Origin of the sequence: Nocardia sp. JMUB6875, from assembly GCF_041154655.1 — a bacterium.
GTDB lineage: Bacteria > Actinomycetota > Actinomycetes > Mycobacteriales > Mycobacteriaceae > Nocardia.
The window spans coordinates 1-44,039 of the sequence record NZ_BAAFGR010000053.1 but is presented as its reverse complement, the minus strand read 5'-3'; the positions used below and the strand labels follow the sequence as shown (position 1 = coordinate 44,039).

Here is a 44,039-nt window from a genome sequence, read left to right as displayed (position 1 = left end):
CTTCGGAGTTCGACCCGCTCTCCGCACACGCCAGCACGATCCTCGACCGAAGCGCCAATGCCTGCGCCGTCTTTCGACGACGCGACCATCCCACCAGCACCTGACGTTCGGCATCCGACAGCTTCAAAGGCTCGACCTTCGGCGGCACGCGGCCACCCTATACCCTTCACCGCCAACGAACTTACGATTCATGACACTAGGTGATGTCACGAATGCGTTGTTCAACGGAATGACAGCCATTTTCAAATCCATCGGCCTGTAGGACATCGACGGGTATCAGTCGATCGGAAACAAGTTGTGGGTTCGCTGCGTCGTCGCCGGTGAGGGCCGATCCTGGGTCCGCACCGGCGCGCCGCCGTAACCGACTGAACCGCAGTCGAAGACACGCCAATGATCGAAATCCCTGTGATCAGAACCGAACCCAGACGCAGCACGGGCTACAACTCCGGCTTCACCTTCGATTACGGCGTGGACTTCCCGGGTCGACACTCCATTGCCGGCGGCCGTGCGACACCACCGCAGGTAGACCGTCGCGGTTGGCGACGATCGCCATCGGGGAGTGTCCGGATCGCTGAACGCCCGGGTCGCGCGCCCGATTGTGGCTGTGCACAATGTTGCGCCCGAGATCGCGGGCAGGCCATAACAGGGGGTGGTTGGTTGCCGCCGAAAATTCATGAAACGAGTTGGGTGACGGACCCGCTCGGATCGAATTCACGGAAGGGCATACCGGAATGAACGGAATTACCCGTACCACAACAATTGCCGCATCTCTCGCGGTGTCATTGGTGATGCTTTCGCCGGCTTCGCTGGTGTCAGCGGATACCGGCAGCTTGTCGCCGGCACCGCATATATTTCCGGGCATCACCAGCGGGTCCGGCGCCGGTAATTCCGGCAGCGCCGGGGCAGCCGGGCCGGGTGGTCAACCCGGCGCGGGCGGAGCCGGAACCGGAGGGCGCACGCTTCCCGGACCTGCTGGAGTCCCAGGACTTGGCAGTCTCGGCGGCAATCCGGGTACCGGAGGAGCAGGTACCGGCGGTCCCGGAGGGAGCCAGGGCGGCGGTGGCAACCAGGGCGGCGGTGGTGCGGGTGCCGGCGGGACCGGCACAGGCAGTCTCGCAGGCTTTCCCGGTGGCGCGGGCAATGGTGGAGGCAACCAGGGCGGCGGTGGCGCAGACAATTCCGGCGGTAACCCGAATGGTGCGGCGGGCGCGGGCAACCCGAATGGCGGTGGGGCCGGTGGTAATCAGAACAGCGACGACGGCAAGAAGTGCCTCAGGGGAATCCTCGATGTCAAATGGAGTTGTCTCTCGGGAAACCCCTTGGAAGCGGTGGGCCAAATCGCAACCCAGATGGTCGAAGCGGTGGGTCACGGGATCGACGTCGTCCTCGACCTGTTCCGCCCAGAGAAGGACCATCATGACCGTTTCCGCTGGCCCAATGAATCTCAATGAAACGCATTACCGGTGTGCCTGAACGTAATTGGTTCACCGGTCCACATCGGTTCCGTCCTCGGCAATCCCGCATGAGGCCGCTTAAAGGGAGGCTAGTTGGAATGAAAAACGCAATTGTCACCGGCGTGCTCGCGGCCGCGGCGACGGCTTTCACCGTGGGTGTTGCCGGCGCGGAACCCGCGGTGGTGCCGCCGAATTCGGCGGCACCACCCGCCCGGCTCGATGTCGGTCCGCTCACGCTCACCGACGACGGTTCGATGGTTGCCCTCACCGGTCCGGACGACCAGATGATCGGGGCGGCGCCATTGGTTCCGGCGCATGGTGATTCGGCGCCCGCGGCGGCTCCCGCGAACGAGGTGGCGCTGGTCGATCCGGGCATCCACGAGGTATCCGATTTCCCGCTGCTGCGCCAGAACAACGGCCTGGCGGGAGCGGCCGTCGGCGCGGTGGTCGGTGGCGCGATCGGTGCGGCGGCAGGTGGTTTGGCCGGCACCTTCGTCGGTATACCGTTGCTGATCGTTCCGGTCGCGGTGGTGCCCGGTCTGCTGGTCGGCGGGCTGGCCGGCGGCGCGCTCGGAGCGGCCGTCGGTGGCGGTATCGGCGCGGGAATCGGCGCGGCCATTCCGTTGCGAGACAAGCCCAATCGGTCAATCGCAGGAAGGAACACCGTTCGCGTCGGCGGTGCACTGCAATCGGAGGTGGGGTATGCGGGCCATGATTCGCCCGCGACTCGGGCAGCTGACCGTAAATCCGTGGGATTCTGCCGCTTCCGGGTATTTTGCGGAAGGGGATAGTCGGGTTCCAACTCACAGGTAGGTGTGTCGTGAAATGTATGCGGACCATCGCCGTCACAATTGTGGTTGGTTGTTCATTGTCGCTGGGGCAAATATCCGCCAGGGCAGAACCGGACCAGGGGCCGACCGCGCTCCAGCAATTGATCGATGAACTTATTCCCGCGCCGTCGTCGGTATTGCCGCCGGCCGGGCCCGCCCCGGCCGGGGTGGCCCCGGAACTGGCGACCGTGTGGCACGCGATACGCTCCGCACCGACCGGTGATCCCTTCTTCGACCTCCGGCCCGCGGACCTCGACCGGTACGCACCCGGCGACATCATCGAATCGCGGGATATCACCTGGCCGGCGGTGCCGATGGTCCTGACGTCGGTGCTGGCGCTGTTTCAGCGGGCGGTCCTGCTGAAGTTCCGCACCACCGATGCCTCCGGCGCGCCTTCCTTCGGCACCGCCACGCTGCTGGTGCCCTTCAACCCGTGGACCGGGTCGGGGACCCGCCCGGTGTTGCTGAACGCGACACCGATCAATGCGCTCAACCGGCGCTGCACCCCCGGCTACGTGCTGTCGCACGGATACAGTGTCGACTCCGTCAATGGCAATGACTTCGTCCCGTCACCCTCCATGTGGGCCGCGAGCCGGAACTACGCGGTGGTGATCCCCGATCACGAAGGCCCCCTGATGGCGTACGCCGAGCCGCGGGTCGCCGGGCACACCATGCTCGACACGGTGCGCGCGGTCCGCAACCTGGCGCCGGATCAGTTCGGCGAGAGCCGTTTTGCTCTGACCGGCTACTCCGGTGGCGCCATCGCCTCCTATGGCGCCGCAATGCTGGCCCGCGAATACGCCCCGGAACTGGTCCCGCGCCTCGCCGGCGCCGCCATCGGTGGCCTGCCCACCGACTACCGGGCCTTCGCCGAAACCTACGACGGCACTTATGTTTCGGGGTTACTGCTCACCATCACCCTCGCGATGGCCAGGGAACATCCGGAAATCATCGGCCGCATGAATCACCTGGCCCAATGGGCGGCGATGTCACCTATCAAAGAGGTGTGCAGCGCCAACACCGCGACGCTGGGAGTGTTCGGCATCCCCTATGCGGCACTGTCCAATACGCGCGACCCACTCCACAGCGCGGTGGCCGAAAAACTCTTCCAGCGAATGAGCCTGAAGGACAAGAAGTCCAGCATTCCGATCTACATCTACAATGGGTTGCACGACCCATGGATGCATGCCGCGGACGCCGAGGCCCTCTTCAACCAACAATGCGCGCTCGGAGTCCCGGCTACCGAGAAAATCGTCGCTGGTGAACACATCCTCGGCTACGTCAACGGCTTCTTCGGATCCACAGACTGGCTGGGCAAGCGCCTTACCGGCATCCCCGCACCCCACACCTGCGAACTGGCGCAACACACCCGCCCCGTACCGCCGACCACCCCCAACCAGCGCACCCGCGCCCCCAAACCGCCCTAATGACGCACACCCAATCTCGTCCGGTGGTGGAACGCTGCTGCCGCCGTGTCGCTTTCGACGAGTGATGTCGTGTCAGACGTATCGGTAGCCAAGTGCGCTGATATCGAGGACATCTTTGACGGTTACGCTGTCGGACCCGACGATTCGATCGGTCACCTTCGCCGAACTCGCATCCGCGTTGGGCCCGTCGTATTGAGCCATGTTCCCCGCTCTGCTCTGCCAAACCGACCAGAGCCGGTCCACGTTGGCGATGTGCAACCAGAACACCGGGTCGGCCGGGGCGTAACGGCCTGCCATGTCACCACCGATTCCCGTGTGAACCGGTCCGCTGAACTGGTACTCGATTCCCGGGCGCAATTGGTGATACGTCGTGGTGTTGGCGAGGAACGACGAGACTGCTGCCGGGCTGGCCCACCCGCTGATCCGGTCGCCTCGCTCGAACTTCCTCCGCAGCTGGTGCCGTTCAGGAACGCTGACCTGCCACGCACCGAACCTGCCCGCGGACGCGACCACGCCCGTCCGGGAATCTCCGTTGCCGCCCACAAAGCCCGGCCCAAGAACCGCCGACTTTTCCGGAGCGGCATAATCCCGCTGCGCGTCCCAGTAGGGGACGGTTGCACTCGCTTCGACCGCCTGGACCGCGTTCTCGAACCGGAACAACAACTCTCGCAGATACGGCAGCCACTGCGAGCTCCCCGCGACACGGGGGAACTGCTGTGCATACTGCCCGACGAAACGGTCGTATTGACCGGAGGCGTTCAACTGGATCACCGCATTCACATACGTTGCCCACTCGTCAGCCCGCAGGGCCCGAACTTCCCGGCGCTGCCGAAGGGTCTGGGTGTACCCGCGTGCTGCGCCTCCGAACACTCCCGTCGCAACGCCCACCACACCGGTGGAGGCTGCCCACAAGATTCGCCGCCGACCAATCCCGTGCCCTGCCACCCGCAGCCCTCCGCTCTACCTCGACATTGGTTAGCGAAATAATTGCCTATGTTGCAGCTGCTTTGGCTGAACAACACCGGAGTGGCAGACCCCAACAGGCGCCGCCGATCAATAGGTCAGCCCGGTGGTCCAAGGTCGAGAGCTGGGTCAATCGCAGGAAGGAACAGCGTTCGCGTCGGCGGTGCACTTCAATTGGAGGTCGACGCGCTTCTTGGCGAGCTGCGTCAGGACTGTTCTTTTCGCTTCCTCTTCGAGTTGCTTGGTGAAGGAGCTTTGGGAGGGTAGACAGTGGAAGTCGAGCTGCTGCTTCTGCTGGGTTGGCACATGCAGCGGTTTCGTCGAGAAGCAGGAGCCGTGGAGGTTGGCTGGGCACCCGCGGACCCCGTCGTGCTGAGACAGGTTGCCGCTGTGGCGATGCCGACGATGATCAGTAGTCTGCCAGCGCCTGAGCGCGGTCGTGGGGTCATTGCTCGATTCAACCCGGAGCATCGCTCACCTTGAGGCAACTCGCCGGTCGCCCGTCGGAAGGAATGTCGCGAGCCACAAGATTTGAGTAATCGGCTGATCGAATCCACAGGAGGTGGGGACGAGTCGGGCGGCAATCTGGTCAGTGCGGGCACAGCGTCCGATCGGTGCGAATGAGAGGAATTCTGGCCATGAAATTCAATTCTTCCGGCAAGTCGAATAGCAAGCTTGTGGGCATGTCGCTCACCGCGGCGGCGGGAATCATGGTGGCATTGGTCGCCGTCGCGCCTATCGCCGGCGCTAACGCCTCACCTGCTGCCGGTCCGCCCGGTGGAAGCGCTGGTTCCAGTGGTTCGCTTGGTTTCACTCCGTTCGGATGGCAGCAACAGCTGGACGGATTGCGCAGTGCGTTCGGCTCGGGAAGTCTCGGCGGGATACAGCATTTGCCTGCTCCCACGCCGCACGCGAACAGTTAGTGCACCTCCTGCTCGCCGGTGATCCAGGTGGAACTGCACGGACCGGCAGGGAATGTTCATTCCGGATACCCGGTTGCGGTAGTTTCACCTGGTACGAGTGTTTCCGAAGATCATCCCTCTACTGAACTGGCAGCGCGCTGCCGAATGAAGGAGGCGTGATGGGTTTCGAAGAGAACACCAAGCCGTTGACGACCGGCGCGGGTGCGCCGGTCGCCGACAATCAGGACAGTCTGACGGCGGGTCCGCGTGGGCCGATGCTGCTGCAGGACCTGTGGTTTCTGGAGAAGCTGGCGCACTTCGATCGTGAGGTGATCCCGGAGCGGCGTATGCACGCCAAGGGTTCGGGGGCGTTCGGCACGTTCCGGGTCACGCACGACATCACGCGGTACTCCAAGGCGGCGATCTTCAGCAAGGTCGGCAACGAGTGTGAGACGTTCATGCGGCTCTCGACCGTCGCCGGCGAGCGCGGAGCGGCCGACGCCGAGCGCGACATTCGCGGCTTCGCCGTGCGCTTCTACACCACCGACGGAAATTGGGACGTCGTCGGCAACAACACTCCCGTCTTCTTCTTCCGCGATCCGCTGAAATTCCCCGATCTCAACCACGCCGTCAAACGCGACCCGCGCAGCAACCTGCGCGACCCCGAAAACAACTGGAGCTTCTGGGTGAACCTGCCCGAGGCGCTGCACCAGGTCACCGTCATCATGAGCGACCGTGGCATCCCGAAGTCCTACCGGCACATGCATGGCTTCGGCTCGCACACCTTCAGCCTCATCAACGCCGACAACGAGCGATTCTGGTGCAAATTCCACTTCCGCACCCAGCAGGGCATCGAGAACCTGACCGACGAAGAGGCCGCCGAGCTGATCGGGCGCGACCGCGAATCCCACGGGCGCGACCTCTACGAGGCGATCGAACGCGGCGACTATCCGAAGTGGACGCTGTCGATCCAGGTCATGCCCGAGGCCGAGGCGGAGACCTACCGGTTCCACCCCTTCGACCTGACCAAGGTGTGGAGCAGGAAGGACTATCCGCTGATCGAGGTCGGCGAGCTCGAGCTCAACCGCAACCCGGACAACTACTTCGCCGATGTCGAACAGGCCGGTTTCAACCCGGGCAATCTCGTGCCCGGCATCTCGATCAGCCCGGACCGGATGCTGCAGGGCCGGCTGTTCTCCTACGGCGACACGATCCGCTACCGGGTCGGCGTCAACCACCACCAGGTGCCGGTGAACTATCCGCGCGCCGCAAAGGATTTCAACATCTACCACCGCGACGGAAAGATGCGCGTCGACGGCAACCAGGGCGGCGTGCCCAGCATCGAGCCCAACAACACCGGCAGCTGGCCCGAACAACCCGCGTACGCCGACCCGCCACAGGCCATCGGCGAGTGGGCCGACCGCTTCAACGCCCGCGAGGACGACGACAACTACTTCGAGCAGCCCGGTGATCTGTTCCGATTGATGACCGGCGAGCAGCAGCAGGTGTTGTTCGACAACACCGCTCGGGCGATCAATGGCGCTAGCCCGGAGACCATCGAGAAGCATATCGCCAACTGCACCAACGCCGATGTGGCCTATGGCGCGGGCGTCCGCAAAGCCTGCGAGGCGATCGGGGCGCTCTAGCCACGCCGACCACTGGGTGACAACCCGTCCGAGCAGAGCAGGAGGATTCATGCCGCACGTCTCAGCGAGATGTGCATTCGCGGTAATCGGTGCGATGTCGCTGGGGTGCACGGTGATTCTCGGCGGTGCGGGCGCGTCTGCTGTGCCCGCACCGGATGCCCAGCCTGTGCGATACGTGGCGATGGGAGACTCGGCGGCCGCGGGCCCACTCATCTGGCCCCAGGCCGATTGGCCTTGCGCGCGGGCCGAACGCGATTGGCCACGGATCGTCGCCGAGCGGCTCGGGGTGCGTGAGCTCACCGATGTCACCTGTTCGGGTGCGACGATCCAGGATTTCTCGCATGCGCAGGCGACATTGGTGCCGTCCGGTTCCGCATCGGGTTCCGCTTCTCCGACAGCGCAATTCGACGCGCTGAGCGAGCTGACCGACTTGGTGACGGTGGAAGTCGGCGGCAACGACATCGGCACGGTGGGCGTGGGTGTGCGATGCCTGGACTATGTACCCGGCGGCGCGGATTGCGCGCGGGCGTTCAACGCCGACGGGGACGAGATCGCCCGGCGGATCGAGGCGTTCCGTCCGAAGTATGCCGCGATGCTCACCGAGATCCATCGACGCGCGCCGAAAGCCCGGGTGGTGACCGTCGGATACGGAACCTATCTGCCGCTCAACGGTTGCGACGGGCAGCCGTTTCGCCCGGAATCGGCGAACTACCTGCAGGGCATGATATTTCGGCTGGATCAGATGATCGCTGACGAATCGGCCGCCGACCGACCCGGCAAACCCGGTGAGCGCCAAGCCCAATACGTCGACATCGCCACGCCCAGCCGGGATCACAACATGTGCGCGGCCCCGCAGGTGCAGTGGTTCTACGGTGTCTCACCGAAAGACGTCGCGCTCACACCGTTCGCGGGTGCGGCGCCGCTCCACCCGACCGCCCTCGGCATGCAGGGGATCGCGGAGGTTATCTCGGCCGCGATCATGGCGGGAACGACCGGCTGATGGGAATGCCCGACGAACCCGGCCGTGCTCGGTCGGACAGGACGCGGCGGCGGTTGCTCTGGGGTCTGTCCCTCGCGGTGGCGGCGTCGTTCGTGCTCGGCACGATCGCTGTCGGTTTCCATGCCGGTCGGCATCGGGACACCGATACCGCGCCCGGAATGGTGATGAACGATGAGGCGGAGGTCGACCGGGCCGTCGCGACTCGCTTCGCGCCCGGCGAGCAGTATTTTCGCCTGCCGACCGGTGTCCTGCTGTATTCCGTGGAATTCGTGAATGCGTTCAATGTCAAGGCAACCGGGATCGTATGGCAGCGCATACCCGCGGATCTACCCGCGGACGTGGGGCACGGGGTGATGCTGCCGGAGTCCGAGGAGGTGCGTGGCACCGAGCCCGCCTTCAGCTTCGACGACCATGGCGATCGAATCGAATTCTGGACATTTCACACGGTGCTGCGGCAGACGTTCGACTATCGCGCGTATCCGCTCGACCGGCACGCGATCTGGATTCGGATGCATGCCGCCGATCCCTACCACAAGATTCAGCTGGTTCCCGATTTCAAGGCGTTCCCGCCGGGCCGCCCGGCCGCGCTGCTGGGCATTGTTCCCGGATTCGTCTACGGCGACTGGCGTCCGGAGTACACGGCCTTCAGTCTGCGCCACCGCGATCTGGGGCTGACGCTCGACCAGGCCGGATTGCAGCAGGCGGACCTGTATTACAACCTGGGCGTCAATCGCAGTCCGATCGGGCCGACGCCGGGCCGCCTGGTTCCGGTCCTGCTGCTGGCGGTGCTGCTGTTCCTGTCGTTGTTCGTCACCACCACGGAACCGGAGCGGCGGACGGTGTCCGGATTCACCACCTTCGCGGTCATCGCCTTCGTCATCACCAGCACGCTCGTGATCGCCGTGAACCACAATGCCGTCCGCGCCGAACTCGGGTCGGTCGGTTTCGCCTACATCGAGAGCTGGTACATCGCGCTGTACACGATGACCCTGCTGGTCGCGACGAATGCCACGCTCCTGGTCACGGGCGGACTGAGCCGGATGGTGCGCTGGCGCGAGAACCTGCTGCCGAAACTGATCTACTGGCCGCTGTTCACCGGCGAGATGTTCCTCGCCAGCCTGGTCTTCGTCGGCATCTGAGACCGCAACGAATTCATAGTTCCCAGAACGGTTTCCGATTCAGCGACGAGCGTGCACCTCGAGTGCCGCCCGGACGGCGCTTTCCAGGGCCCCGGCGATCCAGGCCGGCTTCAAGGTGGTGTGGTCGCCCGCGAAGTGCACCCGGCCCTCGACGGTCCGGGTGAACCGGTGCAGTTCGGTCAGTTGACTCGGCATCGGAATGGCCGCCTCGCCGAGCGCGTAGTGGGCCTGCATCCAGCTCTGCGAGAGTCCCGCACCCGTGAATTCCCTTAGGACCGTGTCGGTTCCGAAGACATCGGACACGCCGCGCAGGGCGTGGTCGACGCGCTCGTCGGCGGTCAATGAATCCCATCGCATGGCATCGTCGGACCAGGTGTAGCTGGCCAGCACCACACCGCCGGCGGGCTGGTCACCGCCTTCGGAGGCGTCGACATGCGAAGGGAAGTAGACGAAGCGATTGGGATTGTCGGTGACACAGCCACCGCCGCGGAAGCCGAGGTCACCGCTTTCCCAGAACCGAGTCCTGAACTCCAGCAAGACTTTGGTGGCGGCATCCTGATGCGTGGCCACCACCGCTCGCCGCTTCGAATACGACAGGGGCGGGTCGAAGGTACAGAAGCGGATGGCGCTCAACGGAATCGCGACGACCGCGTAGTCGGCATCGACGGTCTGCGTGGAGTCGGGAACCTCGTTCGGTACGTCGTCCCGGTCGTACTCGCCCACGGTGGTCACGCGGACACCCTGCTCGGTCTGCTCCAGGCGGGTCATCCGCCGCCCCATCTGGATCGCCGGTCCGAGTTCCGCGGCCAATGCGTCGGTGAGCGAGGCGGTGCCGCCCTCCAACTCCCAATAGGTGGCGCCGGGCCGAATCAGGGCGTGGTCCACCAGCATTGGAATAACGCCGTAGTGCAGTCGGGAGGTGAGGTTCTCCAAGGTGCCGACGGCCTGAATCTGCGGTAGCTCCCAGCCCTGGGCGTGCAGAAAATCGAGCGTCGCCATGGGTTCGTATTTGTCGAACATCGCGGCCCAGCCATCGATCTGCTTGTCGATCGACTGGTCGGTGGACACCTCGAACTTCTTGACCGCGGCGTCGAGGGCGGCCCGAGTCGTCGTGGTGAACGACGCGCCACCGAAACTCTTGTTGATCGGAGTCGGGTTGTGCCCGTATTGGTCGCGGGTGACGCGCTCCCCGTTGACACGGATCAGGGTTCGGTTGGCCGCCACCGGGCGGTTGTAGGCCGGCCCGCCGTTGTGGTTGGTCCAGGGCTCGCCGGTGAAGGACTTGTATGAAACCGGCGGTGGGGCAGCGGGAGACAGGGTGTCGGGCAGGACGTCGCTGTTGTAGAAAGGCCGGCGGCGCACGCCGAGTTTGTCGCAGAGGGCCAGCACCAGCGGATGACTGTCCGGCAGTCGCATCGCTCCCGCCTCGGCGTACAGCCTCTTGTCCTCGAAGCGCTGACGGAAGGTTTTGACCCGCCCGCCGGTGCGATTGCTGTTGGCCTCCAGCACGGTGACGTCGTGCCCGGCATTCTTCAGCAGCCAAGCGGTCGCCATACCGGCCGGTCCAGCGCCGACCACGACGATCTTCTTCGGCTGGGTGGCAGCCGGAAGGCCGTTGTCCACCAGGATCTTCAGGTATTCGAGGGTGAGATCGGAGTTGTCGTCGCCGACCTGCAGCATCTCTCGAGCCAGCAGTTCGCAGGTGTCGCGGTTCCGGCTGGGATCCGACGCCGGCAGCGCATATGCGGGCAGGGTGCGAAGACTGACGGTGGCGGCCCCGACGGCGAGTGCACCGGCGGAGCGAAGGAACCCGCGTCGCCCGATCGTCCCTTCCGACATGCCTCAGCGGTCCTTCCGGTGGGAAATGCGGCTCGAGAGCTACCGAGGTGGATACCGAAGGAAGCTAGCAAACAATAGGCAAATTGCATTTGGACACGCATGAGTCGTCTCCGTAGCGAAAAGCCCGGCACGTACTCCGCGTGTTGATAGCTGCCTGATAGCCATTGATCGGTGATGATGTCGTGCTGAGGCAGGGCGATCCGAGCCATTTGCCATGCCGTGGAGCAGGTGGTCCGACCACTGCGTGTGGGCCGATCGCAGCGTTCCCCAGCCCCCACGGCTCTCGGGTAGTGCGCGGAGTTCTTCGATCAGTGAGTTCGATTCAACGGACGGAGGATCGGGATGACGGTTCGGGACCGGCGACCATTGCTGGTGAGTAAAGGGTGGATCCAGGGGTGCGCGCTGGTCGCGATCTTCGGGTTCTTTGTCATCGGCATGCTGGCTTTCCGGACCTACGACGACGGGCCGCCCATCCCGGATCGGGTGGAAAGTCCCAGTGGGGAGCTGCTTTACACCGCCGACGACATCAAGCACGGCCAGCAGATCTTCCTGGCGGCGGGGTTGATGGAGTACGGGTCGGTGCTCGGGCACGGCGCCTGGCTGGGTCCCGACTACACCGCCGATTACCTGCGCCGCGCCTCCGATAGCGCGCTCGAGGGGATGACCGGCGACGACACTGCTCGCGCCAAGGTGATCGAGGACTTCCAGGCCAACCGCTACGACTCGGGCACCGGCATCCTCGTCTACAGCGACGCGCAGAGCCGCGCCTTCACCCAGCTCGTCGACCACTATGCCGACGTGTTCGGCCGCGACGACACGAAGCTGGGGTTGTTGCCCGAGGTGGTCAAGGATCGTGCGCATGTCCACGACATGACCTCGTTCTTCTCCTGGACGGCCTGGATGTCGTCGGCGCACCGGCCGGGCCTGGGCTACTCCTACACCAATTCCTGGCCGCCCGAGCCCCGTGTGGGCAACGCGCCGCCCGCGAATATCATTGTGTGGAGCGTGATTTCGCTGATCGCGTTGCTCGGCGGGATCGGCCTGGTGTTCGCCGCGTTCGGCCGCTGGGGTGAGAAGATCGGCTGGCGGGGCCGTGAGGCGGCGACGCTGTCGTTCCGCGCACCCGGCGATGTCGCACTGACCCCGGCGCAGCGTTCCACCCGCTGGTATTTCGCGGTGATGGTGGTGCTGTTCGGCGCGCAGGCCCTGCTCGGCGCGGCGTCGGAGCATTACCGGGCCGATGTGACCAGCTTCTTCGGCATCGATCTGGCCCGCGTGCTGCCCTACAACCTGACCCGGACCTGGCACCTGCAGCTGGCGTTGTTCTGGGTGGTCGCGGCCTTCCTCGCGGCGGGAATCTTCCTGGTGCCGTTGATCGCTCGCCGCGAACCCCGTGGGCAGGGCAAGCTGTCGTACACGCTGCTCGGTGCGGTCGCGGTGGTCGTCTTCGGCAGTCTCATCTGCGAGGCGCTGAGCATCCACGGCAAGGTCTCGTTCGGCAATTTCTTCGCCAGCCAGCAGTTCACCTTCCTCGACCTCGCCCGGTTCTGGCAGATCCTGCTGGTGATCGGGATGGTGGTGTGGGTGGTCATTCTGTGGCGCGGGTTGCGCAGCAGGCTCGCGGGCGAGTCGATGGGCAATATGCCGTGGTTGTTCTTCCTTGCCGCACTGACCATTCCGCTCGTCTACGCGGTGGGGCTGCTGGCCCGGCCCGGGGACAACTTCACCGTCACCGAGTTCTGGCGGTTCTGGGTGGTGCACCTGTGGGTGGAGGACTTCCTCGAGCTGTTCACCACCGTGATGGTCGCCTACATGTTCGTGCTGCTCGGCGTTGTCCGGGAGCGGGTCGGGATGCTGGTCATCTACTTCGACATCATCCTGTACTCCGCCGGTGGCGTGATCGGCACCATGCACCACATGTACTTCAACGGAACCCCGGCGGAGACGATGGCTTTGGGCGCGTTCTTCTCCGCGCTCGAGGTGGTGCCGCTGACCTTCCTGACCGTCGAGGCGTGGAGCTTCCTGCAGCTGGGCTCCAAGCAGGAGGCCCGCTCGGCCACCGAGTTCCCGCACCGGTGGGCGGTCATGTTCCTGGTGGCGGTCGGGTTCTGGAACTTCCTGGGCGCCGGGGTGTTCGGGTTCCTGATCAACCTGCCGATCGTGTCCTACTACGAGGTCGGCACCGGGCTCACCGCCAACCACTCGCACGGGTCGATGATGGGTGTCTACGGGATGCTCGCGGTGGCGTTCGCGCTGTTCTGCATGCGCTACATGATCCCGGCGAACAAATGGCCGGACCGGCTGGCGAAGATCTCGTTCTGGTCGCTGAACATCGGCCTGGCCTGGATGGTGTTCGCCACGCTGCTGCCGGTGGGCATCCTGCAGCTGTACAAGTCGATCGACAGCGGCTACTACGAGGCGCGCGAGCTCACTTACATTGAAAGCCACGCCAATTCGCTGCTGGAATGGCTGCGCATGCCCGGTGACATCGTGTTCATGGTCGGCGGTATCGCGCCGCTGCTGTGGATCGCGTGGCTGGCCGTGAAGTACAAGGGCCGCGGTGGGGCGGAGCGGCCCGAGGATTCGACTCCGACGGCTGCCTCCGACATCCCGGCGGCCGAACTCGCGACGGTGACGGAGGGCGCGCAGTCGTGACGGTACCGGCGCCGGCGACCGAGACCATCCTCATCGCCGGGTACGCGATGGTCTTGATCGTCGGCGCGTTCCTGCTGGATCAGCTTGCGCGCCACGTACAACGGCGTTCGGACCGGCATCGCACGGCCGGGTTCCGGTATGTCCCGGACCACGACCACTGGGTATGTCCGACGAATCAGCCGCTGTGGCCGCACCGGATCGACGGCGAGGCCCGGCTGGTCCGCTACCGCGCCCGGCCGTCGGTGTGCAACGCCTGCCCGGCCAAGCACGACTGCACCACCTCGTCATCGGGTCGGGAGATCACCCGCGCCCTGGATCAGTGGCCGCATTCGGAGGCGGGCCGGTTCCATCGCGGAATCGCGCTGATGCTGGTCGTTTTGGCCGCGCTGTTCGTCGTGATCGGTGTGGTATCGCATCTCACCGTGGGTGATCTGGCGACCCTGGCACCGGTCGCGCTCGTCTGCACGGGGGCCGGCTGGGTGCTGACCGGCCATTTCCGGCACACACCCGCCGATTTCCCGGCCGGGATTCCGGTCAGCGAGAGGAGTTCATCGTGACCATCGCAGTCGTCGCCGCGGCCGTCGTTCTCGCCGTCCTCGCGGTCACCGCGGCCCGGATCTTGCGGGAATACGAACGCGCCGTGGTGTTTCGGCTGGGTCGGCTGCGTCCGTTACGCGGCCCCGGGCCGGTGCTGCTGTGGCCGTTGGTCGATCGCATGGTCCGGGTGGATCTGCGCACCATCACCCTGACCGTGCCGCCGCAGGAGGCGATCAGCCGCGACAATGTGCCGGTCCGGGTCAATGCCGTCGTCTACTTCCGGGTGATCGATCCGGTCCGCAGTGTGATCGAGGTCGAGAACCACGCGGTCGCCACCTCCCAGATCGCCCAGACCACATTGCGTTCGGTCCTCGGCCGCGAGGACCTGGACACGCTGCTGTCCGAACGCGATCAGCTCAACACCAACCTGCGGAAGATCATGGATGAACAGACCGAGCCGTGGGGTGTGAAGGTCAGCCTGGTCGAAATCAAGGATGTCGAGATCCCCGAGGCGATGCAGCGCGCGATCGGCCGGCAGGCCGAAGCCGAACGCGAACGCCGCGCCCGAATCATCCACTCGCGCGGTGAAGTTCAGGCCGCGGAGAATGTGCAGGAGGCCGCGCAGATCCTCGCCACCGCACCGGGCGCGCTACAGCTGCGGTATCTGCAGACCCTCGGTGAACTGGGCGGCGAGGGCCGCTCCACGGTCATCTTCCCCATGCCCATGGACCTCGCCGAACCACTGAGAACGGCGATCGCCGGACTCGCCGCCGCCCGCCCGGACGGGCCGCGGGTGGAATGACGTCACCGGACAGTGAGCACGATCTTGCCGACGGTGTGGCCGGTCTCGCCCAGCTGGTGCGCCTTTGCCGCGTCGGAGAGCGGGAAGGTCGCGGCGATCGTCGGGCGTAGGACGCCGACCTGGACCAGGCCCGCGAGGGCTGTCATGCCCTGGTGGTCGGCTTCCACGAGGAGGCGGGCGATGCGGAGGCCGCGTTGCCGGGCCGCGAGTACGAGGTCGTCCTGTCCGGTGGGGGCGATGGTGACGACGGTGCCGCCTTCGCGGAGGGTGTCGAGGGAACGTTCGGTGTAATCCCGTCCGATCGTGTCCAGGACGATGTCGACATCGCGGACGGCGGTGGCGAAATCGGTGGTGTGATAGTCGATCGGCTCATCGACCCCGATCTGCCCGAGGAAGCGCTGATTGCCCGCGCTCGCCGTGCCGATGACGGTGGCGCCGAACGCTTTTGCTATTTGTACGGCGAAATGCCCGACGCCGCCCGCCGCGGCGTGGATCAGGACACGCTGGCCGGATCGGACACCGGCGGTGTCGACCAGCGCCTGCCAGGCGGTCAGCGCGGCCAGTGGGATCGCCCCGGCGTGCAGGTGGTCGATCTCGGGCGGTTTGATCGTGAAGGCGCGGGCGGGTGCGGTCACGTATTCCGCGAAGGCGCCGACCCTGTCAGGGAAGGGCAACATCCCGAAGACCTCGTCACCCGGCTCGAATATGGTGACCCCGACTCCGACGGCCTCCACCACGCCGGAGACATCCCAGCCGAGGACCAATGGCAGGGTCCGGAGGAAACCCAGTCCCGCGCGGCTCTTCCAATCGGCCGGGTTGAGTCCGGCCGCGTGCACGCGGACGAGGATTTCGCTCGCCCGCGGTTCCGGACGAGGCAATTCGACCAGATGCAGGACATCCGGTGTGCCGTAGGCGTCCTGCTGTATCGCCCGCATAGTGCTCGTGTGTGCGCTCATCGTAATTACTTCCTTTCGTATGCGATGTCTGTCCAATGGCAACACGCGGCAAGACGATGAAACGCTCTGGGCGGCTGAAAGAATCGCGGACGTCCTTTTCTGATAAAGCACTGTCCGGCTTTGACGCCTCCCGCGAATTCGGGCCACCTACGATGAATTCGTGAATGCGGCATGGGAGATCCGGCAGCACGTGGTCGAGCTATTGCTCGGCGCGTACCGCGATCACGTACCGATCGATCCCGTCGTGACGCTGGCGGCGGATCTCGATATCGAGGACGCGTACGCCATTCAGCAAGCGCAGGTCGCCACCTGGACGGCGGCGGGCGATACGGTCCGCGGTCACAAGGTCGGGCTGACCTCCGCCGCCATCCAGCGCCAACTCGGCGTCGACCAGCCGGATTTCGGCCACTTGACGGCGAGCATGTTCTACCTCGAGCACCAGCCCATCCCCGTGGATCGCTTCCTGCAGCCGCGGGTCGAGCCGGAGATCGCCTTCGTGCTCGCCCGCCCGCTGCACGGGCCCGGCGTCACCGTGGCCGACGCGGTGCGCGCCGTCGACTTCGTGGTGCCCGCCCTGGAGATCATCGATTCGCGAATCCGGGACTGGGACATCACCATTGTCGACACCATCGCCGACAATGCCTCCTCCGGCGGCCTGGTGCTCGGGCATCGGCCGCGGCGACTGACCGACGTGGACTTGACCCTCGCGGGCGCCGCCCTGCACCGCAATGGGGAGGTGGTGGGCACCGGCGCGGGTGGGGCGATTCTCGGCTCACCGTTGAATTCGCTGGTGTGGCTTGCCAATACGCTGAGCCGATTCGGTGCCTGGCTCGCCGAGGGCGATGTGATCATCCCCGGCGCGATGACCGCCGCGGTGCCCGTCGCCGCCGGTGACACCGTGGTGTGCTCCGTCGCCGGGCTCGGGCGCGTCACCGCGGTGTTCGCCGGCGCGGGGAGTCCGGGATGACGACCGTGACCGCTCCGCTGGGCGCGGCCGCCGACGTGTTGTGGGAGGCGGATCGCACCGTAACCGCCATCGCGCCCGTGACCGCCCGATGGCCGGAACTCGATGCCGATGCCGCCTATCGCATCCAGGACGAGCTGCTGCAACGCCGAATCGCCCTGGGGCAGACGGTGGTCGGCCTCAAGCTCGGCCTGACCTCGCGGGCGAAGCAGCGGCGCATGGGCATCGCGGAACCGATACTGGCGTGGCTGACCGACGCCATGGTGCTGCCGGCCGGGATTCCGGTGCCCCGCGGGCGGTTCATTCAGCCGCGCGCCGAACCGGAACTGGTGCTGCTGACCGAGTACGAGCTGCGCGGCCCGGGCATGACGGCCGCGCGCGCCTGGGCCGCCGTCGGCGCGGTCCTGGGCGGGATCGAGATCATCGACAGCCGCTTCCGCGACTACCGGTTCACCCTGCCGGATGTGATCGCCGACAACGCGTCCTCGGGTGCGTTCGTTCTCGGCTCGGTGGGCCGGACCGCGCGCGACCTGGACTCGACGCTGGAGGCGGTGCTGCTCGAGGTCGACGGCAAGATCGTCGATTCCGCCACCGGCGCAGTGGTTCTCGGACAGCCCGGTGAGGCATTGGCCTGGGCGGTCAATCAGCTCGGTGCGCGCGGGCACCGGCTGCCGGCCGGTTCCATCGTGCTGACCGGCGGCATGACCGACGCGGTGCCGATCGCCGGAACCTCGCGTATCAGCGCGCATTTCAGCAACCTCGGGTCGATAACGATCAGCGAGGCCACAACTCGAACGGAGACACGGTCATGATCGAGTTCGGGCACATCATCAACGGTAAGGAAGTCCCATCCTTGGATGGGGCGACATTCGAATCCATCAACCCATGGACCAGAAAGGCCTGGGCCACCATCGCTCTGGGCTCGAAACCGGACGCGCAGGCGGCCGTCACCGCGGCCCGGGCGGCCTTCGACGACGGCCCATGGCCCCGGCTGACCCCGACCGAGCGCGGGCGGCTCCTGCACCGGCTCGCGGATCTGATCGACCAGAACGCCGACGAACTCGGTGCGGCGGACAGCCGGGATATGGGCAAACCGATCCGGCAGGCACTGGACATGGAAGTGCCGCGGGCCGCCTACAACTTCCGCTTCTTCGCCGACCATGCGCGATTGTCCACGGGCAGCACCTTCCCGCTGGACAGTCGCCATCATGCCTATTCGCTGTACCAACCGGCGGGGGTGGTGGCCGCGATCGCGCCGTGGAATCTGCCCCTCATGCTCGAAACCTGGAAGGTCGCACCGGCTTTGGCGTGGGGCAATACCGTGGTGCTCAAACCCGCCGAAGACACCCCGACCTCGGCGGCCCTGCTCGGTCGCCTGGCCATCGAGGCGGGCCTGCCCGATGGCGTGCTCTGCGCGCCGGCACCGTGTGGGTGAACTGCTATTTCATTCGCGATCTGCGCGCGCCGTTCGGCGGTGTCGGCGACTCCGGCGTCGGTCGCGAGGGCGGCGACTACAGCCGTGAATTCTTCACCGAACCCAAAGCCGTGCTGGCGCAACTCTGATGGACAGGAGCGGGGCATGCCGTTCGTCGAGGTGACATTGGCGCAGGGGAGGACGGCCGAGCAACTGCGGTCGCTGATTCACGAGGTGACCGAGGCGGTGGTGCGCTCGGTCGGTGTGCGGGTCGAATCGGTTCGGGTGGTGATCCGCGAGGTGCCGCGAACCCATTGGGCGGCAGGCGATCACACGCTGGCCGAGCGCGACGGCGCGCGGCCGGAGGGGCCGGCGTGAGCTAGTCCCGGTCACTGCGCCACGGCCACCAGCCGGGCGGATCCTCGGCGGCCGACAGGGCACTCTTGAGCACGGACGGCCGAATGTCGGTGTCGTCGAGCTCCGCCAGCGAAACCCAGTGGAACCCGGCCGCATGGGGTTCACCCATGAGTGCCACGACGAGGAGCACCGTGAGCTCGTGATGCGCCATGCCGTTCGAGGTGTAGCGGTGCTCGACCACGCCGCCGAACCGAACGATGACCGCCCGCACCCCCAGCTGTTCGGTGACCTCCTTCAACAATGCGTTCTCCAGCGGCGCCCCGGGGTCCACCGGCAGCCCGGGCAAGACTGCCGCCGGGCTCATCGGATGGTCGGCCAGCAGAATCTGTCCGCCCCTGAGGATGACGGCCCGGGCGGTGATCTCCGTTGCCAGTGTGTTCATGACCGCGTCCCTTCGCCCGCCGGGCTGACTGCCGTCTCTGCTCGTCCATGGTGTCCGGCGGAGGGGGAGACGGGTCAATTCGCGTCGAGGCCGGCGTCGCGTTTCGACAAGGCTCTGTCCCGCCGTGACGCGGGCGAGCAGCGCTGTCCAATTTTGACGGTCCGCTGTCCAGCGGCGATGTTTCGGCCGCCCGGTGCATCCCATTAGCTTGGTGAACTACTTGTCTGTGATCGGCGATTCTCGGCTTTCCGACGGAGGTGCGCGATGTTCGAGTCTTCTTCCAGTGGAATCGGGTCGGGCCGGACCGGGCCGCGGGTGCACCCGAAGCCGGGGTCCTCCGATGCGGCGGTGCGGATTTGGCGCCTGGCCGAATTTCTGGAGGGGGCTGGTGCGCAGGCGGCGCTCGGACCCAAGCGCCTGGCCTGCGACCTGCTGGTGATCGTCTCCGGTGGCCGTGCCGTTCCCGAAGTCGACTGTGACAGTGCCGATTTGGCCGCCGGTGACGTGCTGTGGGTCCGCGCCGGCCAAGTGCTGCGGTGGGTTTCGATCGATGCGCTCGAGGGGGAGGTCGTCCTCTTCAGCCCCCATCTGGTCGCGCCGGGCACCGGGCGAGTGATCGGAGGATCCACGGGGCAGGTGCTGTGGCATTGCGGCGACGTGACCGCCGCGGAGATCGCCGTCGGCGTGCAGCTGCTCTGGTATCTGGCCGCCGATATCTCGCTGTCGCGGGCGGCGCGCACGACGGCGCTGGCCCATACGCTCTGCGCGCTGCTGGTCACCGTGACGACCGGTTCGGCAGCGGCGCCGCCGCCCGCGGGGTCGCCGAGCCGCCGGACCTATGCGGCATTCCTCACCGAACTCGACGCCCGATTCGAGAGCCTGCACTCGGTCCAGGATTACGCGGGCCTGCTGGGGTATTCGGTGAAGACGCTGGATCGAATAGTGCGGCTGCACTCCGGCCGGACGGCGAAGGCCCTGATCGACGAGCGAATCATCTTGGAAGCCAAGCGCCTGCTCGTGCACAGCGATCTGTCGATATCGAGCATCGGCAGGCGCCTCGGTCATTCCGAGCCCGGCAATTTCTCCCGCTTCTTCACCCGCGCGGTATCGGTGAGCCCCACCGAGTTTCGCAGCGGGCACCGCATCACGGACGCCGCGTAACACCATCGAACGGAGTCGGATATGACCATCGTCATCGCGGGGGCCGCGGGGTATCTGGGTCGCCTCACCATTTCCTCCCTGCTGGAGCGCGGTGTCGAACCGCGATCCATCGTGGCCGCGGTGCGCTCGCCGGCGCGGGCGTCCGACCTGGCCGCGCGGGGTGTCCAGGTCCGCTACGCGGATTACGACCGGCCGGAAACCGTCGACGAGGCGCTGGCCGGTGCGCGGCGGGTGCTCCTGATCTCCGGTACCGCCGTGGGCCGTCGGGTGCCGCAGCACAAGACCGTCATCGATGCGGCGGCGAAGGCCGGTGCCGAGTTGATCACCTATGTCGGCCTGCTGCACGCCACCGATAGCCCATTGGCGATCGCCACGGAACACCGTGAGACCGAGGAGGTGTTGCGGCATTCGCCGGTGCCCTATTCGGTATTGCGCAATGGCTGGTATTGGGAGAATTACCTGCGCAGCGGCTGGAATTGGTGGGATCCGAGCGGCACGCTCGCCGACTTCATGATGGAACGCGGTGTATTGATCGGCGCCGCGGGCGACGGATTGCTCGCGGCGGCCAGCCGTGCCGATTACGCCGCGGCCGCCGCGGCGGTGCTGACCGGCTCCGGCCACGAGAACACCGTGTACAGCCTGGGCGGGGACGAGCGAATCACCCTCTCGGAACTGGCCGCGATCTATGGAGAGGTCTTCGGCAGGGACTTCGTCTACCGCGACCTGACCCGCGCCGACTTCAAGGCGGCGCTGCTCGAAGCCGGTGTCGCCGAGCAGGTGGCCGAGCATCTGGCCGATTCCGACGACGGGATCTCGAAGGGCGCCCTCGATACCGACAGCGGAGATCTGCGACGATTGCTCGGCAGGCCCTCGACGCCGGTGCGCACCGTCCTGGCCCGGGAGCGCTGATGCCGGCGACAAGCAGAGAATCACCTGCGGTGACACATTGTCTCAGACAATGCTATGTTCGGGGTCGAATCGCTGCGTACGAAGTAGGGGCTCACGATGGTGTCGATCTCGAAACCCGGCAGGCGCACCAACGTCTTTCGGCCCGCGGCGGACGGACGGCCGCCGGTGCAGACCGTGGTCCGCAATGCCAAGCTGGTCACCCTGCCGGTGGCCTTCGCCGGGCGGCAGGCCGCCGGATTGGGTAGCAGAGCGCTCGGTCGATCGGCCGACGAGGTGCAGCGCGACATCCAAATCCGCACGGCCCAACACCTTTTCGAGGTACTCGGTGAGCTGAAGGGCGCCGCCGCCAAGCTCGGGCAGCTGATGTCGCTCTACGAGATGGCGCTGCCGCCCGAGTTCGCCGAGCCCTATCGCACGGCGCTGGGCAGACTCCAGGACGCGGCCCCGGCCATGCTGCCGCGCGGCGTGGAGGCGGCCATGGCGGCGAGTATGGGCCCGGACTGGCAGTGGTACTTCCGGCAATTCGACAGCAGGCGCGCCGCCGCGGCCTCCATCGGCCAGGTACATCGGGGGGTGTGGCGAGACGGCACACCCGTCGCGGTCAAGATCATGTATCCGGGTGCGCGCCAAGCGGTGCGCAGCGATCTCGAGCAGTTGCGGCGGCTGTCGGTACTGGCGCGGGTCTTCCTGCGGGGTGCGGAAGTCGAACCCGTACTGGAAGCGCTGTGCGATGCCATCGACGACGAACTCGACTTCGCCGCCGAGGCGGAATACCAGCGGGCCTTCGCCCGGGCGTATGCCGGGAGCGACGACTTCCGCATCCCGGAGGTGATCGAACAGCGGGGCGACGTGCTCATCTCCGAATGGCTGCCCGGCATCCCGGTGACCCGGCTGGTCGACTACGGATCGCCTCGGGAGCGAGACCGGGTGGGCATGCTCATGGTCCGCTTCGTCACCTCCGGTTGGGGCGCGCACGGATTGCTCTACAGCGACGCCCATCTCGGCAACTTCCGGGTGCTGCCGGACGGGCGGCTCGGCGTGGTCGACTTCGGCGCCTGCAGCCCCTTCCCACCACCGGGTTTCGACGAATTGGCGGTCGACCTGTGCGAGGCCATCTTCCACGGCACCCCGGCGATGCTGGAGGCCGCGATCCGGCGGCACGGATTCGTCGAGCACGGCCGCGATTTCGACGTGGACGCCCTCGCCGCGTTGCTGGCCACCGGCAGTGAACCCGTCCGGCACACCAGCTATCGGCTGAGCGCCGGGTGGCTGCGTGAGCTGGTGCTCGAGGTGACGACGCCCCGCTTGTCCAATGTGATGCGCCAACTGACCGCCCCCGCCTACCTGACACCATTCGCCCGGGCCGCCCTGACACTGGTCGCCGGACTGACCCAACTGGAAACCGAAGGGCGGTTCCGCGAGGAGATCCTGCGCTGGGTGCCCGCGCTGGACGGAGTGCTCGATCGAGACGCCGCCGCCGGCTGTTGATTCACCCGCAGGCGCAGCCGAACACGCGGGTGCGCCTGCCGGCGGCAGTCGTCAGCCCCCTGCGCTGACGGCCGCGGATTCGTGGTCGCCGAGCGCGGGGGCACCGGCGAGTTCGTAGCGGTAGTCGGACGGTTCGAACGACTCCGCGTGCCGTCGAGCCGCGAAGACGCTGCCCGGGCGGATGTAGGGCATGTCGCCCTGCGAATTGCGGTAGTAGGTGCTCACTTTCGCGTTCTGAACACCGAAGTAGTAACGCAGCGCCTCACCCTGTTTGTGCACCTTGCGGTGGTAGGCGTCGTGGACCTCCTGGCGGACCTCCATGGTGGCGGCACCGCGCTCCCGGGCGATCGAGATGGCCCGGACCGCATGGGTGGCGCCCAGTTCGACCAGGTCGTGCCAGCCGGTGCCGCTCCACGAGTACGGGCCCACCAGGATCCAGCGGTTGGGGACCCTGGGCACCGCGACCGCCGCATAGGCCTGCATTCCTTCGGCCTTCCAGAATTTCGCCAGGTCGAAGCCGTCCCGCCCGAGAATGGAACCGTCGCGGTAGCTATTGGCTTCACAGAACAGGTCGTGGCCGGTGGCGAGTACCAGGACGTCGAGCAGATGCTCGACCCCGTCGACGGAGGAGCGGCTCGGCGGGGCGGACCAGGTGGCGTCGAAGAGCCGTTTGGCACCCGCTACGGAGTCCGGTGACCTGGCGGCGATCAAATCCGCGAGATCCGCCGCCGCACCGAGCGGATCGCCAGTGATCTGGGTGATCAGCCCGATCTCCTGGGCCCGGAAACCCGAAATGACCTCGGCCGTCATGGTGAGCCGCCGGGCCTGATCGATACCGATCAAACGAGACAGCGTGACCGAGCCGGACATGTCGGGGATCAGACCCCACTTCCCCTCCAGCACAGCGTATTCGCCGTCCGGTGTGCCGATGCGGAAGTCCGCCGCCAGCGCCAGTTGCAGCCCGCCGCCGTAGCAACGCCCGTGGATCGCCGCGATCACCGGCACCGGTAACCTGCGCCACGCCCAGCAGGCTTCCTGGAACACATTGGTCCGGCGCCACGGAGGCGGTACGAAACTTCTGACGATGCCGACGGGATCCTTCGCGGTCCCGGTGATGTCGAGTCCGGAGCAGAAGCTCGGCCCGCGTCCAGACAGGATGACAGCGCGCACCGCCGGGCGGCGGTCGATGGCCTTGGCCGTGCGGACCAGTGCCCGAAGCGTTTCCAGGGTGAGGGCGTTGTGCTTGTCCGGCCGATTCAGCGTCACGTACGCCCGATCACCGGTGAAATCCAGCGCTACATCGCCGGCCATCTCAGGCCGGGCCCGCGGCGCGCATCGGCAATTCCCGTGGCAATGCCAGCAAGCCGAAGCGGAAGATCGGCTTCAGGGCCACCGCCAGCCATTGCGCGGGCAGCCATCCGATGTAGCGGGGCCGCACGGCCAAGGTCCAGTGCAGCCGGGTTCGGGTGCCGCCGTCGAGGGGTTCGAGGCGGTACTCCTCGCACCAGGATCCGAAGAAGGGCAAGGTCGCGTCGGTGGCGGTGTAGACGATCCGGGAGCCCTTGTCCCAGTGGAGAATGCGTTCGTGCTGGGCGTAGACGAGCCAGCGGTGCAGGAACATCTGGAAATCCCGGACCGTGCCGGGACCGATCACCTCGTCCTCCGGATACCGGCAGCCCCACACGGTGGGTAGCCACGACCACATGCGGGGTCCGGAGATGATCGGCCAGATGTCGTCGACGGGCGCGTTGTAGTCGTAGTCGAGATCGCTACGGAAGGGCGCTTTCTCGAAGAAGTCCCGATAGTTTTCGGGATCGATTGCCGCGCCGGCGAATCGGGGCCAATGAATCCGCATCGGTGTCCTTCAAGGTCTCGTAGGTGTAGTCGTCGAGCGGGTAGTTCATGCCTTCACGGCGGCTCTGCAACAGGCTCGCCGGCCGCACATAGGGCGAATCCCCGTGGGAATTCACGAAATACGTGTTGGATCCGGCGCAGTGCACCGAGAAGTAGTAGGCGAGATTGCGGCCGCGCCGCAGCACCTGCCGGTGGAAGCGCTGCTGGGCTTCCAAGCGCACCTCGGTTCTGGTCGCGCCCCGGGTGCGGGCGGTGTCGATGGCGCGGTTGATATTGCGCATCGCGTTCTCGAGGATGTAGTGGAACGCGGTTCCGGTCCAGGAATACGGTCCGACCATCATCCAGCGGTTCGGCAGTCCGGCGATCGCGGTGGAGTGATACGCCTGCAGCCCTTCGGAATTGAAGAACTTGCCCAGGTCGAAGCCGTCGGCGCCGATCACAGTGTCCTCCCGGTAACTCTCCGGATCGGAGAACACCTCATAACCGGTGGCCAGCACCAGCGTGTCGACGGGCCGCTCGGTGCCGTCCGCCGAGACGATCGCGTCCTCGGTGATGCGGGCGATCGGATCGCTCACCAGTTCCACATTGGGGCGGTTGAAGATCGGGAGATAGTCCCCGCCCAGCGTTCCCCGGGTGCAGCCCGGCCCATAGCCCGGCACCAGCTTGGCCCGCACCCGCGGATCACGGACCTTGTACCGCAACCAACCCCGATACAACGTCCGGGCACCGCTGTCGACCGGCCAAGAACCCAGTCGCATCAGCCAATTCGGCATGTAGACCAGCCCGCGCAGCCCGACCTCGACCCCCGCGAGCGCGACGCCGTGCAGGGCAGCCGCCAGCCCGGGAATCCGCAAGCCCAGTTTCATCCACCAGTACATCGGCATATCGGGCTTCGGGAAGTACCACTGGGTCGTCCGCTGATACACATCGAGTTGCGCGGCCAGGGGAGCCAGCGCGGGCGCGATCTGCACGGTGCTCGACCCGACTCCGACAATGGCCACCCGTTTTCCGGTGAAGTCGTAGTCGTGATTCCAGCGCGACGGGATCATGACCTCGCCACCGAACCGCTCCAGCCCCGCGATGGCGGGCGCGTCCTTCGGCCGCAGATAGGCGCCGACGGCACTGATGACGAACCGCGCGGTGATCTGCGTGCCGTCCGAAACATGCAGTCGCCACAGATGATTCGCCTCGTCCCACTCCTCCTTGACGATATCGGTGTTCAACCGCACCTTCTGGTACAGCCCGGCGTGCCGGGCGATGTCCAGGTGGTAGTCCTGAATCTCCTTGCCCTTGGCGAAGATTCGCGACCAATCATGCTTGCGGGCGAAGGAGAACTGATACGCGACCGCGGGCAGATCCGCGCCGACGCCGGGATAGGTGTTGAACAGCCAGGTGCCACCCATCTCGGGCGCCCGGTCGATGATCACGATATCGGTGACCCCGATGTCCTTCAGCTTGACTCCCGCGCAGATCCCACCCGCTCCGGCCCCGATGATGGCCACCTCGTACTCCGGCGGCTCATGCCGCACTCCGGCCCTGGCCGCCATCACTGCCCTCCAACTGTCTGAGACACATCCTCATTCAGCCATTCCCGAGGGGATCAGTCAAGACCGGTGGCGTTCTCCCTCGTATCCGGGCGGCCGGTCCACCGCTTGGCGCGCGGGTGGCGCAGACCGAACTGGTCGAGAACCCGCGCGACGGTGTGATCGAGGATGTCGTCGATGGTCTGCGGTGCGTTGTAGAAGGCGGGCATGGGTGGAACTATCCGCACCCCCATTCGGGAGAGGGCGAGCATATTGTCGAGATGGATTTCGCTCAGCGGTGATTCCCGCGGGACGAGTACGAGCGGCCGGCGTTCCTTCAGGGTCACATCGGCCGCCCGTCCGAGGAGGCCCTCGGCAAACCCGGTGCGAATGCCCGCGAGTGTCTTCATGCTGCACGGGACGATGACCATTCCGTCGGTCTGGAAGGAGCCCGAACCGATGGCCGCCGCCTGGTCGCCGGGGTGATAGACGACATCGGCCAGTGCGGCCAATTCCCCTGTGGTGAGGCCGGATTCGAGTCCGATGGTGGTGCGCGCCCAGCGTGATATCACCAGGTGTGTCTCGATCCCGGTCATATCGTGCAGAGCTCGCAACAGGGCGACGCCCAAGGGTGCGCCGGTCGCGCCGGACATTCCCACGATGAGCTTCATGGCTGTCTCCGCTCGACGCTACTCATTCGTATACGAACAATGGTAGGGCCGGGGTGATTCCTCGTGACGTCAAAATTGGACAGTGGACCGTCGAGGCTGGACATATGCGCCGCCATGTCTATCGCGCGGTGATTCGGGGTGGATATTCTTGCTTTCAGGTTGAAACATCGACTGGAGGAGTTAGCGATGGCCCCAGAGTGGCAGTGGCTGGAACCCCTTGCGCCAGTCATCATCCCGGTTGCTCTGCTCTTCGCGTGGTTCATGATTCTTGCCCATCCGGGGTAAATCTATCCGAGACCCATCGGCGGGCCCGGTTCGTTATTTGAACCGGGCCCGTTGAATGTCAGCGATCGGAGGCGTAATGGCCATGAATGTGGCTGACGCGATGTGGAAGATGCTGGCGGAAGCGGGTGTCGAGCGTTGTTATGGCATTGTGGGCGACGCTTTGAATCCGACCATCGACGCGTTGCGGCGCAATGGAAGCATCGAATTCATTCACATGAGGCACGAGGAGGCGGGTGTATTCGCCGCGGTAGCCGAGGCGAGTTTGACCGGTAATCCGGTATGTGTCTGTGGCACAGCGGGTCCCGGTGTGATGCACCTGCTCAACGGGTTGATGGATGCGCAGCGCGAGGGCGTGCCGGTGATCGCGATCGCGGCGGACGTCATCACCGGCATGCTGGATACGCGGGCGCTGGAGGAGGTCAATCCCTACCTCGGGTTCGCGGTGGCGTCGCACTACACGGGCCGGATCGTGGATCCCGCGCAGACCAGGGCCGTGGTCCAGACCGCCATTCGGACCGCCGTGAGTGAGCGCGGTCCGGTGGTCATCGCACTACCCGGCAATATCGCCGTGGCGGCAGCGCCCGGCGGTGCGTATCAGGCGGTGCGGCATCGGCCGCCGATACTGCGACCCGCCGACGCGGATCTGCGCGAGCTGGCCGATCTGATCGACTCTGCCGACACTGTAACGATTTTCGGCGGCGACGGCTGCCGTGACGCACACGATGAGGTCGTCGCATTGGCGGCCCGGCTGCGGGCGCCGGTGGGGTATGCCTACTGCGGCAAACAATGGCTGGAATGGGAGAATCCCTACGCGGTCGGGATGAGTGGACTGCTCGGCTGGGGCGGCGCGTACCAGGCCATGCGGGACTGCGATCTATGCCTGCTGCTCGGGACCAGTTTTCCGTTCCAGGACTTCTACCCGGAAAAACCCAAGAAGGTGCAGATCGACGCCAAAGCGTCTTTCGTCGGCCGCCGCACCCATCTCGATATGGGCCTGGTCGGCGATATCGGGGACACCGTGCGCGCGCTGCTGCCGCTGGTCGCGGAGAAGGACGATGAACGGCATCTGGATCGCGCGGTCCGCGGTACGCGGAAATGGCGGAAGCGGATGGACCACTACGTCACGCGGGGACCGGCGGTCACGCCGATCCGCCCGGAGTTCCTGGTGTCCACGATTGACGAATTGGCCGACCAGGACGCGATTTTCACCATCGACACCGGGACCCCGTGCATCTGGGCGGCCCGCTATGTCACCGCCACCCGGGGCCGCAGCCTGCTGGGTTCGCTGTCGTGGGCGTCGATGGCCAATGCGATGCCGAATGCGATCGGGGCGGCGCTTTCCCAGCCCGGCAGGCAGGTGATCGCGCTGTGCGGCGACGGCGGGCTCACCATGCTGCTGGGCGACTTGCTCACCATCGCGGCACGCGGACTGCCGATCAAACTGGTCGTATTCAACAATGCCGAACTGGGTTTCGTGCATCTGGAAATGGAGGAGGCGGGGTTGCTGCCCTTCGGCACCGACCTGCCGACCCTCGATTTCGCCCGCGTCGCCGAGGCCATGGGGATCACCGGCCTGCGGCTCGATGACCCGAAGCAGGTGCGGACATCGGTCGCCCGGCTGCTGGACTCGCCGGGACCCGCACTCCTCGATGTGGTCGTGGATCCGCACGCCTTGAGCCTGCCGCCGCACCTCAGCTTCGGTGTGGCCGAGGGGTTCGCGCTGAGCCTGGCCAAGCAGGCGGTCAACGGCAGTCTCGACGACGTGATCGACAGCGCGGTGGGCAACGTGCGGCTGCTCTGACAGCCGCACGTATGTCCCACCGAGACAAGTCGATTCAGCGACTCAGTACATCGGCGGTGCGCGTGGCCATGAAGGCCTGGCCCGCGGCGTTGGGGTGTACCGAGAGGGAAGCTGAAGCGGGGAGCGGGGTTTCGACCCAGCGCGTGCCGGGAGCCTGGCAGGCGTCGTGGCCGGGTTGGGTGTCCGGGTCGACGTACTCGGCGCCGTGCGCCGCGGCGGTGTCGGCCAGCATCCGGTTGAGCCGGTTGGTGACGTCGGTCAAGAAGGTGACGTCGCCGGGACCGATCGGCATGCTCGGCCAGCAGCCGCCGGCGGCGGGCAGAATCGGCAGGTAGCCGGTGAGCGCCACGGTGGCATGCGGTGCGCGGCGGTGGATTTCGTCCAGTACCGCGCCGACCCGGGGTGTGACGGCGGCCAGCCGGCCCCCGATCTGGTCGCCGCCGAGGGCGAACGAATCACGGCAGGGAGCGCCGAACGGCGCGACGGCGCCCAGTACCCCGCAGCGCAGGGCGATATCGGCGAACCCGAAGTCATTGCCGCCGATGCTGATCGTGACCAGTAGCGACGCTGATACCGAAGGTGCCGCCCCAGATGCCGATGGCTTTCGAGCGGTCTTTCGGGTCGGTGAAGGTGTCGGTGAGGATCGACAACGCCACCGGGGCGAGGACCGATCCGCCAACGGCCTGGGCAATGCGGAACACCACCAGCCAGCCGAGACTCGGCGCGAAGGCGCAGGCGAGCGATCCGACGCCGAAAATGGCCAAGCCGGTTTGGAATACGACCCGGCGGCCGATCCGGTCGCCGAGGGATCCGGCGAGCATCAGCAGGCAGGCCAGCGCCACCGAGTAGGCGTCGATGGTCCACTGCGCGCCCGAGATCGAGGTGTGCAGCTCACGGCCGATCGACGGCAGCGCGACATTGAGGGCGGTGATGTCCAAGCCCATCAACAACAACCCCACACAGCAGATCGCCAGGACCAGTTCGCGCCGCGGTGCCTCGGGCATGGCGTCCGCGGTCTGCCAGTGGGTCGCGTCGAGCGGGGTCATGGCACGACCGGAATCTCGACTACGTAGGCGATGAACAGTCTTTCGGTGAAATTCGGCATGTCCGCCATCGCCGCCTGACCGATCGCTCCGGCGAAGGCGTCATCGAGCGCCTGCTGGGACGGAAACCACAGCTCGGCGAAGCCGTCGATGGGGGAGTCCGGGTGCTGCCTGCGGTCGATCGGATTGACGACATACTTCAGCAAGTGCGTGGCCTCGGCATTGGCGCCCGTCCAGAAGGTGGTGTGCACCTCGGTCCAGTGCTTCAAGAACTCTTCGAACGACAGATCGTTGCGCTTGATGATCGACCCGACGAACTTCACGGTGCCCGGTTCGGTGGACATGATTGCTCACTCTCGGTCGGTGGACTGTGTCGGTCAGGGCTGCAGCAGTGGCAGCGGATCGAAGCGGTAATCGGCCCAAATCCGTTGGGAGGCTTGCTCCGGATAGGCGCCGATGCTGCTCTCGCCGTCGTCGTAGAGCCGGGTGAGCTGGCTGTCGAGATCGAAGGCGGGCCAGCCGGGATCGCCGTGCGCGGCGAACGAGGCCCAGGCGGTCAGCATTTCCTTCGACAGCTGCCTGGTTCGCGCGGAGGGTGCCTTTCCGTACAGCTGGGTTGCCAGGTCACCGCCGAAATTGCCGAAGACCAGCGGCAGCTCGTTGGCGTGCGCCGCGCCGATCGGTGTTTTGTCGTAACGGAATTCGTAGAGGCGGGTGATGCCGCCGGCCGCGGCGTGTGCTCGCGCCAGGTGCAGGCTCGGCATGCGGAAAAGGAAGTCGGAGCAGACCAATTGGAAGAGATCTTCGGGATTCGCCTGCGGGTTCGCTGTTCGATAGGCCTGTGGTCCGTCGGACACCGGTGGCACGAGCCGCAACGCCAGGTCGGACTGTGCCTGCGTGATGGCGGGCGGGCCGCCCGCCTGGTAGATCATGAAGTTGTACTCGTCTCGGGTGTGCCCGACGATCAGGTCGACCTCTCGGCCCGCGCCCTCGGCGACGGCCCGCCACGGTGACCGCGGCAGCACGTCGCCGTCGACCACCGGTCCGAATGGCGACCCGGTCACCACGGTCCGGTAGCCCCACCGATCCTGGTGTGCGCCAATGGACATCGCCAGGGTGGCGCTCGCATCGGCCAGTGCCTGCGGATCGATGGCGGCCAGCGCCGCCGCCGTCGGCTCGACGCCGATTCCGCTCGCGATCGTCGCGGTGATATCGGCGGCCAGTGCCGGGCTGGGCAATGACGCGGGAACGCTCTCGGCGATCGCCCGGTGGAACAATCCCCGGGCGGTGGGCATGGCGAGCAGCATGGCGATGGATCCCGCGCCGGCCGACTGGCCGAACACGGTGACATTGCCCGGGTCGCCGCCGAATTCTTCGATATTGTCCTGAATCCATTGCAGCGCAGCGACTTGGTCGAGTAGGCCCCGGTTCGCGACCGCACCCTCGATCTGGGCGAACCCCTCGACTCCCACCCGGTAGTTGAGACTGACCACGACGATGTCCTGCCCGGCGAGGTTGCCACCGTCGTAGCCGTCCTGTGCCGAGGACCCGGATATGTAGCCGCCGCCGTAGATCCACACCAGCACCGGCAGTTTCCGGCCGCGCGGGTTCGGTGACCATACGTTCACCGTCAGCCACTCGTCGGACCCGCCACCGGACGCGGCCTTCGCGCCGAACAGCGCGGGTTGCGGGGGCGGCGGGCCGAACGCCTGGGCATCGCGCACACCCGACCACGGATCGTGCGGCACGGGTGCGGCGAATCGCAATGTGCCCGTGGGGGGTTGAGCGAACGGGATGCCGCGGAATACCGCGAGCCCTTGCTCCCGGCTGCCCAGCACCGAGCCCTTGGTGGTGCGGACCGTGAGATCGGCATCGCTGAAGGTGGTTCGATTCCGGGCCGAGGCGCATCCCGCCACGGCCAGCGCGGCGGCGACCGCGACGCCGGTCCCGATCACGCGTCTGCGATTTCATTCACCGGCGCCCATGATCTCTCCCTCTGGCAGGTCGATCGAGCAGTTCGTGTGCGAATAGCAAGCCTATTTGCGGTGTGCCCGTGGGAGAATGTCGTATTTGGACAGCGGCTTGTCGTCTGGGGACGGGCGCCACGGCCCTTTACGCATTGTTGCCACCGGCCGTATGCTGGTTCGTATACGAACTATGCCGCACACGCTATTTCGTCGAGATCGCGTTGTTCGCATCCCAGTTCGGGTCCGAAAGGTGCAGCTCATGCGCACAGGTGTCGCAATATTCGGTGCCGCACTGTCGGTCACCGTGGTCGCGGGGATGACATCGCCGGCGGTGGCGGTACCCGACGGCGACGCCGGGCCCGGGACGGTGATCGCCACCGAACCGGCGACCTGGATCTCCGACTCGCTGCGCTCACTGGTCAGCACCGCCACCGAATTCCGCTATCGATCCACCGATCCGCACGGTGCGCCATCCACGGTGAGCGGTGCGTTCTATCTGCCGCGCGGCGAAAAGCCTTCCGGCGGTTGGCCGGTCGTCGCCTTCGCGCACGGCACCTCGGGTGTGGAAGAGCAGTGCGCGCCATCGCGCAGCCCCGACATGTACAGCTATCTCCCGGAGGTCGAGGCGCTGGTGCAACGCGGATGGGCGGTGGTCGCCACCGACTATCAGGGACTCGGCAGCCCGGGGCCCGCGCCCTATCTGGACTCGGTATCGGAGGGGGCGAATGTGCTCGATTCGATCCGCGCGCTGCACCAGCTCACCCCGGACGTGTCCCCGGAGAGTGTGTTGTTCGGCGTATCCCAGGGTGGGCATGCCGCCGAAGCCGCGGCTGAGCAGGCACACGACTACGCCCCCGAGTTGACTGTGCTCGGCGTCGCGCTGGCCGTCCCCGCGCTGAATCTGACGCCCTTCACCGGCGCGGTCGACAATGGGCAGCTGTCGGTGTCCCAATACGGCCTCACCCCGCTGCTGGTGGAGGCCGTGCAGGCGGCGGTCGCGCCGGAACTGAATCCGAACGATGTGGTGCACGGCATCCTCGCCGCGTCCACGCCGATTCTGTTGCAGTGCACCGGCGTTGGTGATCAATTCAAGGGCGCGATCAGCGAGGCGGCCCGACCGCCCGACGTCGTCTTCACGACCCCGGCGGCGCGCGACGCGTTCGACCGGTTCGAGGCCGAGAACGCGCTGCCGAAGCAGGCGTACCAGTTTCCGGCCTTCATCACCCGAGGCACCGCCGACACCCTCGTCACCACGGCGTGGTCCGATACCGCGGTCGCCGACATGTGCCGTCTCGGCATCCGGGTCACGCAGCGGCTGCGTCCCGGCGATCACGTGGCGGTGCCCGATACGGACACACCCGCCGTCGTCGACTGGATCGCGAGCCTGCTGAACGGTTCGCCGCCGGCGGGTACCTGCGGCTGACCTCGTTCGTCCGCATTTCCCCACTCACAGAAGGAGTTTCCGATGTCACACGACAATCAGGGCGCAGGAACACCCACGGTGATGTGGGAGGTCAAAGCCCCGCCGAACAAATACCCGGAATTGCTGGACTGGATAGATTCGGTGGCGGTCCCGGCCGTGCGAGCCTCCGGCGCCGAGGTCACCAGCTACGCCTCGGCCGACTTCCGGGCGGCGATCATTGCCACCGGCCCCGGCATCGGCGGCGACCTCCCGCTGCCGCCCGCGGACCTGGTGGCGCGCCCGGCCAAGCATTGGCTGTTCACGCGCCGCTAGTTCGGCCGCCCGGTCCCCGCCGTCGCCTATAGTCGTGCGTATACGAACAAGATGGCGCGACGGAGGCGGCATGCAGGACGACGAGGTCTTCCATGTGATGCGACGCGTGCTCCAAGAACACGCGTCGCGCTGGCAGGCCGCACTGCCCGAGCTGACCAAACCGCAGTACGCGGTGTTGCGGGCGATTCACGAGGATTCCGGCCTGGAGCAGTCGGCCCTCATCAAGGCGGCGGCCAGTACGAAAGCGACGCTGGCCGAGCTGCTCAGCCGGCTGGAAGACCGTGGGCTGGTGGTGCGGTACGGGGATTCCCGCGACAAGCGCCGCCGCTATGTCGAGCTGACCGCGGAGGGCCGTCGCACCGTGCTGCGGGCCGGGCCGGTGGTATCCGAAGTCGACGAATCGATGATCGAATGCCTGCGCCCGCGCGAACGCGAGCAGCTACTGGCGATGCTGCGACGGATGGTGCCGTCGGCCGATTAGGACTGTCGAAACATCGCCCCGGCCGTTCCGGTCGGATCACCCTGCGTAGTAGACCCCTCGGCTGGCCAAGCCGCCGGAGAAGCTGGGTGTGTGGGTGTCACCCGCCCTGTCGGTCCACGACGCGCCGGTGCAGCGGAAGGTGAAGCCCTGCTCGGTGTAGCAGGTGATGCCCGCATGACTGATGACGCTCGCGCGGGGCATAGGCGGATTGCCACCGGGAACCGTGTTCGACGGCAGCAAGTTGAACCCGGGGCGGGCGCTGCCGCTGACGTCGAGGTAGACCTGACGCACCGAGGGAATACCGCCCAGCCCGTAGTACAGGAAGACCGGCGAGTCGAGGTCGCAGCCGACCCGCCCGTCCGGGGTGATCGAGCAGTTTGCGCCCGGATCGGGTGAGAAGTACAGCGTGCCGTCCACCAGCAACCCGCCATCATCGGCCCGCGCACCACCTGCCTGCGCGATCGGTAGGACGACCGCGGCCGCGAGCACGCCGAGCACACCGACCACCTGAGCAATCCTCCGATTCGACATGCTGCCTCCCTGGTTCGAGTGAGGTTGGAACCGCAGCCGGCGACCGCGGATCCCCGAACTAGCAATCAGTCAGCCAATGAAAGCAGGAGGCATCTCGCCTCGACCATGTCATCGTTGGACACCCGCTTGTGGGATCAGGACACCATTGAGCAAACCCGCCGCTGACCATTCTCGGGCACTTCATTCTCGTTAATCTGACCGGAAACTGGTTGTCCGGGTTACCCCGGGCCGCGGACCCGGAAGGGGTGGCGCGGTTCCTGACAATGGTCGCCGCCAACGGACCTCACACCGGGTACCGATGGCAGTCGTTGCGATCGGAACAGACCCTCGTGCGACTCGAATCGCTGTGTGCGCCAACCTTGCTCATCGCCGCGAGCGAAGACGTCTTCGCGCCGCCGCCGGTGATGCGGGCCATGGCGGATCGCATACCCGGCGCCGAATTCGCCATCCTCGACCACGCGGGCCACTGCGCCTATTGGGAACGGCCCGAAGCATGGAACGGGATAGTCGTCGATTTCCTGCGACGGGCTCGGCTGACTACAAGCCCTGGTCGGTGAATGTGGCGGCGTCGATGACGAAGCGATAGCGGACGTCGCTGGCGACGACGCGGTCGTAGGCTTCGTCGAGCTGTTTCGCGATCAGCTCGATCTCGGCCGCGATGCCGTGGGCGGCGCAGAAGTCGAGCATGCGCTGCGTTTCGGCGATGCCGCCGACCAGCGAACCGGCGAGACGGCGCCGGTTCTGGGCCAGCGAGAATCCGCGAACCGCTATGGGGCGCTGCGGTATTCCGAGCTCCACCACCGTGCCGTCGATGGCCAGCAGCGACAGATAGGCGTCCATATCGAGATTCGCCGAGACGGTGTTCACGATCAGGTCGAAGCTGTCGCGAAGATCGGTGAAGGTCGACGGGTCTTTGGTCGCGTAGTAGTGCCGCGCGCCGAAAAGCATGCCGTCGTCGCGTTTGCTCAATGTCTGGCTGAGAACGCTCACCTCGGTGCCGAGCGCGCTGGCGATCTTCACGCCGATGTGGCCGAGTCCGCCCATGCCGAGGATCGCGACCTGCTTGCCGGGCCCGGCATTCCAGTGCGTCAAGGGGGAGTAGAGGGTGATTCCCGCGCACAGCAGGGGAGCGGCGGCGGCGAGGTCCACGCCATCCGGAATGGACAAGACGAAATGCTCGGTCACCACGATGTGCGTGGAATACCCGCCCTGGGTGTAGGTGCCGTCGGGCAGCGGCGCATTGTAGGTCTGCACAACACCTTTGGTGCAGTACTGTTCCTGCCCGCTGCGGCACGCCGGGCACCGGCCGCACGAATCGACGAAACACCCGACCCCGACGCGATCGCCGACGGCATGCGCGGTGACCGCGTTGCCGATCGCCGCGACGATGCCGGTGATCTCGTGGCCCGGCACCAGCGGGTAATGCGTTCCGCCCCACTCGTTTCGGGCGGTGTGAATATCGGAGTGGCAGATGCCGGCGAATTTGACCTCGATAAGGACATCCTTGGGGCCGAGGTCGCGCCGCTGGATCTCGACCTTTTCGAAGGCGGCGCCGGGAGCGGATACGGCGAAAGCGGTCGCGGTAGTCATTGGCACACGTCTCCTTCGGTCGATCCCGGACGGTCTCTCGGCCGACTATCCGTGGGTTGTCCGGCCAGGGCAATGGGTATTGCCGCGGCACGGCCGAATTCGATCAGCGATTATCCATTTTCGATTTCTTGTCGGAGGTGGACAATCGTGTGTCGAATCCGGACGACCGGGGGTCGTTGCCCTATCGGACACCCGTCGTCGCTGCCACCGTGGTTGCGGGATGACGGGGGGATCGATCGAAGGGTGGCTTCGATGAGGTTATTGCGCAGGGTACTCAGCGCCACAACGGCATTGGTGCTTTCGGCGACCGGACTCCTTGCCCTGTCGACGGCGGCGGCCGACGGTCCGGGCGTGCGTTACGTCGCGTTCGGCGACAGCATGACCGTCGCGCCGTACGGCGGCGGCGGTGGTGTGCTGGGTCTGCCCACATTTCAGGAGCAACCCAGGACGGTACCGCCGCCGAATCCACTCGATTGCGCGCGCAGCAATTTCGGGTGGCCTTCGATCATGGCGGCCGAGTGGGGGCTCGGGGAGCCGCAGCTCGGTGACTGGGCCGACAATGCCTGTCAAGGCGCGACAACGGATTCCGAGCCGGTCGACAACCTGCGCACCCAGATAGATCAGTCCATCGCGGACGGAATGCTCGGGCCCGCAACCGAACTGGTGACAATCCAGATCGGCGCCAATGACATCTGGCATCCGGGGCAGGTCTCCAATTACGCCTACACCCTGGCCATGTGCCTGACCGACATCATTCGCGGCTGCGACGAACGCACCGATGCCGACCACTACATCGACGCGAACGCCATCGTCGGTTCCAACCTCGCGTACCGGCTGACCCGCGGCGTCCGCGGCGACATGATCGGCGCGATCCGTGCGGCGGCGCCCGACGCGGCGATCCGGATGGTCGGATACGAGGATCCGCTGCCGCCGCCCGGGGTCCCCTTCGTGTGCTTCTCGGTTTTCGGCCTGCACACTCCCTGGCCGCAGTATCGAACGGCCTACGCGCACTTGATGACCGACAATCTCGAGACCGCGATCCGCGACGCCGCGGACCAGGTGGGCGTCGGATTCTGGTCCTTGCGCCCGGTCGGCGGCGGCCACGATTTGTGCTCACCCGCGACACATTGGACGGGCCTGATGGATCCGGGTGAGCCGTTCTTCCCGTTCCACCCCACGCTGGAAGGGCATCGTGCGCAGGGCACTCTGCTGAACGGCGTACGGCTGGCCGAAGGAATCCGATGAGACGAATCTCGGCGCCACGATAATTCGTTCGTATACGATCGATATGTGGGTGTGCGGACGCCGCCGCGAGGGGTCCGCACACCCACCCGCTAATATTCGGCTACCGGATGTCGGCAATATGCCGGCCGTGGCCGAAGGGAGCGAGCCCGTGGCCGAGGAGCTGTACGAGAGGTCGGGGAACCCGGAACTGGGCGTTGCGGTTTCGACCTTCGGGGAATTGCTCGAGCGGCATGCGGGTGCCGAGTTCAGCGGACCGCAGAGCCAGGCGTTCGACCTGCTGATGTTCGTCTCCGGAGGGCAGGCCGAGCAGGTGGTGGACTTCGCGCGCTATCGGCTGTCGGCGGGGGATGTGCTGTGGGTACGGGCCGGTCAGGTGCTGGAATGGGGCGATATCGGCGGCCTGGCGGGTGATGTGGTCACCTTCAGCCCGTTCTCGATTCCGCCGATCACCTGGGAAACGGTCTGCCGCCGGGCGGGGAATCAGAATCATTGGCTCGGCGCGGCCACCGCGTCGCCCGATGTCGCCTCCGGTATCGCCTTCATCCGGTCGATCGCGGAGAAGATGCGGACGCAGCCGTCCAACGCGTGGCGGGTCGCCCTGCCTCAGGCCGTATCGGCCCTGCTGCTCACCCTGACCGTGAATTCGGATTTCATCTGCCGCAGCGATGTGTCCTCGGCGCAATTGAGCGCGTATCTGTCGTTTCTCGACGCCTTGGAGGTCGAGTTCACGACGCGGCAAACCGCGCAGGAGTACGCGGAGCTGCTGGGCTACTCCACCAAGACGCTCGACCGCATGGCGCGCCGCTACGCGGGCCGATCCGTGAAACAGATGATCGACGACCGCGTGATGCTCGAGGCCAAGCGCCTGCTGGTCCACAGCGATCTGTCGGTCGCCGCGATCGGCCGCCGGCTCGGCAATGCGGATGCGGGCAACTTCGCGAGGTTCTTCGCGCACCACGCCGAGGTGTCCCCGGCGGAATTCCGCCGCACACACGGTCTGCCGTCACGCGTCCCCACCCCCGCCGTGGGCACGGTCCGTGAGTAACAGCGGCAGCCTGATCCCGCTACACGGCATCGTCCCCGAGCAGCCGACGCGGCTGTCGTCTCGGGGACGATGAGTGTGGGGCCGATCGATACCTGGGCGCCCTGTCAGTGGAATTGCGTGGGCAGATAATTGAATGGGCTCAGCAGCACACTGATCACGGCATGGCCGACGGGGTCGGAATTGACCGCGAGGAAAACATCGAAGAGAGACATCGGTTCATCCTCCGTTCAGAGCGACTCGAATATCGCTACCTGAACTATCCCCGGCTTCCGGCCGCAATCAACCCCTCCCCGCATCGATAGTCCGCACCCGACATCCACTTGTCCAAAAATGACGTGCGGTGGCATTCGACCTCGGCGGTGGCCCGGCGGCCCCGGCACACGGGGGAGTACCTGTGTCGGCCATCGTGTGTCGGCGCGGATACACAACGGGTGTGGGGACGCCGACAGACCGGGTGGGGGATTCTTCGCAGAATTGGTCGCAGACAACGCAAATCAATTCGGAGGAATCCAATGTCGAAGGTCACCACCCTGATCGGTGGCGCGCTCGCCGCCCTCGCCGCCACCGCGGTTATGACGCTGCCCGCGGCACCCGGGGCGTTCGCGCAGCCGGCGCCCGCGCCGTCGGCCTCGGCGTCGGCGCCCTCGAAAACTCAAGGCTGGCTGAGCATTTACAGCGGGAGGGCCCCGCAGGGGGTCAATGCGGTGCAACTGCGGGTCGTCGATGACGCCACCGTGGGCAACCGCGTCGTCGACCGTGACGGCAACTCGCTCTACCGATTCGACAAGGACACCGCCAACCCGTCGAAGTCGAACTGCAACGGTGACTGCGCCACCACGTGGCCGCCGCTGTTGGTCAGCCGTGGCCAGGCGCTGTATGTCGAGGGCGCGGATCCGGCGTTGACCGGGTTCGTCGAACGCGCGGACGGCTCCTGCCAGATCACCATCGGCGGCTGGCCGGTCTACTACTTCGCCAAGGACAAGAAGCCCGGCGACCTGAACGGTCAGGGTGTCGGCGGCACGTGGTTCGCGGTCAACCCGACCGGCGGAAAGGCCCTCGCCAAGTAGGCACGATCGGCGCACGGGATCATGGTCGGATGAGCAACTCGTCGGAGGCACCTTGTGATGAAGACGCGCAGCCGGAGCGGAAGCCGGGGCGGGTGACGCGGGAGGTGCGGTTCGGGCTTGCTGAGCTGGCGGCCGATGAGGAGCGGGCGGGGGGATGGTTCCTGCGGGTCAATGACATTGCCCAGTCCTATGTCGACCTCGAGGATCCGTCGCATCTGGAGCTCGACTACATGCGGTATCTGGCCTGTGCCATCGATGCCCGGGAACCCGCCGCGGCGCCGCTGGATGTCGTGCACATCGGCGGCGGTGCGGGAACTTTCCCCCGCTACCTGGCCGCTGTGCGGCCGGGGTCGCGGCACCTGGTCATCGAGGCGGACGAGGCGCTGGCGGAGTTCGTCGACCTGCATCTGGGGCTGCGTGCGGTCCCGGGGGTCGAGCTGAGGATCGGCGACGGGCTGGCCGAGATCGCCACTCTGGCAGCGGATTCCGCGGATCTGCTGGTGGCCGACGCCTTCGAGGGACTGCGGATCGCGCCGGGGATCACCGGTGCCGAATTCACGGCGCAGGTGGCGCGGGTATTGCGGCCCGACGGCATCTACCTGCTGAACTTGATCGGCTCCGGCCGCGGATTGGACGCGATCCGCGCGGTCTTTCCCCACCGTGTGCTGGTGGATGGCGACGTGTTCGCGGGCTATGTCGGAAATCGGGTGCTCGCCGCCAGCCGGGTGCCCCTCCCGCTGGACGCGCTGCATCGGATCGCGAGCCAGGCCTGGCCGCCGACGCGCGTCTCGCCGGATGCGGGGGAGTGATGTGGTTCACTATTGCTCGGCTAGCGTCATCACTCCTCAATAGACTGCGCTGACCGGCAGTTACCAGAGGCCGGGGTGGTTCGCGGTCGATCGTGCGGGAGGGTTTGTTTCGCATCGAGGGGCGGCACGTGCGCGTTGAACTGGCGTTGATACGCGATTGGTGGCATGAGGATGTCGACTATCGGTGGGTGGTCGACGCGATCGCTTCGCGCTCGGCGCTGGGGGTTTTGAAGACCGCCATCGGCCTGTGCGGCTTGGCCGCACCGCTGATCGCCGTGCTCATCATGCTGTCACCGGAGAGGCCGCGTGGTCGGCTGGCGGCGCTGGCTTTCTGCCTGCTGATAGCGATCGGATTGGTCTGGAGTACGCGCTGGCTGGTCCGGCCGTGGCCGGGCGAGACCGAGTCGCTGGTGCTCGTCGCGAGCGCGGATATGGGAGTCACCGCGACCTGCGCGCTGAGTCCGGAATACGTGGTGCGATCGGTCGGAATGATGTTGCTATTGATCATCGGCATCTACGTGAGCGCCTTCCACGGTCCGAGAACGCTTGCCGCGCATACGATGTGGGCATTCCTGTCCGCGGTGCTGCTGGCGGTCCCGTTGTTCCGGCGCGACGATCCGGCCTCGGCGGTGATCATGATCGTGGGGATGACCGCGGCCATCGTGGTGCCCCCGGGACTGCAGTTCTGCTACGGGGTGCTGCGCGGCGAAATGCTCTCGGACCCTTTGACGAGACTGTGGAGCCGGCGGGGGCTCGACTATCACTCGGCCATCGTGTTCGCCCGTCCTGTCCCGGATCCGGCGTGCGTGATGGTGATCGACCTGGACCGGTTCAAGGCCGTCAACGATGCGTTCGGGCATGCGGCCGGCGACGAGGTGCTGGTGTGCACCGCGCAGCGATTGCGCACGGCGGCGCCGGCCGGGAGCATCGTGTCGCGGTTCGGCGGTGAGGAATTCGCGGTCATCGCGCGGTTGCCCGCCGGGGCCGCGGCCGGCGCCGCGGACCGGTTGCGGCGCGCCGTCGCCGAGCCGATCGGCGCGATATCGGTCACCGCCAGTATCGGTCTGGCCATCGTGGACGCGAGGGACGTGCGCGACCGGGACCGCAGCCACCGGCTGGTGCGAGAGATCCTCTGCCGTGCGGACAGTGCGATGTACCAGGCGAAGCAACAGGGCGGGAACATTGTCGTGAGCGCGTGCGCCATCACGCCCGCGGAGATCGGCGGTTGAGCGGCGAGAGTCGCTGTTGCAATTTCATTTGCTTCTTGCATTTGTCGGTGTCGAGGACCTCTTGTGCCGACGCTCGGACATGGTGTGCCAGAAAGGGATTTGGGCGGGAAAAGTGCGGCCGTTGACATGACACTCGGAGGGCGCGGTCCGGGAGTCGAGAGGCTCCCGGACCGTTGTCCAATCAACCGGGTGCCCGAGGAGGGGTCGGATGCCGGCGTCAACTGTTCGCGTACGGAGGCGAGACCACAGCATGACCGAACCCGAAGAGGAACGGCAGATCAGCGAGCTCGTCGCGCGCCTGTCCGACAAGTTTCCCCACTTGCCGGCGCGGGTCGTCGCGGAGGAAGTCCGCGGTATTCACCGCGAATTCGATGATCACCGGGTTCGGGAATTCATACCGCTACTGGTGGAGCGGATCGCCGAACGGCATTTGAGCAAACGGGCGCCGTACCGCTCGGCAGCGCCCGGCGACGATCCCTTATGGCAGCCGGAATCGTCCCCGGCCTATTTCTGATTCCTCGACCGGGCTCCGGCTATTCGCCGATACCGGTTCGGCGACGAGGTGGACAGGGGCACACGGGCGGCCGATGCGGCGTGGCGGGTGCAGCCCTCGACGTTCGATCGATATGTTTGCCGCGTGATTGCGCTCGTCGTGGGGATGGTGTTGCTGGGGTGGTTCGTGCTGCGGGTGTATCGCGAACCTCGGCGGCTCGGCAACAGCGTGCTCCTGCTGATCGCGCTGGGCGTCACCCTGATCGGGGTGCTGCACGTCGATCCCGACAGCGGGCTGGCGACCCTGGCGCTGCTGGTCATCATCCTGTCGCCGCTGCTGGTCTTGCTGCTGGCCGCGCTGCTGATGGTGAACGGTGTGCAGATGGTGCGCCGGGAAGGGCGGCGGGTCGCCAACCTGCTGTCGTTCGGGCTGGGGGTGGCGCTGCTCGCGCCGTATGTGCTGTTCGTGGTGGCGCTGGTGGTGAAGAGCCCGTGGGCGGCGGGTGTGCTGGCGTCGATCACGTTGGTGGAGAGCTATTTCGGCTTCCTGTTGCTGGCATTCCTGCTGTATTCGCTGATCTACCTGCGTCTGCCGTACCGGCCGGGCATGGGGGCGATCGTCGTGCACGGCTCCGGGCTGATCGGCGATCGGGTGCCGCCGCTGCTGGCCGCCCGGCTCGACCGGGCGCTCGCGATCCTTCGCGCCGAGATCGCGGCCGGGCGCGCCCCGATGCTGGTCACCAGCGGCGGCAAGGGTTCCGACGAAATGGTCGCCGAGGCCGATGCCATGGCCGACTACCTGCTGGCCCAGGGCGCACCGGCCGGTGCGATCCTGCGAGAGGATCGTTCCGAAACCACCGACGAGAACCTCTCCGAAACCCGCACGCTGCTCGCTCGATATGGCATCCCGACCCCGGTTGTCCTGGTGACAAGCAACTTTCACGCCCTGCGCACCGGAATCCTCGCCCGCAGACAAGGCCTGGACGCGACGGTTGTCGGCTCACGCACCGCCTTCTACTACCTGCCGAGCGCGATCCTGCGCGAATTCACCGCCTTACTGGTGCAACACAAATGGACGAACCTCGTGATCTCGCTGGCGCTGGCCGCTTTGCCGCTGCTCGCGGTGGCCACCTACTCGGTCGAGTAGGTCCTCATCGTCGTAGTCCGGCGAGGACGCGGAGACGGCTTATACCCTGTGCTGGAGGATGTTTCGCATGGGGAAGGACGCTCGTGAACTGGTTGCTCCTGCGCGGGCTGAGCCGCGACCAACGGCACTGGGGTGAATTCCCGGCACTGTTCGAAACCGCGGTCGGCGGTGAGGCCGGCGACTGGACCCGCCCGGCTTCGGCACCGAGCACCGGCGCACGGCACCGCTCACGCTGCGCGCTATGACCGACGATCTGCGTTCCCGCTTCGAGCCCGGCGACGCCGACTGGTCGATCCTCGGCATCTCACTCGGCGGCATGGTCGCCATGGATTGGATGTCGCGCTACCCCAACGACTTCCACCGCGGCATCCTGATCAACACCAGTTCGGCAGCCTCACCCCTGCACCACCGATTCCGCCTCGGCAGCCTGCCCGTCCTGGCCGCCACCCGTCTCCTCGATCCGGTCGCCGCGGAGCGCGCGATCCTCGCGGTGGCCTGCAACAGCACCGAGGTCCCGCGCGCCGAACTCGCCCGCCGCTGGGCGCAATACGCCTCGGAGGCCAGCGCGAGCAGCCGCAGCGTCGCCGCGCAAATGCTGGCCGCCATCGGATTCCGCCACCCCCACCGCCCCCCGATCCC

At 66.4% G+C, this 44,039-nt stretch carries 46 protein-coding genes and 2 pseudogenes; 32 read left to right on the top strand and 16 right to left on the bottom strand.

What is annotated here, in order from left to right:
* Positions 1-148: pseudogene (locus ACAM49_RS16045) on the bottom strand (IS630 family transposase); the annotation flags it as partial.
* Between the two features lie 583 nt (positions 149-731).
* Here ACAM49_RS16045 and ACAM49_RS16040 point away from each other — a divergent pair.
* The 3 genes from ACAM49_RS16040 to ACAM49_RS16030 are packed head-to-tail and all read left to right on the top strand — an operon-like array spanning position 732 to position 3,711.
* Positions 732-1,451 carry a hypothetical protein gene (locus ACAM49_RS16040; protein WP_369636302.1) on the top strand — a complete coding sequence of 240 codons (720 nt, stop codon included), beginning with the start codon at positions 732-734 and terminating at the stop codon, positions 1,449-1,451.
* Complete coding sequence (locus ACAM49_RS16035; protein WP_369636301.1) at positions 1,448-2,245, top strand: hypothetical protein; 798 nt, start codon at positions 1,448-1,450, stop codon at positions 2,243-2,245. The genes ACAM49_RS16040 and ACAM49_RS16035 overlap by 4 nt, the downstream gene beginning before the upstream one ends.
* A gap of 38 nt (positions 2,246-2,283) precedes the next feature.
* A complete protein-coding gene (locus tag ACAM49_RS16030; RefSeq protein ID WP_369636300.1) occupies positions 2,284-3,711 on the top strand; it encodes a lipase family protein in 1,428 nt (475 codons plus the stop codon).
* A 72-nt stretch (positions 3,712-3,783) separates the two neighbouring features.
* On the opposite strand, the gene ACAM49_RS16025 is transcribed toward ACAM49_RS16030, so the two are convergent.
* Both ACAM49_RS16025 and ACAM49_RS16020 read right to left on the bottom strand, forming a co-directional pair.
* On the bottom strand, positions 3,784-4,491 hold the full coding sequence (locus tag ACAM49_RS16025; protein WP_369636299.1) for a tyrosinase family protein: 708 nt from the start codon (positions 4,489-4,491) through the stop codon (positions 3,784-3,786).
* 312 nt (positions 4,492-4,803) lie between these two features.
* The gene (locus tag ACAM49_RS16020; protein ID WP_369636298.1) at positions 4,804-5,145 is read right to left on the bottom strand and encodes a hypothetical protein; all 342 of its coding nucleotides are present in this window, start codon (positions 5,143-5,145) and stop codon (positions 4,804-4,806) included.
* A 149-nt stretch (positions 5,146-5,294) separates the two neighbouring features.
* Between ACAM49_RS16020 and ACAM49_RS16015 the strand changes: the two genes are divergently transcribed.
* From ACAM49_RS16015 to ACAM49_RS16000, 4 genes are all read left to right on the top strand, one after another.
* Positions 5,295-5,597: a hypothetical protein gene (locus tag ACAM49_RS16015; protein WP_369636297.1), complete on the top strand. Its 303-nt coding sequence runs from the start codon at positions 5,295-5,297 to the stop codon at positions 5,595-5,597.
* A gap of 158 nt (positions 5,598-5,755) precedes the next feature.
* Complete coding sequence (locus ACAM49_RS16010) at positions 5,756-7,222, top strand: catalase (protein ID WP_369636296.1); 1,467 nt, start codon at positions 5,756-5,758, stop codon at positions 7,220-7,222.
* A 181-nt stretch (positions 7,223-7,403) separates the two neighbouring features.
* Entirely contained in the window at positions 7,404-8,222 is an 819-nt protein-coding gene (locus ACAM49_RS16005) for an SGNH/GDSL hydrolase family protein (RefSeq protein ID WP_369636304.1), read from the top strand.
* Positions 8,222-9,361 carry a hypothetical protein gene (locus ACAM49_RS16000; RefSeq protein ID WP_369636295.1) on the top strand — a complete coding sequence of 380 codons (1,140 nt, stop codon included), beginning with the start codon at positions 8,222-8,224 and terminating at the stop codon, positions 9,359-9,361. The genes ACAM49_RS16005 and ACAM49_RS16000 overlap by 1 nt, the downstream gene beginning before the upstream one ends.
* Positions 9,362-9,400: 39 nt before the next feature.
* On the opposite strand, the gene ACAM49_RS15995 is transcribed toward ACAM49_RS16000, so the two are convergent.
* Entirely contained in the window at positions 9,401-11,200 is a 1,800-nt protein-coding gene (locus ACAM49_RS15995) for an FAD-dependent oxidoreductase (RefSeq protein WP_369636294.1), read from the bottom strand.
* A 342-nt stretch (positions 11,201-11,542) separates the two neighbouring features.
* Here ACAM49_RS15995 and ACAM49_RS15990 point away from each other — a divergent pair, with 342 nt between their 5' ends.
* The 3 genes from ACAM49_RS15990 to ACAM49_RS15980 are packed head-to-tail and all read left to right on the top strand — an operon-like array spanning position 11,543 to position 15,194.
* Positions 11,543-13,855 (top strand): nitric-oxide reductase large subunit, encoded by a 2,313-nt coding sequence (locus tag ACAM49_RS15990; RefSeq protein ID WP_369636293.1) that lies wholly within the window; start codon positions 11,543-11,545, stop codon positions 13,853-13,855.
* Entirely contained in the window at positions 13,852-14,412 is a 561-nt protein-coding gene (locus tag ACAM49_RS15985; protein ID WP_369636292.1) for a hypothetical protein, read from the top strand. Before ACAM49_RS15990 ends, ACAM49_RS15985 begins: the two co-directional genes overlap by 4 nt.
* Entirely contained in the window at positions 14,409-15,194 is a 786-nt protein-coding gene (locus tag ACAM49_RS15980) for a slipin family protein (RefSeq protein ID WP_369636291.1), read from the top strand. Before ACAM49_RS15985 ends, ACAM49_RS15980 begins: the two co-directional genes overlap by 4 nt.
* A 2-nt stretch (positions 15,195-15,196) precedes the next feature.
* Here ACAM49_RS15980 and ACAM49_RS15975 read toward each other — a convergent pair whose 3' ends face one another.
* A complete protein-coding gene (locus ACAM49_RS15975; RefSeq protein ID WP_369636290.1) occupies positions 15,197-16,150 on the bottom strand; it encodes an NADP-dependent oxidoreductase in 954 nt (317 codons plus the stop codon).
* Positions 16,151-16,310: 160 nt separating this feature from the next.
* Here ACAM49_RS15975 and ACAM49_RS15970 point away from each other — a divergent pair, with 160 nt between their 5' ends.
* The 5 genes from ACAM49_RS15970 to ACAM49_RS15950 are packed head-to-tail and all read left to right on the top strand — an operon-like array spanning position 16,311 to position 18,906.
* On the top strand, positions 16,311-17,117 hold the full coding sequence (locus ACAM49_RS15970) for a 2-keto-4-pentenoate hydratase (protein WP_369636289.1): 807 nt from the start codon (positions 16,311-16,313) through the stop codon (positions 17,115-17,117).
* The gene (locus tag ACAM49_RS15965; RefSeq protein WP_369636288.1) at positions 17,114-17,926 is read left to right on the top strand and encodes a 2-keto-4-pentenoate hydratase; all 813 of its coding nucleotides are present in this window, start codon (positions 17,114-17,116) and stop codon (positions 17,924-17,926) included. The genes ACAM49_RS15970 and ACAM49_RS15965 overlap by 4 nt, the downstream gene beginning before the upstream one ends.
* Positions 17,923-18,549, top strand: a complete 627-nt coding sequence (locus tag ACAM49_RS15960; protein WP_369636287.1) for an aldehyde dehydrogenase family protein — start codon at positions 17,923-17,925, stop codon at positions 18,547-18,549. Before ACAM49_RS15965 ends, ACAM49_RS15960 begins: the two co-directional genes overlap by 4 nt.
* On the top strand, positions 18,546-18,677 hold the full coding sequence (locus ACAM49_RS15955) for an aldehyde dehydrogenase family protein (RefSeq protein WP_369636286.1): 132 nt from the start codon (positions 18,546-18,548) through the stop codon (positions 18,675-18,677). The genes ACAM49_RS15960 and ACAM49_RS15955 overlap by 4 nt, the downstream gene beginning before the upstream one ends.
* Positions 18,678-18,693: 16 nt before the next feature.
* Complete coding sequence (locus ACAM49_RS15950; RefSeq protein ID WP_369636285.1) at positions 18,694-18,906, top strand: 2-hydroxymuconate tautomerase; 213 nt, start codon at positions 18,694-18,696, stop codon at positions 18,904-18,906.
* A gap of 1 nt (position 18,907) precedes the next feature.
* On the opposite strand, the gene ACAM49_RS15945 is transcribed toward ACAM49_RS15950, so the two are convergent.
* A complete protein-coding gene (locus ACAM49_RS15945; protein WP_369636284.1) occupies positions 18,908-19,327 on the bottom strand; it encodes an NUDIX domain-containing protein in 420 nt (139 codons plus the stop codon).
* Positions 19,328-19,591: 264 nt separating this feature from the next.
* Between ACAM49_RS15945 and ACAM49_RS15940 the strand changes: the two genes are divergently transcribed.
* The 3 genes from ACAM49_RS15940 to ACAM49_RS15930 all read left to right on the top strand — a co-directional run bounded on the left by ACAM49_RS15940 (position 19,592) and on the right by ACAM49_RS15930 (position 22,885).
* Positions 19,592-20,488 (top strand): helix-turn-helix domain-containing protein, encoded by an 897-nt coding sequence (locus ACAM49_RS15940; RefSeq protein ID WP_369636283.1) that lies wholly within the window; start codon positions 19,592-19,594, stop codon positions 20,486-20,488.
* Positions 20,489-20,509: 21 nt separating this feature from the next.
* A complete protein-coding gene (locus tag ACAM49_RS15935; protein ID WP_369636282.1) occupies positions 20,510-21,397 on the top strand; it encodes an NAD(P)H-binding protein in 888 nt (295 codons plus the stop codon).
* Positions 21,398-21,493: 96 nt separating this feature from the next.
* Positions 21,494-22,885: an ABC1 kinase family protein gene (locus ACAM49_RS15930; RefSeq protein WP_369636281.1), complete on the top strand. Its 1,392-nt coding sequence runs from the start codon at positions 21,494-21,496 to the stop codon at positions 22,883-22,885.
* A gap of 51 nt (positions 22,886-22,936) precedes the next feature.
* Here the strand turns inward: ACAM49_RS15930 and ACAM49_RS15925 are convergent, their stop codons facing one another.
* Genes ACAM49_RS15925 through ACAM49_RS15910 form a run of 4 tightly spaced genes read right to left on the bottom strand, consistent with a single transcriptional unit; the run spans position 22,937 to position 26,933 of the window.
* A complete protein-coding gene (locus ACAM49_RS15925; protein WP_369636280.1) occupies positions 22,937-24,196 on the bottom strand; it encodes a crotonase/enoyl-CoA hydratase family protein in 1,260 nt (419 codons plus the stop codon).
* A 1-nt stretch (position 24,197) separates the two neighbouring features.
* Positions 24,198-24,740: an SRPBCC family protein gene (locus ACAM49_RS15920; RefSeq protein WP_369636279.1), complete on the bottom strand. Its 543-nt coding sequence runs from the start codon at positions 24,738-24,740 to the stop codon at positions 24,198-24,200.
* Positions 24,655-26,286 (bottom strand): flavin-containing monooxygenase, encoded by a 1,632-nt coding sequence (locus tag ACAM49_RS15915; protein ID WP_369636278.1) that lies wholly within the window; start codon positions 26,284-26,286, stop codon positions 24,655-24,657. Before ACAM49_RS15915 ends, ACAM49_RS15920 begins: the two co-directional genes overlap by 86 nt.
* A 53-nt stretch (positions 26,287-26,339) precedes the next feature.
* Entirely contained in the window at positions 26,340-26,933 is a 594-nt protein-coding gene (locus ACAM49_RS15910; protein WP_369636277.1) for a UbiX family flavin prenyltransferase, read from the bottom strand.
* 367 nt (positions 26,934-27,300) lie between these two features.
* On the opposite strand from ACAM49_RS15910, the gene ACAM49_RS15905 reads away from it, so the two are divergent.
* Complete coding sequence (locus ACAM49_RS15905; protein ID WP_369636276.1) at positions 27,301-29,019, top strand: thiamine pyrophosphate-dependent enzyme; 1,719 nt, start codon at positions 27,301-27,303, stop codon at positions 29,017-29,019.
* Between the two features lie 34 nt (positions 29,020-29,053).
* Here the strand turns inward: ACAM49_RS15905 and ACAM49_RS15900 are convergent, their stop codons facing one another.
* Genes ACAM49_RS15900 through ACAM49_RS15885 form a run of 4 tightly spaced genes read right to left on the bottom strand, consistent with a single transcriptional unit; the run spans position 29,054 to position 32,017 of the window.
* Positions 29,054-29,569, bottom strand: a complete 516-nt coding sequence (locus ACAM49_RS15900) for an SGNH/GDSL hydrolase family protein (RefSeq protein ID WP_369636303.1) — start codon at positions 29,567-29,569, stop codon at positions 29,054-29,056.
* Positions 29,550-30,065: an MFS transporter gene (locus ACAM49_RS15895; protein ID WP_369636275.1), complete on the bottom strand. Its 516-nt coding sequence runs from the start codon at positions 30,063-30,065 to the stop codon at positions 29,550-29,552. The genes ACAM49_RS15900 and ACAM49_RS15895 overlap by 20 nt, the downstream gene beginning before the upstream one ends.
* Entirely contained in the window at positions 30,062-30,406 is a 345-nt protein-coding gene (locus ACAM49_RS15890; protein WP_369636274.1) for an EthD family reductase, read from the bottom strand. Before ACAM49_RS15890 ends, ACAM49_RS15895 begins: the two co-directional genes overlap by 4 nt.
* 33 nt (positions 30,407-30,439) lie before the next feature.
* Positions 30,440-32,017 carry a carboxylesterase/lipase family protein gene (locus ACAM49_RS15885; protein WP_369636273.1) on the bottom strand — a complete coding sequence of 526 codons (1,578 nt, stop codon included), beginning with the start codon at positions 32,015-32,017 and terminating at the stop codon, positions 30,440-30,442.
* Between the two features lie 271 nt (positions 32,018-32,288).
* Here ACAM49_RS15885 and ACAM49_RS15880 point away from each other — a divergent pair, with 271 nt between their 5' ends.
* The 3 genes from ACAM49_RS15880 (at position 32,289) to ACAM49_RS15870 (ending at position 34,245) form a co-directional block, all read left to right on the top strand.
* The gene (locus ACAM49_RS15880; protein ID WP_369636272.1) at positions 32,289-33,452 is read left to right on the top strand and encodes a lipase family protein; all 1,164 of its coding nucleotides are present in this window, start codon (positions 32,289-32,291) and stop codon (positions 33,450-33,452) included.
* A gap of 42 nt (positions 33,453-33,494) precedes the next feature.
* On the top strand, positions 33,495-33,764 hold the full coding sequence (locus tag ACAM49_RS15875; RefSeq protein WP_369636271.1) for a hypothetical protein: 270 nt from the start codon (positions 33,495-33,497) through the stop codon (positions 33,762-33,764).
* Between the two features lie 70 nt (positions 33,765-33,834).
* Entirely contained in the window at positions 33,835-34,245 is a 411-nt protein-coding gene (locus tag ACAM49_RS15870; RefSeq protein WP_369636270.1) for a MarR family winged helix-turn-helix transcriptional regulator, read from the top strand.
* A gap of 36 nt (positions 34,246-34,281) precedes the next feature.
* On the opposite strand, the gene ACAM49_RS15865 is transcribed toward ACAM49_RS15870, so the two are convergent.
* Positions 34,282-34,776, bottom strand: a complete 495-nt coding sequence (locus ACAM49_RS15865) for a hypothetical protein (protein ID WP_369636269.1) — start codon at positions 34,774-34,776, stop codon at positions 34,282-34,284.
* A 263-nt stretch (positions 34,777-35,039) separates the two neighbouring features.
* Between ACAM49_RS15865 and ACAM49_RS15860 the strand changes: the two genes are divergently transcribed.
* Positions 35,040-35,333, top strand: a complete 294-nt coding sequence (locus tag ACAM49_RS15860) for an alpha/beta fold hydrolase (RefSeq protein WP_369636268.1) — start codon at positions 35,040-35,042, stop codon at positions 35,331-35,333.
* On the opposite strand, the gene ACAM49_RS15855 is transcribed toward ACAM49_RS15860, so the two are convergent.
* Positions 35,314-36,366, bottom strand: coding sequence for an NAD(P)-dependent alcohol dehydrogenase (locus ACAM49_RS15855; RefSeq protein ID WP_369636267.1), 1,053 nt, complete (start codon positions 36,364-36,366; stop codon positions 35,314-35,316). The genes ACAM49_RS15860 and ACAM49_RS15855 overlap by 20 nt on opposite strands.
* 252 nt (positions 36,367-36,618) lie before the next feature.
* Here ACAM49_RS15855 and ACAM49_RS15850 point away from each other — a divergent pair, with 252 nt between their 5' ends.
* The 9 genes and pseudogenes from ACAM49_RS15850 to ACAM49_RS15810 all read left to right on the top strand — a co-directional run.
* Positions 36,619-37,611, top strand: coding sequence for a GDSL-type esterase/lipase family protein (locus ACAM49_RS15850; protein ID WP_369636266.1), 993 nt, complete (start codon positions 36,619-36,621; stop codon positions 37,609-37,611).
* 148 nt (positions 37,612-37,759) lie between these two features.
* Positions 37,760-38,656: a helix-turn-helix domain-containing protein gene (locus ACAM49_RS15845; protein ID WP_369636265.1), complete on the top strand. Its 897-nt coding sequence runs from the start codon at positions 37,760-37,762 to the stop codon at positions 38,654-38,656.
* Positions 38,657-39,168: 512 nt separating this feature from the next.
* Positions 39,169-39,723 (top strand): hypothetical protein, encoded by a 555-nt coding sequence (locus ACAM49_RS15840; protein ID WP_369636264.1) that lies wholly within the window; start codon positions 39,169-39,171, stop codon positions 39,721-39,723.
* 29 nt (positions 39,724-39,752) lie between these two features.
* Positions 39,753-40,532 (top strand): spermidine synthase, encoded by a 780-nt coding sequence (locus ACAM49_RS15835; RefSeq protein ID WP_369636263.1) that lies wholly within the window; start codon positions 39,753-39,755, stop codon positions 40,530-40,532.
* A gap of 128 nt (positions 40,533-40,660) precedes the next feature.
* Positions 40,661-41,761, top strand: a complete 1,101-nt coding sequence (locus ACAM49_RS15830; protein WP_369636262.1) for a GGDEF domain-containing protein — start codon at positions 40,661-40,663, stop codon at positions 41,759-41,761.
* A gap of 250 nt (positions 41,762-42,011) precedes the next feature.
* On the top strand, positions 42,012-42,275 hold the full coding sequence (locus ACAM49_RS15825; protein ID WP_369636261.1) for a three-helix bundle dimerization domain-containing protein: 264 nt from the start codon (positions 42,012-42,014) through the stop codon (positions 42,273-42,275).
* Between the two features lie 123 nt (positions 42,276-42,398).
* Positions 42,399-43,400 carry a YdcF family protein gene (locus tag ACAM49_RS15820; RefSeq protein WP_369636260.1) on the top strand — a complete coding sequence of 334 codons (1,002 nt, stop codon included), beginning with the start codon at positions 42,399-42,401 and terminating at the stop codon, positions 43,398-43,400.
* Positions 43,401-43,483: 83 nt separating this feature from the next.
* Positions 43,484-43,645, top strand: a complete 162-nt coding sequence (locus ACAM49_RS15815; protein ID WP_369636259.1) for a hypothetical protein — start codon at positions 43,484-43,486, stop codon at positions 43,643-43,645.
* A pseudogene (locus ACAM49_RS15810) lies at positions 43,642-44,039 on the top strand (alpha/beta hydrolase); the annotation flags it as partial. The gene ACAM49_RS15815 and the pseudogene ACAM49_RS15810, both read left to right, overlap by 4 nt.

What these genes read in the sequence shown, in the direction of transcription:
- ACAM49_RS16040 (WP_369636302.1), top strand. Translation starts at nt 732, where the DNA reads ATGAACGGAATTACCCGTACCACAACAATTGCCGCATCTCTCGCGGTG.
- ACAM49_RS16035 (WP_369636301.1), top strand. Translation starts at nt 1,448, where the DNA reads ATGAAACGCATTACCGGTGTGCCTGAACGTAATTGGTTCACCGGTCCA.
- ACAM49_RS16030 (WP_369636300.1), top strand. Translation starts at nt 2,284, where the DNA reads ATGCGGACCATCGCCGTCACAATTGTGGTTGGTTGTTCATTGTCGCTG.
- ACAM49_RS16020 (WP_369636298.1), bottom strand. Translation starts at nt 5,145, where the DNA reads ATGCTCCGGGTTGAATCGAGCAATGACCCCACGACCGCGCTCAGGCGC.
- ACAM49_RS16015 (WP_369636297.1), top strand. Translation starts at nt 5,295, where the DNA reads ATGAGAGGAATTCTGGCCATGAAATTCAATTCTTCCGGCAAGTCGAAT.
- ACAM49_RS16010 (WP_369636296.1), top strand. Translation starts at nt 5,756, where the DNA reads ATGGGTTTCGAAGAGAACACCAAGCCGTTGACGACCGGCGCGGGTGCG.
- ACAM49_RS16005 (WP_369636304.1), top strand. Translation starts at nt 7,404, where the DNA reads ATGGGAGACTCGGCGGCCGCGGGCCCACTCATCTGGCCCCAGGCCGAT.
- ACAM49_RS16000 (WP_369636295.1), top strand. Translation starts at nt 8,222, where the DNA reads ATGGGAATGCCCGACGAACCCGGCCGTGCTCGGTCGGACAGGACGCGG.
- ACAM49_RS15995 (WP_369636294.1), bottom strand. Translation starts at nt 11,200, where the DNA reads ATGTCGGAAGGGACGATCGGGCGACGCGGGTTCCTTCGCTCCGCCGGT.
- ACAM49_RS15990 (WP_369636293.1), top strand. Translation starts at nt 11,543, where the DNA reads ATGACGGTTCGGGACCGGCGACCATTGCTGGTGAGTAAAGGGTGGATC.
- ACAM49_RS15975 (WP_369636290.1), bottom strand. Translation starts at nt 16,150, where the DNA reads ATGAGCGCACACACGAGCACTATGCGGGCGATACAGCAGGACGCCTAC.
- ACAM49_RS15965 (WP_369636288.1), top strand. Translation starts at nt 17,114, where the DNA reads ATGACGACCGTGACCGCTCCGCTGGGCGCGGCCGCCGACGTGTTGTGG.
- ACAM49_RS15960 (WP_369636287.1), top strand. Translation starts at nt 17,923, where the DNA reads ATGATCGAGTTCGGGCACATCATCAACGGTAAGGAAGTCCCATCCTTG.
- ACAM49_RS15950 (WP_369636285.1), top strand. Translation starts at nt 18,694, where the DNA reads ATGCCGTTCGTCGAGGTGACATTGGCGCAGGGGAGGACGGCCGAGCAA.
- ACAM49_RS15945 (WP_369636284.1), bottom strand. Translation starts at nt 19,327, where the DNA reads ATGAACACACTGGCAACGGAGATCACCGCCCGGGCCGTCATCCTCAGG.
- ACAM49_RS15940 (WP_369636283.1), top strand. Translation starts at nt 19,592, where the DNA reads ATGTTCGAGTCTTCTTCCAGTGGAATCGGGTCGGGCCGGACCGGGCCG.
- ACAM49_RS15935 (WP_369636282.1), top strand. Translation starts at nt 20,510, where the DNA reads ATGACCATCGTCATCGCGGGGGCCGCGGGGTATCTGGGTCGCCTCACC.
- ACAM49_RS15930 (WP_369636281.1), top strand. Translation starts at nt 21,494, where the DNA reads ATGGTGTCGATCTCGAAACCCGGCAGGCGCACCAACGTCTTTCGGCCC.
- ACAM49_RS15925 (WP_369636280.1), bottom strand. Translation starts at nt 24,196, where the DNA reads ATGGCCGGCGATGTAGCGCTGGATTTCACCGGTGATCGGGCGTACGTG.
- ACAM49_RS15920 (WP_369636279.1), bottom strand. Translation starts at nt 24,740, where the DNA reads ATGCGGATTCATTGGCCCCGATTCGCCGGCGCGGCAATCGATCCCGAA.
- ACAM49_RS15915 (WP_369636278.1), bottom strand. Translation starts at nt 26,286, where the DNA reads ATGGCGGCCAGGGCCGGAGTGCGGCATGAGCCGCCGGAGTACGAGGTG.
- ACAM49_RS15910 (WP_369636277.1), bottom strand. Translation starts at nt 26,933, where the DNA reads ATGAAGCTCATCGTGGGAATGTCCGGCGCGACCGGCGCACCCTTGGGC.
- ACAM49_RS15905 (WP_369636276.1), top strand. Translation starts at nt 27,301, where the DNA reads ATGAATGTGGCTGACGCGATGTGGAAGATGCTGGCGGAAGCGGGTGTC.
- ACAM49_RS15895 (WP_369636275.1), bottom strand. Translation starts at nt 30,065, where the DNA reads ATGACCCCGCTCGACGCGACCCACTGGCAGACCGCGGACGCCATGCCC.
- ACAM49_RS15890 (WP_369636274.1), bottom strand. Translation starts at nt 30,406, where the DNA reads ATGTCCACCGAACCGGGCACCGTGAAGTTCGTCGGGTCGATCATCAAG.
- ACAM49_RS15880 (WP_369636272.1), top strand. Translation starts at nt 32,289, where the DNA reads ATGCGCACAGGTGTCGCAATATTCGGTGCCGCACTGTCGGTCACCGTG.
- ACAM49_RS15875 (WP_369636271.1), top strand. Translation starts at nt 33,495, where the DNA reads ATGTCACACGACAATCAGGGCGCAGGAACACCCACGGTGATGTGGGAG.
- ACAM49_RS15870 (WP_369636270.1), top strand. Translation starts at nt 33,835, where the DNA reads ATGCAGGACGACGAGGTCTTCCATGTGATGCGACGCGTGCTCCAAGAA.
- ACAM49_RS15865 (WP_369636269.1), bottom strand. Translation starts at nt 34,776, where the DNA reads ATGTCGAATCGGAGGATTGCTCAGGTGGTCGGTGTGCTCGGCGTGCTC.
- ACAM49_RS15860 (WP_369636268.1), top strand. Translation starts at nt 35,040, where the DNA reads ATGGTCGCCGCCAACGGACCTCACACCGGGTACCGATGGCAGTCGTTG.
- ACAM49_RS15855 (WP_369636267.1), bottom strand. Translation starts at nt 36,366, where the DNA reads ATGACTACCGCGACCGCTTTCGCCGTATCCGCTCCCGGCGCCGCCTTC.
- ACAM49_RS15850 (WP_369636266.1), top strand. Translation starts at nt 36,619, where the DNA reads ATGAGGTTATTGCGCAGGGTACTCAGCGCCACAACGGCATTGGTGCTT.
- ACAM49_RS15840 (WP_369636264.1), top strand. Translation starts at nt 39,169, where the DNA reads ATGTCGAAGGTCACCACCCTGATCGGTGGCGCGCTCGCCGCCCTCGCC.
- ACAM49_RS15835 (WP_369636263.1), top strand. Translation starts at nt 39,753, where the DNA reads ATGAGCAACTCGTCGGAGGCACCTTGTGATGAAGACGCGCAGCCGGAG.
- ACAM49_RS15825 (WP_369636261.1), top strand. Translation starts at nt 42,012, where the DNA reads ATGACCGAACCCGAAGAGGAACGGCAGATCAGCGAGCTCGTCGCGCGC.